The sequence below is a fragment of the Wenzhouxiangella sp. XN24 genome (assembly GCF_011064545.1).
Lineage (GTDB): Bacteria > Pseudomonadota > Gammaproteobacteria > Steroidobacterales > XN24 > XN24.
The window spans coordinates 172,339-230,009 of the sequence record NZ_JAAMFG010000035.1; the positions used below are offsets into that span (position 1 = coordinate 172,339).

Consider the following 57,671-nt stretch of genomic DNA (forward strand, 5'->3'; position numbering starts at 1 on the left):
TTGCCATTGCTCGCGGAACCGATGGTCGGGCAGACAGCATTCCTGGTTGCCGGCGGACTGCTGGTACTGGTCGGTGCTCTTGACGATCGATTCGACCTCCCGCCGAGCGTGCGCCTCGTCGCCCAGGCGACGGCGGCCCTGATCGTCTGTCTCGGCGCGGGGCTCGTCGCGGAGAACCTCGGCAATATCCTGTTTTTCGGGGATATTGCTCTTGGTCCCTTGGCGTTGCCGTTCACCGTGCTGGTGATCATCGCGGTCGTGAACGCGTTCAACATGATGGACGGCCTGGACGGCTTGGCAGGCGGTATCGGCCTTGCATCCCTGACGGCGGCGACACTCGCGGCACTGGTCTTCGGTGACGGGGCCGGGGCATCGCTTGGGTTCGTCGGAATCGCGGTGGTGCTGAGTTTCCTGCTCTTCAATTTCCCGATGGTGCGCAATCGCAAGGTGCGCACTTTCATGGGCGACGCCGGCAGTACCTTGCTGGGCTTTGCCGTGGTCTGGATGGGGTTGAAGCTGGCGCACGGCCCGACGCCCGTGATCTCACCGGTCACCGCCCTCTGGCTTGCAGCCCTGCCGATTTTCGACCTGTTCATCAGCTTCGTCCGACGCATTGCCAAGGGCCAGAATCCGTTGCATCCGGACAGCGAGCATCTGCATCACATCCTGTTCCGCGCCGGCTTCTCGGTCCGCCAGGTGGCGCTGATCATGACGACCATCGCGTTCCTGGTCGGGATTACCGGCGTGTTGTCGCATCGGGCCGGCGTCCCCGACGGCGTGTTGTTCTTCGGGCTCATCCTGATCGGGATTACCCAGGCTTTCACGGTGCGTCATGCCTGGAAGTTCGCAAGCTGGCTGCGGCGGCGGCGGCACGTTGAGGGCAAGGTGGAGGCCTGACCCGGTCAGCGCGCGCTACCCCTAATCCAACCCCCGCGCCACGTCCGAGGCGTGCACCATCCGCTTGTTGATCGCCCACACGACGATCGCCACGCTGAGCCCGACCGCGTCGGAGAACCAGCCGCCGGCGATCATGCTCAGCGCGCCGATGCCCAGGAGGCCGCGCAGCCACATCGACAGCGGACCGAAGAAGTACGCCTGCACCGCCGCGGCGAGCAGGAAGATGCCGAAGCCGGCGGAGATCGCGACGTGCAGGATGTCGTACCACGCGCCCTGCATCAGCAGCTGCGGCGACGAGAAGAACATGAAGGGCACGACGAACGCCGCCAGGCCGATCTTGAAGCTTTCCACGCTGGTCTTCATCGGGTCGGATTGCGCGATGGCGGACCCCGCGTAGGCGGCCAGCGCCACCGGCGGCGTGATGGCGGACATCACCGCGAAATAGAAGATGAAGAAATGCGCGGTGAGCGGCTCGATGCCCATCTCGATCAGCCCGGGCGCGATCACCGACGCGGCCACGGCGTAGGCCGCGGTGGTCGGCATGCCCATGCCGAGGATGATCGACACCACCATGGCGAAGAACAGCGCGATCAGCTGGTTCTGGTCGGCCAGGGTGAGCAGCAGCGAGGAGAAGCGCGTGCCGATCCCGGTCAGCGCGATGACCCCCACGATGATCCCCGCGGCGGCGCACACGGCCACCAGCTGCAACGACATGCGCGCGGCAATCTCGAAGGCGTGCACCACGGCGCCGGGGCCCATCTTGTAGGGCGTCAGCCAGCTGATCATCGCCGCCGCCGCCATCGCCACGGTGCCGGCGCGGATCACGGAGTAGCCGGAGAACAGCAGGCCGATCAGCATGATGATCGGGATGAACATGTAGACCTGGCGCGCGAGGCGGGCGAACTTCGGCAGCTCGGAGCGGGGCAGGCCGCGCATGTTGCTCTTGATGGCGGCGAGATCGACCATGAAGTAGATCGACGCGAAATACAGCACCGCGGGGATGATCGCCGCGACGACGATCTCGGTGTACGGGATGCCGGTGATCTCGGCCATGATGAACGCGCCCGCGCCCATGATCGGCGGCAGGATCTGGCCGCCGGAGGAGGCGGCGGCCTCGACCGCGGCGGAGGTCTGCGGCGGGTAGCCGACGCGCTTCATCAGCGGGATGGTCAATGAGCCGGTCGAGACGACGTTGCCCGCCGAGGTGCCGTTGATCATGCCCATCAGGCCGGAGCCGAACACCGCCACCTTGGCGGGCCCGCCGCGCGAGCCGCCGGCCGCGGCGAAGGCGAAGTTGACGAAGTACTCGCCGACGCGCGAGACCTGCAGGAATGCGGCGAAGGTGACGAACAGGATGATGTAGGTGGAAGAGATCGCGGTGGTCGGGCCGAGGATGCCCTGGTCGGTGTAGATGTAGGTCAGAAAGCGCATCGCGGTGTATCCGCGGTGCTCGAGGATGCCCGGGAGCCAGGGGCCGACCAGGCTGTAGAGCATGAACACGCCCGCGATGGCCACGAGGGCGAGTCCGGCGAGGCGGCGGGTGATCTCGAGGATCAGGATCACACCGGCCAGCGCGGCGTACATGTCGGCGCTCTTGGCCAGCGCGGTGCCGGCGCGCAGGCGCAGGAACTCGGCGTGGAAGATGAGATACAGGGCGACGGTGATCGCGGCCAGCGCCAGCAGCAGGTCGGTGGGGTCGATGACGCCGCGTTTGCGCAGTGGGGCGATCCAGCTCAGCAGCAGCGCCCAGCCGGTGCCGGCGGCGAGCGGGATGCCGAAGGTCCACAGCATGGCGTCGCGGCCCGCAGCGTGGTCGAGCCCGGTGCCGGTCGCCCAGAAGCCGACGCCCTGGACGAAGGCGGTGATGAGGGCCGCCGCGGCGGGCAGCAGCGCGAGCCAGTAGGCGAGGCCGGGCAGGCGGCGCGCGGGCCGGGTGTCGTCGGCGCGGAAGTTGCCGGAGGAGAACAGCAGGAAACCGAGCGTGAGGCCGCCGGCGACGTGGATGAGGCGGTAGGTCCAGGTTTCCAGCGGGTAGAAGTTCATCACCCCGATGTGGAACACCGTGTAGGCGATGCACAGGGCCGCGAGGAGCCGGCCCGTGAGGCCGGGGGCCTGCCGCTGGTTGGGCGCGATGGCTTCGCCGTCGACGCCGGCGCCGAGGTTGGATGGCGCGGCCGAGCCCTGCGCGGTCGGTGACGTTTCAGCGGCCGGGGTCGCGGAGCCGGCCGGCGCGATCGCGCCGGCCGCATTCGCCGCGGTCCCGAGTTCGTCTGGTGCGCCCGGGTCCGCCGAGCCGCCCTTTGTCTCAGTCACGCAGCTGGGCGGGCAGGGCGACGCCCTGCTCTTCCAGGTAGCGCGCCGCCCCCGGGTGGAACGGCATGAAGGTGTTGTTGCTCCAGTTCTCCAGGCGCGTCTCGCGGGCGGCGGAGTGGATCTGCGCGAGGCGCTCCGGGTTCTCGAGGACGAGGCGGGTGATCTCGTAGGCGAGGCTGTCGGGCAGGTCCTTGTGGGCGATGGCGAAGTTCCACATGGAGACCGTGGCCTGGTCCGCGTCGTGCCCTGCGTAGGTGCCGCCGGGGATAACCAGTGCCGAGACCGAGGGGAAGGCGGCGAGGGTTTTGGCCTGTTCCTCGGGCTGGAAGGCGAAGATCACGACGTCGTTCTCGGCGGCGAGTTGGCTGAAGGCGGAGATCGGCAGGCCGGCGGCGAACGCGAAGGCATCGACCAGGCCGTCTTTCAGCTGGCTGATGGCGTCGGCGGCGCCGGCGTTGGAGATGCGTGCCTTGACGCCGAGGGCCTCGAAAAAGCGCGGCCAGTAGATCCCCGCGGTGCCGCCGGCGGGGCCGACGGAGACGCGCTTGCCGTCGAGGTCGGCGATGGAGTCGATGCCGGAGGAGCGCAGCGCCACCACCTGGAAGGGTGTCTGGTACATGGGGAACAGCGCGCGGACGTCGGTGTGCGGCAGGCCGGGGGCGAGGGGGCTTTCGCCTTTCCAGGCCTCGTAGGCGGGGCCCATGGTGACGAGGCCGACCTGGTGGTCCTGCATCTGCACGAGGGTGACGTTCTGCACCGGGCCGCCGGTGACTTCGCCGGAGCTCCTGATGTCGAGGTTCTCGGAGATGAAGCCGGCGAGGCCGTTGCCGTAGATGAAATACGTGCCGCCCTGGCTCGCGGTGCCGATGGTGAGGTTGCGCGGCCAGCCCTTGCGGTCCTGCGCCTCGGCGCTGCCGATCAACATGACGGCGCTGGCGACGGCGACCGCGGCTTTCGTGAACATCGGGTGCATTGACGGGCTCCTGGCGTCGAATTCCGGTTGGCGGAGGATATCCGGCGGGTCGGACCGCAACAACTGGTTGAATTACCTACAAAACGACCCGGATTTCGGGCAATTTCGGCTCTTAGAGGGCGTTTTTCACGCCAAAAAACGGGTTCTAAGCGGGCGGAACGCGCGGTCAGGCGTCGCTGGCTGCCATTCGGGCGTCGTCGTCGAATCGCCCGTGCGAAAGCTCGTTCGCCCAGCTCATCGCGGCAATTTGCAGCGCCGGCAGGTCCCCGATCGCGCAGGGCGGATCATCGCCGAGCAGTTTCGGCAGCTCCCGGGCGTTCTTGCGCTCCAGTGCCTCGACCAGCTGGAGGAGCTGTCCCAGGCGGCCGCGCCGATGCAGCAGGGCGTCATGGATGGCTTGTCCGAGGTTGACCTGCTCGAGCAGCGTCTCCATCGGCGCATCCATCAGCGTATCGACCAGCGACATGATCCCCGTCATGAAAGCCTGTTCATGAAGATCCGTATTCGGCGAACTGCGCTGGGCGAGCAGTTCCATCAACCGCCCGCGGGTGGAGGCGAGGGTCATCAGCGGCGTGGCACCGTCCTGGCCGCCGGCGTGGGCGAACACCAGCACCTGCAGCCAGCGATGCAGCTGCCGGTCACCGAGCACGACGAGCGCATGAGAGAGACTCTGGATGCGGTTCGGGATGCCCATGCCGACCGAGTTCACGAGGCGCATGAGCTTGTAGGTCAGCTCGGGCGCGCGCTTGAAGGTCGCGGCGATGTCCTGTTTCGAGCTGCCGTCGGCGACCTGCTGGAGGAGTTGCAAAAGCACGTGCCGGTCGGGCTGCGTGTGCCGCCCTTCGAGCAGCACGGGACGCGCGAAGTAGTAGCCCTGGAACAGGTCGAAGCCGAGTTCGCGGCAGCGATCGGCCTGGAACAGGCTGTCCACTTTTTCGGCGAGCAGCATCACGCCCGCAGCCTTGCCGGCCCTCGCGATGGCCGGCACACGGTTGGCCGATGTCATCGCGAGATCGACCTTGACGATGTCGATCAGCTCGAGCACGTCTTCGGGCAATTCGTCCGGGCGGGTCACGTCGTCGAGCGCGAAGCGGAAGCCCTGGCGCTTGAGGGCATGGCAGCGTTCGAGGATTTGCGGCGTGATCTCGACGGTCTCGAGGATCTCGATGACGATGCTCTCCGCCGGCAGCAGTTCAGGCACGTCCGACAACAGCAGCTCGGCGTCGAAGTTGATAAAGCCCTGGCATCCGCCGAGGGCCGCGTCGATCCCCAGGTCGCTGAAGGCATGTGCGATGACGGCGGCAGTGGCGGCGCGGTCGTCGGTGACCACTACGCCGTTGTCGTTGCTCGGGCGGAACAGCAGCTCGTAGGCCACGGTCGTGCCGCGCCGATCGAGAATGGGTTGCCGGCCGAGGAAGAACGGCGGGATGTCCTCTAAGTCCATTTGGAGGCGTGCTGCAGTCATGGGTGCATCGTAAGGGTTTGGCGCCGGCGGGTTGTGGATGCAGTTCGCAGATTCAGGCGAGGCGGGTGTCCGACCTGTTGTTGCCTTAGAATGCATTTTTTCGGCCTGAATCACGCTTCTAAGGTCGAAATCCGGGTAAATTTTTGCGGATAATGTCGGTGGATCAGCAACTTGCTCGGGTCCGACCCGCGAAAACACAAAGGGAACCATTGTGAAGATCACGATTTTTGGCTCGGGCTATGTGGGCCTGGTGACAGGCGCATGCCTGGCGGACGTGGGCAACCAGGTGGTGTGTGTCGACATCGACCAGGACAAGATCGATCGGCTCAACGCCGGCGAGATTCCGATCTTCGAGCCGGGACTCACCGCGGTCGTGGCGCGCAATCGCGAGTCGGGACGACTGAAGTTCACGACGGACGTGAAAGTCGGGGTGGCGCACGGACTGTTCCAGTTCATCGCCGTCGGCACGCCGCCCGACGAGGACGGCTCGGCCGACATGCAATACGTGCTCGCGGTGGCGCGGTCCATCGGCGAGTCGATGGAGGATTATCGCGTCGTGGTCGACAAGTCGACGGTACCGGTCGGCACGGCGGACAAGGTCAAGGCGGAGATCGCCAGGACGCTGGAGGAACGCGGCGCGAGTATCGATTTCGACGTCGTGTCCAACCCGGAGTTTCTCAAGGAAGGCGCCGCGGTAGACGACTTCATGCGGCCGGACCGCATCATCGTCGGCACGGACAATCCGCGCACCACCGAGTTGCTGCGCCTGCTTTACGAGCCGTTCAACCGCCAGCAGGATCGGCTCATCGCGATGGACATCCGCTCGGCTGAGCTGACCAAGTACGCGGCGAATGCGATGCTTGCCACCAAGATCAGCTTCATGAACGAGCTCGCCAACCTCGCCGAGCGTTTCGGCGCCGACATAGAGCATGTGCGACTCGGCATCGGCTCCGACCCGCGCATCGGCTATCACTTCATTTATCCCGGCGCGGGCTATGGCGGTTCGTGCTTCCCCAAGGACGTCACTGCGCTGGCGCATTCGGCGCGGCAGGCGGGTCATCCGGCGCAGTTGCTGGAGGCGGTCGAGGCCGTGAATGCGCGCCAGAAGCAGGTGCTGTTTGACAAGATCAGCGCGCACTATGGCGAGTCTTTGGCCGGTCGGACGATTGCGTTGTGGGGACTGGCGTTCAAGCCGAACACCGACGACATGCGTGAAGCGCCGAGCCGCGTGCTCATGGAAGCGCTTTGGGATGCTGGCGCCAAGGTGCGGGCCTATGATCCGCAGGCGCGCGAGGAGACGCACCGCATTTACGGCGACCGTGGTGACCTCGTGCTGTGCAAGTCGGCGGAGGCGGCGCTCGAGGGCGCCGATTGCCTGGTCGTGATCACCGAATGGATGGAATTCCGCAGCCCGGATTTCGATGCCATCAAGGATGCGCTGACCGAGCCGGTCATCTTCGACGGCCGCAACGTCTTCGACCCCGATTTCGTCCGCCGCTTCGGCTTCACCTACTACGGCATCGGCCGCGGCGACCGCGGCGGGTCGGACCGTGATAAGTTATTGAGTTAGAATTATTTTTCATCCAAAAACAGGCTCATACGAGCCTTAGAGGCGAAAAATCGGGTGCAAAATCGCGTTCTAACGGGAGTTCCAGCCGGCTCCAAGCCAGGCCGAATAGCCGACAAGGCAAGCGTTAGAATGAATTTTTCGGGCCTGAATCACACTTCTAAGCGCAAAATCCGGCCATATTTTCAGACATATTCCATTTAGATCAGCAGCTTGCTGCGGTCCGACCCGAAACAGTAAAGGACATCCGCATGATCGTGCCCGTCATCCTCTCGGGCGGCTCCGGCACTCGGCTTTGGCCGCTGTCGCGCCAGCTCTACCCCAAGCAGCTGTTGCCGCTGGTCGGCAAGGACACCATGCTCCAGGCGACACTGCGCCGGCTCGAAGGCCTCGACGGCGTCGCGGACCCGATCATCGTCTGCAACGAGGAACACCGCTTCCTCGTCGCCGAACAGCTGCGCCAGATCGACGTCGACCCCGCGGCCATCCTGCTCGAGCCCGCCGGGCGCAACACGGCCCCGGCCGTCGCGCTTGCCGCCGCGGCCGCCCTGCAGGACCGCGAGCAGGGCGACGACCCGATTCTCCTCGTCCTCCCGGCCGACCACGTGATCCGCAACGCCGAAGCATTCCGCGCCGCACTGCAAGTCGGCGCCCGGCTCGCCGCCGAGGACAAGCTCGTCACCTTCGGCGTCGTCCCCGACCGCCCGGAAACCGGCTACGGCTACATCCGCGCCGCCGCGCGCAACGGCGCCGCCGCCGTCGAACAGTTCGTCGAAAAACCCGACCCCGCGCTCGCCGAGAAATACGTCGCCTCGGGCGATTACTTCTGGAACTCCGGCATGTTCATGTTCCGCGCCGGCCGCTACATCGAAGAGCTGCGCAATCACCGCCCCGAAATCGTCACCCAGTGCGTCGCCGCCATCGCCGCCGCCAAGAACGATCTCGATTTCACCCGCGTCGATCGCGACGCCTTCGAAGCCTGCCCCTCCGACTCCATCGACTACGCCGTCATGGAAAAAACCGAGTACGCCTGGGTCGTGCCGCTCGACGCCGGATGGAGCGACGTCGGCAGCTGGGCCAGCCTGCATGACGCCTGCGACGCCGATCCCGCCGGCAACGTCACGGTCGGCGACGTGCTGATGGAAGACACGCAGCGCTGCTATCTCTACGCCGAGAGCCGCCTCGTCGCCGCCGTCGGCCTCGCCGACTGCGTGGTGGTCGAGACCAAGGACGCCGTGCTCGTCGCACCGCGCGACCGCGTCCAGGAAGTGAAGCAACTCGTCGAGCGCCTGAAAAAAGACGGCCGCTACGAGACCAGCCTGCACCGCGAAGTGTTCCGTCCCTGGGGCAGCTACGACAGCGTAGACAACGGCGACCGCTTCCAGGTCAAGCGCATCACCGTGAACCCGGGCGCACAGCTCTCACTGCAGATGCACCACCATCGCGCCGAGCACTGGATCGTCGTCTCCGGCACGGCCAAGGTGACCTGCGGCGAACAGACCTTCCTGCTCGGCGAGAACCAGTCCACCTACATCCCCATGGGCACGACGCATCGCCTCGAGAACCCCGGCAAGATGCCGCTGCATCTCATCGAGGTGCAGTCCGGCTCCTACCTCGGCGAGGACGACATCGTGCGCTTCGAGGACACCTACGGGCGCGGTTGAGCCGTGGAGCTCGGAAATTCGTCGCGCTCGTCTTGAGATAGCGCTCCAGCAACGCGCGTCCTCGCACAGATCAGTAACGTGCATCCCCGCGCAGTTTGCCGATGAACCTCCCCGTTGATTCAGCTTGGCGCGGCATCGGATCGATGACTCCGGTGAGCGTCTCCAGGTCGACAGGCTTGCGCGCTGGACTTGCGCTCGTAAGCCGCGCCACCGGCCGGCCACGCCGAGTGATGACGACGATTTCGCCTGACCGCGCCCGTTCGACGAGCTCACTTAACCGTGCCTTGGCATCTGCCAGGCTCACAGTGTTTGTCGTCATCGCTCACCTCCGGCAACGGACTCCCCACGCGGTGAGACAGTAGCACCGCCAGCGCCGACACCAAAAGCCACCTCCGTTCATCGAGATTGCTAGAATGCCCTGCGCTGGAATAGTCCCTGAACTCGCCGAGGATTGGACCCGTTCCGAATCATCCCCGTTCCGACTCGGCGGCCGTCCTCAATACCGGATGAAACACATGAACTGCTTCAAAGCCTACGACGTCCGCGGCCGCCTCCCCGACGACCTCAACCCGGACATCGCGCGGCGCATCGGCCGCGCTTATGCTGCGGTGATCGGCCCGCGCCGCGTGGTGATCGGGCACGATGTGCGCCTGTCCTCGCCCGCGCTGTCCCGGGCCCTGGCCGAGGGGCTCATGGACGCAGGGGTGGACGTGCAGGACATCGGTCTGTGCGGCACGGAGATGGCGTATTTCGCGGCCAGCCACCTCGACGTGCACGGCGGGATCATGGTGACGGCCAGCCACAACCCGCCGGACTGGAACGGCATGAAGTTCGTGCGCGAGCAGTCGAAGCCGATCAGCGGCGACTCCGGCTTGAAGGAGATCGAGGAACGCACCGAGCGCGGGCGCTTCGAGGCGACGCCGAAGCGGGGGCGCCACACCGAGGTCGATGTGCACGACGCCTACATCGAACACCTGCTCGGCTACGTCGAGGTCGCCGCGCTAAAGCCGCTGAAACTGGTCGTCAACGCGGGCAACGGCGGGGCAGGGCTGGTCATCGACCGGCTCGAGAAGCGCCTCCCTTTCGACTTCGTCCGCCTGCAGCACGAACCCGACGGCACCTTCCCGCACGGCGTGCCCAATCCTTTGTTGCCCGAGCATCGCGCCGTCACGGCCGAGGCCGTCGTCGCCAGCGGTGCGGACTTCGGCATCGCTTGGGACGGCGACTACGACCGCTGTTTCCTGTTCGACGAGACCGGCCGCTTCATCGAGGGCTACTACATCGTCGGCCTGCTGGCCGAGGCGTTCCTGTTGAAGCACCCCGGCGCGAAGATCGTGCACGACCCGCGCCTGACGTGGAACACCATCGACATGGTGGAGCAGGGCGGCGGCGTGCCCATCATGTCCAAGACCGGGCATGCCTTCATCAAGGAGCGCATGCGCCTCGAGGACGCGGTGTACGGCGGCGAGATGAGCGCGCATCACTATTTCCGCGACTTCGCCTACTGCGACTCGGGCATGATCCCGTGGCTGCTGGTGGCCGAGCTCGTCTCCCGCGCCGGCCGCCCGCTCTCGGCGCTGGTCGAGGAGCGCATGGCGGCGTTCCCGGCCTCCGGCGAGATCAACCGCTCCATCGCCGACCCGCCCGCGGTGCTGGCGGCGGTCGAGGCGGCCTATGCCGACGAGGCCGTGACCTTAGACCGCACCGACGGGCTGTCGATGGAATTCGCCGACTGGCGCTTCAACCTGCGCGCCTCGAACACCGAGCCGCTGGTGCGGCTCAATGTCGAGAGTCGCGGGGACGCGGCGCTGATGGAGGCGAAGACGGCGGAGTTGCTGGCGTTGCTCGATCGCTAGACAAGACAGGCAGCCTTAAGCGTCCTCGCGATCACCGGGCGAGCCGCCAGGAAACGCTCGATGTCTTTCGCGAAGGCCCGGGGTGACTCGTAGCGCCGCTCGGGATCCGGGTCGATGGCCTTGAGGATGATCCGGTCCAGGTCGCCGCCGGTCGAGGGGCCGCCCGGTCGGTGGTGCTGCGGCAGGCAGCCGGTCACCAGTTCGCACAATGTCACGCCGAGCGAATACACATCGGTTCGCGTATCGACAGCGCCGGCGCCGCCGAGTTGCTCTGGACTCATGTATTCAGGCGTCCCCACCGGGAGGCCGGCCTCGGTGAGCTTCGAGCTCGTCCCGGCGTCCGCCGAGATCGCCATGGCGACGCCGAAATCGATGATCTTGGGCTGGGCGCCGTGCTCCTGCGTCATGACGAGAATATTGGCCGGCTTCAGGTCACGGTGGATCAGCGCCTTATTGTGCGCATGCTGGACTCCCTCGCAGACCCGCAGGAAAAGTCGCAGCCGGGCGCGGAGGCCGAGCCGGTGTGCGTCGCAATACCGGTCCAGCGGCATTCCTTCGACATACTCCATCACGAAGTAAGGTCGTCCGAGCGTGGTTTCCCCGGCATCCAGAACCGCCGCAATCGCGGGGTGGGACAACGTGGCCAGCGCCTGCCGCTCTGCCTCGAAGCGCGCAACGGCCTGGCGCGTGTCCATGCCGGCCTTGATCATCTTGATCGCCACCTTGCGGCGGATCGGCGCGGACTGTTCCGCAAGCCACACTTCGCCCATTCCGCCCTCGCCCAGCATCGACTCGAGCCGGTAGGGACCCGCCATCCGATCCTTCCCCGCCGACAGCGCAGCGTTCAACACCGACTCGACCGCCGCCAGCCGGTCGCCCTCGCAGCCCAGTAACCGGCGAACGTCTGCCACGACTTCGGGTCGGCCCAGTGATTCCCGCTCCAGTGTGCGCTCCCTGTCCGCCGGCTCGAGTTCGTCCACCCGGTCAAACAGCGCGCGCACCTCGGCGAAGACCTCGGGACTCATGCGGAGTCCTCCGCCAGGGCCTCGGCCAGCCAGGCCCTTGCGAAGCGGACATCGCGCTCGATGGTGCGTGTAGAAAGCCCCAGCAGGGTCGCCACTTCCTCGAGACCGCAACCCCATACGAAATGCAGGCGGGCGACCTCGGCCGACCGCTCATCAAGCGCCTCGAGCCGGTCCAACGCCGCAGCGAACTCGTCGATGGTGGTGGTATCGACGGTCACCAGTTCCTCAGCGACGCCCGTGAAAGTCACGCGCAACTGGTCTCCGCCGCGCTTTTGGCGTTTCTTGCCGCGCTCATGATCGGCGAGCACCCGGAGCATCACGCGGCTCGCAATGGCGATGAAATGGCGGCGATTCCGGTATCCCGACCGCTGGCGCAACAGGCCGAGGTACGTCTCGTTCACCAGCGCCGCGGGCTCGAGCGTTGCCCCGGGGAGGCCCCTGCCGTAGCGATCCCTGAGCACCCGGACGGCCACGCCGTGCAGGTCGCGGTACAGGAGCGCCATCGCCTGGTCGAGAGCGCCGGGCTCACCGTCGTGCGGCTGTTCCGGCAAACGGGTGATGGGTTCGCCCCTCATCCCGGCAACCGTCCCTTTGCAGACCGTGTCGGGATTCCCGTCGCGATGTCGCGTTCAGGTTTAAGGGCCGAGTCTGCCCGTGACCAAAAAACACTTAATACAAGAGGGATGTTGTGATGCTGAAGAATCATTGCCTGGCGGCGATCTTGTGCGGGGCCTTGCTGGCGGGCTACATGCCCGGTGCAGAGGCCGGGAACCAGGGTAACGATCCGGTCGGCACCTGGTTGGTGCAAGTCAGCTTTCCGGAAGCGTCGTCCGGCGCGCCGCCCGCGCCGCCGCCGTTCATGGAGTTCCTCACGTTCCATGCCAAGGGCACCCTGACCGAGACCAACAGCTCGCTGCATGCCAACCCGGTGCCGTTTGCCCCGCTGAACATCACCGGGAGCACCGGATTTGGCGCATGGGAACGCGCGGAGAAAGGCCGGGTCCGCTTCAGCTTCCTGAAGATGGTGTTCTGCGGGCCTGATTTCGACGCGACCACGGACCGCGCCACGGCTGAGTTGGGCTGCGGGATACCGGGACAGCAGCTCGGCTACCTGCGAGTACGGGCCGAGGCCACGCTGCGCGGCGACGTCTACACCGGCGGCGAGTCGTTCGTCGATTTGCTGGTCGGGCCCGACCCGGACGCGCCCTTCTTCACGGTGAAATTCGGCCCGGCGGCTTCGGCCGGCAAGCGGATCGTCGTGCAGGCGCCCTGATGCCCGCTGGTTGATGCCGTGCAGCGCCGTCCCTCGAGCGTCATCGTCCACCGTGACGAGGATCGCTCGAGGGACGGCGTTTTTTATCCCGTCGCGGTCCTCTGTTAACCTGACATAAGTCACGGACGGGACGCGCTAGAAAAGGTGCAATGGTCGCAGCGGTTCAATGCCGCTGCGACCTGGCAACCTGGCTTGCGACGGGAGAGGACGTGCTTGAGCTCACGGTGCGATTGCGGGCAACGGCCTTGATGGCGGCAGCGCTGCTGTCGGCTTGCGCATCGACCCAGTCCGCCGGGCCGGCCCGCCCGGGTCCGGCCGCGCTCGCGAGCGGCGTCGAGATCGGTATCGACGGGGCATTGCCGCTGGTCGACACGCGCGGCGATCCACTGTTGGCCGGCCGCGTCGGGATCGGCGACGACTCTGCGCCGCTGCGCTACCACGCGACGTACATGCTCGAGCCAGGCGACGTGTTCGCGAACCCGACAGCACGACCCAAGCGCTTCGGCGGCCAGCGCTTCGGCCAGGAGCTGCGCATGCGGCTGCCGGTGGTGGCCGGTTCCCCGCTGGCGCTTAAGTTCCGGGCGGAGGCGCGCGACGTATGGCAGACCGATCGCGCTATCGTCGAGCAGCAGCGCCAGCTGGCGAAGCTGGAATGGTCTCCCGGTCTCGCCAGCCTCGCCCTGCAATGGGGTGCCGGCGACGCCACGGCGGATTCGCGACTGGCGCTCGACTGCGCCTTGCGCGGCACCTTGCAGGTGTCGCTGCCGGACGGCAGCGCCGCGGCCGCGCCGGCGATGCACGTCACGGGGCGCGATTGCCACGTGCGGACCTCCGATCCCCGCTACAGTGAACTGGCGGCGGCCACCTGGGGCGTGGCGCTCGCCTGGCACAGTTCGGAATACCAGACCGAGTTGCTCTTCTCCGTCATCGATCCCGGCGGCGGCGAGGCGACGCTGCACCAGGAGATCGACGCCAGCTATGAATTCGGCCTGAGCCATCGCAGGGCGCACGGCGACTGGAGCACGGAAGCCCTGGTGGCGATGCGTTATGCGCCGTCCTGGGACCTCTCCGCGCGCTCGGGTGCGGTCGGCGCTTACGCCGGCGATAGCGACGCTTACTGGATGGCGAAGATGTCCCTGACACGTCACCTTCCGGCCGTCTCGCTGAGCGCCAACTGGTCGCACAGCGCCGACCCGATGTGGTTCATGCCCGAGATCGGCCAGCAGAAGCACCGCCTGGACGTGCGTCTCGACCTGTCGCGCATGGTCGCGGCCGTCGCGCCGGACGTGAACCCGCAGCTGTCCATGCAATGGAACTGGCACGAGGCGCGTTCCCGCGCCGACGCCGTCACGGGCGACAACGCGATCAAGCTGAGCATGGCTGTGGCTTGGTGAACACCAGTTGTTCCGGGGGGATCTGCCTGCAGGGCTCGCCACCGAGCCGCGGGTGCGGCTCAGTGTCGATACCCGCGGTGATGCGGGGCTGATGGAGGGGAAGAGGGCGGAGACTCCAGGGCTGCCCAACAGGGGCATGCGTTCCACCATCACTTGAAGCTCGACCAGGATCCTGTTTCCAGCGCCTCCAGCAGCAAGTTCTTGCCTGGTTTCTTGAGGTCCTCCTCCGTATAGCCGGGATACCCTATGGGAGCTGTTTCCGGCGCGGGCTCGGCCTCGAGATTCTTGCTGCCGTAGAACTCGTCGCCAAGGTCATCGACTTGCTCGAGAGTCATGGCGACCGGATCTTCCTTGAACGGGCTCGAACCCAAGAACGGAATGGGAGGAAGATAATCGAGAACGCACTGGAAAATCTTGAGAGCCTTCCGTCCTTTAATCAGCGTGGGATCGTCCAGCGTTTCTCTAATGCTGATGCTGTCTTCAGCAACTTCGTTAGCCTTCTCGATATATTTCTTACCTTTTTCGGTCGGCGCAGAAATCTTATCGTAGAATTTCTTAGTTGCTGCGGCGAAATCGAAGAGCTTGTCAAATACCTTATTGAAAGACCACAGACCGGCTGGGTCGACTCGATTCACCGGATCATTCATCGCGTACACGTAAAGATTAGTCTGGCCGCCGAGGAACAGAATCGGATCCTTGGAGGTCCATCTTCCCACTGAAGAGTCGTAGTCGCGCGCGCCGAATCGCACGAGAGTTGTATCCGGATCGTAAAGCCCGCCTGCGAATCCAAAAGGTTGAAATCCCGGCGCAGTATCACGCAAAACGTTACCGAACTCGTCATAATCGAGGCGTTGTACGATCGTGCCAGTGCCAATATCAACGACCAGTCGCACACTACCGATCTGGTCGGTAATCAGGCGATATGTCGCGCCGGCCCTGATCATGTATGCAGGTACGTTGACCGCGCCCGCGTAAACAAAATGGCTCATGATTGACCCGGTTCCGTCGAGTTCCGCAATTGGCTTCAAGCCGTCGAGATACAGAAAGCCCTTTACCAAGGTTCCGTCTATCGTCTTGCCAATCCGCCGATTTAAAGCATCGGTCTTGTACTCGATTAGACGCCCGTCCGGCAGCTCCACGGATCTCAGATTCCCAAGCGCGTCATAAGCGTAGCTCGTCGCTGTCCCATCAAGACTCTTTCGAATCAGGTCACCACGCGCATCGTACTGGTAAGTCACCACTCCCGATGGAGTCGACGCCGACAGCAAGCGGTCTTGGTCATCATAAGTGTATGTCGTGCCATCGTGCCCGCTGAGCCTGTTTCCGTTACTATCGTACGCGTATGTGCGTGTTGCCCCGTCGACCGACACCGAAGTCAGACGGCCAGCCAGGTCGTACGTGTAGGCGTGGCTGGACGTAACGCCATCTATCGACTCGGTTTTCTGGGTCGTCCTGCCGAGACGATCCAGAGTGAGGTCAATTGAGAGCAGCGACGTACCGTTATGCGCGGCGTTGTAGCTCCTCACTTCTCCAAAGTCGTTTCTAGTAAACGCCTCTGAAACACCGCCAAGCAGCGCGCTCGAGATCTGGCCATGAGTGTCGCGCGTCAATACCAGTTCGCCAGCCTGGACCAGCAGTTCGTCTTCGTCATACGAGTAGTTCACGCTTGTGTCGCCTACGGCGACGGAGGTGATTCGGAAATTTTCATCGTGCGTGAGGCTGACGTTGCCGGCGACGGCGTCGTTCCATGCAGCGCCGGTCCATAGAGCACCATCGAACAGTGTTGTCAGTGTGCCGCCGCTTGGTGTCGTAATCGATGTCACGCGCTCAGCAGAGTCGTGACTGAACGAAAAGCTGCCTTCGGACACGGTTACTGATGCAAGTAGTCCGCTGTGAGGGTCGTAGCTGATCGACACGTCCTCCAAGTTTGGATACCTCCGGCTCACTATTCTCTGATCAGCGTCGTGAGCAAAAGTCGTATCGTGTCCACTGAGGCCGATACCCGGTGGCCGATATGCTGCTAGAAGGTTTGTCGGGCCATACTCGAACGAGTGACCCGGACGGCCGGGAGGCGTGATCGTTGCGATATTGCCGTTCGCATCGTATTCGAACGCAATTTCTCGATCGTCCGAGAGAATTTTCGTTGTAATGCGACCGACCGTGTCACGTACATACTCGGCTCGCCGTCCTTCGGGATCGACGACCGAAGCAAGCAACCCTTGCGGCCCGTATAGGAAGCTTGCCGAGCGGACTTCCGCGCCCGACCCCGTACTCGCTCCCGTGAGCCGTCCGAGCGTGTCATAGGTGTATTCCACCTCAGCCAGCATGCCATGCCGTTGCGCTACGACACGTCCGAACTGGTCGAGGGTGCTCGTCGCCTGCCTGCCGCTTGGCGCTGTCGTCGTAAAGGTCCTTGTCGCGCCATCATATCGGCTGGAGTACTCGCGCCCGTCGACCATGATGGTTTCTTCGAGCGTAGCGATACTGAACGGATCGCCGGGGATGTTGAGGTTCACGTCCCGATCGACACGCAGTTCATGCGTGCGGCCGGCTGGCGTCGTGATCGTCAAACCCGGGAGCGGAGCCTGCATTCGGAAGCGCGGGTCGGATTGCGGCACGTTGCGGATCACCGTGCCATCCGGGAGTACGCTAACCTGGCTGCCGTCTGGCCGAAGCTCGACTGACGCACTTGCGCCGCTCGGCGCTGTCGTAGTAAACATCCGCGCGTCGGTATCCAGGCGCTCAACCCGATAAGTTGTCTCCAGCCCCGTCGCCGAGGTACGGACAACTTCGAATCCGTTCGGCAGTTCCCTCCGGGCGAAGGTCTGCACATCACCGGCGCCGTTTTGGGCGCTGACCAGCCGGCCGAGTGTGTCGTATCCATAGACCGATGTGTTCGACGCGGGATCAGTAAAGCCGGTCATCAGGCCGCCCGAGGCATACTGGGCCCGGACCTCGCGACCATCCGGCGCGACGACGCGTTCGAGATTGCCGGAAGCACCGACAAACAACTCGGTACGCTGACCGTAGGGCGCAATGATCGCAACCGGCATGCCCGTGCCGTCGCGTTCCACCACGGTCTCATTGCCGAAAGCATCAGTGATCGTCACGAGGCGGCCAGCGTCATCGTAGGAGAACTCATAGCGGATGGCGCCCGTCATCGCGTCGAGGGTCCGAAGGTGCACTCCCGTGGGCGCGAATTCATAGACCAGCCCGCCGTCCTGCGCAGCCAGCAGGATGTTGTCTCCCGAGAAACGCGACAGCGGCTGCACGACCTTCAGGATATTCCTTCCGCTGCTGTGTGCGATGTAGACATCGCCGTCGGGGTCGAGTGCGGCACCAAATACGAAGCCGAGCGACATGTCGCCACGGCCAGCGACGGTCGTGATGGTGCCGTCGGGCCACAGGCGTCGGACCGCGCCCTGGTTGTCGGCCCCGCTCATCTGCGCTATGTAGAGGCTCCCGTCCGAAGCGAACATCAGTTCGACGGGGTCTTCAACCTCTGCTTCCGTGGCGAGACCCCCATCACCTTGAAGGCGGCCGCCGATGTTGCCGATGCCGGCCACGGTCGTGATGGTGCCGTCGCTCGAGACACGACGGACTCGGCTGTTGTTGGTGTCGGCAATATAGACACTGCCGTCGGGCGCCACCGCGACGCCCCGGGGAAAGTTGAGTTGTGCCGCGGTCGCCGGGCCGTCATCCCCTGAATCGCCGCGCCCGTTTCCGCCCGCAATGGTCTGGATGATGCCGTCCGGTGTCACCTGGCGGATACTGTGGTTGTTGCGGTCAGCGATGTACAGCCCGCCATCCGGAGCCAGGACGACAGCGTCGGGAGCAAGCAGCTGCGCCTCGATCGCGGGTCCGCCATCTCCTGAAAAACCCTGGACACCGGTTCCCGCCACTGTACGGATGATGCCCGCCGGATCGACATACCTGACACGGTGATTGCCGAGGTCTGCAATGTAAAAGCCGCCCTGCTCGTCAAGTGCGATACCGGAGGGCGACCAGAGTGTCGCACTCGTCGCCGGGCCACCATCGCCCGAGAACCCCTGACTACCGGTGCCGGCCACGGTTTCGACTTCGCCGTCAGGCAGGACTCGCCGTACTCGATTTCGGTCGCTGAAATAGATCGTGCCATCCGGGGCCACGGCCACTGCGCTGACATCCACCGAGCTCCTGACCGCCTGGAAGCGCGGCGTGCCGCCGACCCGCGTGCGACCATCGCCGCGATGCAGCATCCGGCGGACCGGGTCATAGGCATGTTGGGCACTGATGGACCAGCCGGCCAGGCTGTTCTTGCTTTCATCCCAGGTGCCGAGGAGCTTGTGGCTCTTGCGGGTCAGGCGGATCTCGAGCGCTCCCCGCCGGCCGCCTATGGCGACCCCGGTGGACGTGACTCGGGCAAAGCTGCGGGCGAACTCGGAAGGCTCCAAGTATACGGCACCGTAGACATAGGCCACCTCGACAGTCGCACGCTGCTGGCCCTGCACCTTCCGTCCGTAGGCATCGAGTCCGTCCCATGTGAACGTATGCTCCAGATTCGGCTCAGCGAGGTATGCGGTTCGGATCTGCCGTCCGGCGATACCAACCGTCACTTCGATTCGCCGCAGGCTATCGGGCACGCTGCCGCCGCTGAGCGGGATGTCGAAGGTCCGTTCCGCCACCCGGCCTTCCGTACGGGAGCTACGGTAGTTCAGCGTAAAAGGCGTGCCCGGGACGCCGATGCGCTGGCCAAGGACCTGCCGTTGGCATTCGATAATCGACCCGTCGACTTCGTTACCGCACTCGGGATCCGGCTCATCCTGGAAGCGCAAGGGCGGCGGAGGCACCGCATCGTCGGGCGGGCCATAGGGCCAGTTGCAGTCCCATGGCGTGAAGTGATCGATTTCGACGCGCCACAGCGTGGTGCCCGGCCCGTAGAGAGTCGCGACTCGCTGCCTTTCGGCGTTATCGAGACCGATCGCCGTGAGTTCCTCGGCAGTGTTCGCGAGGCCATTGCCGTCGATATCGATATCAGCGAGACCGTCCGTGGCGCCGACGACTTCGATCACGACGCCGTCATCAGACGGCACCCAGGCGGCCTTTTCCCGATCGTAATAGCCCATCGGAACTGCGCTGCCGACCGGGAACTCGAGGAAATTGTCGACGTAGAAGGCGACCGGCCTGTCGAACTGGACCCGGGTCGCGCCGCTGGCCAGAGCTTCATCGGCGGAGAGTTCGACCGCATAGGTGTACGCGACGTTGCCGGGCAGGTCACCGGGCATGGCGGCCGGCCCGGTGGCGCCGACCGTATACTCGGTCGCACGGAAGCTGAGGCTCTCGAGCGGCACGCGGCTGCCGTCCGGCAGGATCATCTCGGCGCTCGTGCCAGGCTCGAACAGCACGCGAGCCTGTCGACGGCCGTCCTCGTCTTCGACGACGCTGCCGGATCCGACCGCGATATCGGACAGGGATGCGAGATCGATGACCGTCACGTTTTCGTCGAGCGGGATCAACACGACATCAGGGGCATGCACGAAGTCCTGCCATGGAACCGGGATTTTTCTCTGGGAGGGGAGATAACCATCCAGCGTATAGTCGATGGTCAAAAACCCGCCGCCGTTGACGGCGAGGTCGAACGCACCATCCGCGCGCGACAGCGTTTGACCGAACTGCGGATGGTCCTTGATCGTGATGCGGGCGCCGGGCAGGGGCTCGCCTTCGCGGGTCAGCACCCGACCGCGTATGACCGCGGCACGCCTCGGCTCGATCGTGCCTGCGCTTACACCGGTCTGGATCGGGTCAGTGCCGGTGTAGAGAAACTCGATAGACGTCGCCACCGGGCTCGTCGTGGTGGCGGGCAGCGGCGGCGCGACATCGGCCGGACTGGGGGGGATCCCGCCAGGACCGCCGCCGCCACCACCACCACCGCTGCCTTCGCCGACGGTGATGGTGAATGTCTGGCTGTCGCTGCCGCCGCGGCCGTCCTCGACCACCGCGGTGACGATGAAGTCGCCGGCGGCGTTGGGCGTCCAGGTGATCACGCCGCTGGTGGCCCCGATGGTCATGCCCTCGGGCCGGATGCTGAGACTGAACGACAGGGCATCGCCGTCCGGGTCGCTGGCCGTGACGGTGTAACCGTAGGGCTGGTCGACCGTGCCGGTCGTGACGGCCGTGGACGTGATGGCCGGCGGTTCGTTCGGCGGCGGCGGAACGGCGACTTCCACGGTGGTCGTGTCGGGCGCGGAGTCGAGCTGGCCGTCGTTGACGATCAGCTGGGCCACGAACAGGCCCTCGGCATCGGCGGTGAAGCTCGGCGTCGGGGTCTCGGGGCCGGCGAGGGCGGCGGTGCTGCCGGCGGGCCGGCTGAGCAGGGACCAGGCATAGCTGAGCGCGTCGCCGTCGGCGTCGAACGAGCCGCTGCCGTCGAGGGTGACGGTCTCGCCCAGCAACGCAGACTGGTCCGGGCCGGCCTCGGCGACCGGCGCGGAGTTGGCGGTGGAGACGATCACGTGATCGGCGGTGCTCTCGAGCTGCCCGTCGCTGACGATGAGCTGCACGCGGTAGGCGCCGGGCTGGTCGGCGGTGAACACCGGGTTGACGATGGCGGTGTTGTCGAGACTGGCGGCGGAGCCGGGGGGACGCTCCAGCACGGTCCAGGCGTAGCTCAGCGGGTCGCTGTCCGGGTCGCTCGAGGCCGAGCCGTCGAGCTGCACGAGCGCGCCGAGGGTCACGGTCTGGTCCGGCCCGGCGTCGGCCACCGGCGCGGAGTTGAGGGTATCGATGCGCACGGTGTCGGGCGCCGAGTCCAGTACCCCGTCGTCGACCACCAGCTCGGCGGTGTAGCTGCCGGCCAGGTCGACGACGAAGCTCGGCTGGACGGCCGTGGCCTCGGAGAGGGCGGCCTGGCTGCCGGCGGGCCGCTCGAGCAGGCGCCATCTGTATCCGAGGGCGTCTCCGTCCGGATCGGTGGACCCCGAGCCGTCCAGCTGGACGGTGGCGTTCAGTGGCGCGGTCTGGTCCGGGCCGGCGTTGGCCGTCGGGGGGCGGTTCTCGGTGCCGTCATCCTGGCGGGAATCTCCGCCGCAGGCCTTGAGCGCCAACGCCAGCAGCAGCAGCGTCGGCAGTCCGAACAGGATCCGGGTCCAGGGGGTCTTGTCGTTCAACGGGGTGCCCTCTTGGTTGGCAACGGGGAGCCGATGTGTCGCGCACACCCGATCCTCCTCACCCGGGGGCCGGAAAGTCCTGAGAAAGTCCTGAGAAAACGATGATCCGCCTTACGGCGTGAGGGCGGCCCGCTGACCTGACAAGTTTTGTTGTACGGCGGTCAGCATCGTGTCGAGGCGTGCGTCCCCGTGGAGCATCGTGAACAGGGGGCCGTGCCGCACCTGCGCGTGACGTCGCCAGCCGGCCCGGTAGGCATGGTCGAGGTGCTCGAAGGCCAGCTCGCGATCCCCACGGAGGCTCGCGATGGCCGCCCGGTAATAAGAGACCATCGCCGGCATGCCGGTCTGCCGCGCGTAGATCGCGAGGCGCCGTTCCGCCTCCGCAAGGGTCAGTTCGGCGGCCTCATGCTCGCCGGCGAGTTGCCTGGCCCGCGCCAGGTGCAGCGCGTGCCAGTGGCCGAACATCTTGTCCCAGGGGTTGTGCAGCCGTTCCGAATCCAGCCCGGCCAGCGATTCGTACTCGCGGATGGCGGTCGCCGCATCGCCCTGCAACAGCGCCGCGAACGCGCGGTACGCCGGCATTTTCACGTGCCCGGGGTAGCGTTCGTCGTAGCTGCGAACGCACGTCACCGCGCCTTCGACGTCGCCCTGGAAATAGTGCCAGGCGAGCAGGCTGTCGAGTTGTCCCAGCGGGTCCGCGGCCTTGGCCAGCCCTTCTTCGATCCAGGGCAGGCTCCGGTCGAACTCGCCGAGCTCGAGGAGCGCCCAGCCGAGTTGCGTGCGCACCAGGCTGTGCTGGTTGCCGTGCTCGATGCCCAGTTCGTACCAGTGCACCGCTTCCCGGTGGGCGCCGGCCACGTATTTGAGGCCGGCCATCGTCCACACGGTGTTCAGGTCATGGCTGCCGAGCTCCATTTCCATCGCGCGCCGCAGCCATCGCTCGGCCTCGCTGAACTCACCCAGCTGCGTGAGGATCGCCGCGTGGTTGTGGATCAGGCCAGCGTTGAGGGGGTCTTTCTGCAAGGCCCGGCGGGTCAGTTCGGCGGCCTCGCGGTTGTTACCCTGCGCATAGAGGGTGCGGCCGTGCATGCCGAGCGCGCCCGCGTTGTTGGGGTCGAGCTGGTGCGCGCGGCCGAACGCCTGGATCGCGTCGTCCATTCGTTGCTCGCCGAAGGCCAGCAGGCCGCGCGCATGCCAGGCGGGAGAAGACGCGGGGTCCAATTCCAGCGCCCGGGCGATGGATGCCTCGATTTCGTCGCGGGCCTCGGCCATGGGCCGGTCGGCGTAAATGGTCGCCAGCGCCACGGTGGTGGCGAGGTCCGCGTGGCCGCGCGCGAACTGTGGATCGAGCTCCACGGCCTTGCGAAGCTGCAGCACCGCGCGCTGCAGGCTCTCCACCGTCAGCTTGCGCTGCAGGTGCTTGCCGAGAAGATAGGCGTCCATCGCCTCGGGCGAGGTCTCCTGGCCGACGGGCGTGATGCCGCCGAGGATCCCGGCGAGGCGCGGCTCCAGCGCGGCCCCCACGTCCAGCGCCACCTGTTCCTGGATGGCGAAGACATCCGCGAAGGGGCGCTCATAGACGCGGCTGAAAAGATGAAAACCGTTGCGCACATCGATCAGCTGCGCCGTGATGCGCACCTGCTCGTCCTGGCGGCGCACGCTGCCCTCGAGCACGTAGCTCACGCCGAGCGTCCGGCCGATATCGCGCACATCGCGGTTGACGCCCTTGAAGGCGAACGACGAGGTGCGCGCCACGACCGCCAGTGCGTCGATCGCGACCAGGCGATTGAGCAGCTCCTCTGTGAGCCCGTCGCTGAAATATTCCAGCTCGGAATCGTCGCTGAAGTTGGCGAAGGGCAGTACCGCGAGGCCGTTTTCCGCCAGGGGCACCGCTGCGGTTGGCGGGTCGGCCTCGGGCAGCCGGGCTGCGATCACCCAGGCTGCGATGGCCGCGACCAGGGCGAGCGCGACGGCTGCGGCCTGCCAGGGCCGCAGGCGGCCGGGTCGAGTCGCAGCAGGCGCAGGCACGGCGAGGCCGGATCCGGCGTTCGCGCCCGGGCCGTCGACCTCGGTTGGCAGTGTCTGGGTCTCGAGCGGTGGTAGTGTCTCGAGCGGGTGCGGTCCCTCGGGGGCAGGCTGAGCCTCGAGCGGTTCCGGGCCCTCGACCGCAGGCTGAGCCTCGAGCGGTTGCGGGGCTTCGAGCAGGCGGTAACCACGCCGGGACAGGGTCTCGATGTACCGTGGTTCTCTCGGGTTATCGCCCAGGGCCTGGCGCAGATCGGAGATGCAGCGGGACAGCGTTTCGTCCGATACGATGAGGCCCGACCAGACTTCCTTCATCAGCTCTTCGCGGCTGAACACCTTGCCCGGCCGCGCGGCCAGGACCGAGAGCAGCGCCATGGCGCGCGGCCCGATGCGCTGCGTGCCGTGCGGCGCGAGCACGGTCCCGTCTGCGGGCGCCACCTCGCAATCCCCCAGCCGAAACCGATCGCCTCCCACCATGCCGGCATTTTATGCCGAGCACAGCCTCACGCAAAACGCGGTTCCTCGCCTGGACCGGGACCGCCCCGCCCCGGCGTGTCGGACTGGTCCAGCCCGTCGCCGAACAATCCTGGACACTCGATCGCGGGCTTGACCGGCACCAGTTCGATGCGCCCCGAATAGGCCGCGACCCTCAGTCTCTGGCCGGGCTTCAGCCCGAGCGCCTCGCGCGCCTGTTGCGGAATCCTGATGTCGAAACCGGAAGTGATGACGACGGTGTGCATGATGACCCTCCTGGTTCGTGTCGCGTCGGCTGACAGGTGCAGTATCCGTTGTCAGCATTCCCCGGCCCATCCGCCCAATTCCGGTAATTCATCGAGAAACCGAGGACCGGAGTGCCTTTCGGCCGCACAGGTCTGACCCTGGCACGAAACGGCAATTTCCCCGTCACCAACCCGTCACGCGCGCGCCTTAGGGTGCGCGGCAGGCTCATGTTGCGGGTTTGCCATGTTCGCCACGGCCGCTACTCATTACCCCGTCTCACCGGAAAGACTGCCGCCGCTCGACCGGACCGCCGGTTCGTATCGACTGCGCTTCGGTCGCACGCCGGCCGATCTCGAGCGCGTGCAGCGATTGCGTTTCGAGGTGTTCAATCGCGAGCTCGGGGAAGGGCTCGAGGCTAACTGGGCCACCGGCCTGGATGCCGATCCGTGGGACGAGCTCTTCCATCACATCGTCATCGAGCACGTGTCCAGCGGCGCTGTGGTCGGCAGTTACCGCTTACAGACGGGCACGATGGCGGAGGGCTACGCCGGCTTTTACGCCGAGGCGGAGTTCGACTTGTGTCGGCTGCCGCGGACCATGCTGCGCGATGCCGTTGAGATCGGCCGCGCCTGCGTCGCTGCAGAGCATCGCAACGGCCGGGTCATCAACCTGCTGTGGCGCGGCATTGCGGCGTACCTGCTGTGGAACGGCCATCGCTACCTGTTCGGCTGTTGCTCGCTGCCGACGCGCGACGCCGTGACCGGCATGAGCGTGTGGCAGCAGCTGAAACGCGAGGGCTTCGTCAGCCGCGATTACTCGGTCGCGCCGCAAAGCGGCATGAGTTGCGACATCCCCGGCTGGCCGCGGCGCCCGCCGGGACGCAACGAACTGCCGCCGCTGTTCCAGAGCTACCTCAAGCTCGGCGCGGAAGTGTGCGGTCCGCCGGCCATCGATGCCGCGTTCGGCACGATCGATTTCCTGGTGCTGCTCGATCTCGAGCGCCTCGCGCCGCGCACGCGCACGATGTTCTTTCGTGACCTGCCGGTGCCCGCCCTGCCGCAAAGCGCATGAAAAAGGGCCCGTGCCTCGCAGCACGGACCCTGGTCCCGTGAAATCGGGAAGTCGCGTCGGTTGGAGGCCGACCGCTTCCTGGCGGTCCGTCCCGGTCCCGACCGGTGCCTCCCGATCTCGCCCGCCGGCTAGCTGACTAGCTGCGTTCCTCGAGCTGGGTACGGACGCGTTCGGCGAGTTCCGGGTCGGATCCCATCACCGTGGCGATCTGGTTGTATTCCTCGACCGTCAACCCCGCGGTCTCGACTGCGTCGATCATCTCGGCTTGCGCTTCCTGCTGGAGTTTCTGCGCCTGCTCCATGTCTTCCGCAGCCTCGAGTTCGACCGCGGCGGCTTCGCGAATCACGCTGATTTCCGCCAGGGCGTCCACGAACTTGTCGAGTTTCTCGCTGCTCACGTCCGGCGCCGACGCCTGCGGGGAGGTGTCCTGCTGGTAGTCCTGCGCGAAGGCGGGCGCTGCGCTGAGGGCGGCGCCGAGTCCGATGGCTGCGGCGAGGGCGACAGCCTGGGTGCTGCGATGTTTCATAAATGCTCCTTTCATGGTTGGTCACTGGAGAGGAGCAAGGGTCGTGCCAGTTCCCGGGAGGCGCTCTGCGCAGGGGCTCACGCGGATCGGCAAAGCCACGCAGCACGCCCGGCGTGTCAACCTGGCACGGATCGCGGCCCATGCGCCGAAACGCTACACGCCCTCGTCGAGCCGTCGATACAGCGTGCGCCGGCCGATCCCCAGCAGTTCCGCGGCGCGCCGCTTGTTGCCGCCGACACGATCCAGCACCCAGCGGATATAGCGGCGCTCCAGGGCCGCCAGCGGAACCGGCTCGTTGCCTTCGAGCAGCGGGAAAGCGCCATCGTGCAGCGCATCACTCGCCGACAGGGCGCCGCTCGCGGGGTCGTGCGCGGGTCCGTCGGCCAGGCCGTTCACGGGGTCGCGCCTGGGCTCGTCGGCGAGGGCGCTCGACGGGCGTCGCCGGCGTATGCGTTCCGGCAGATGCGCGGGCCGCAACTCCCGTCCGTCGCAGAATGCCGTGGCCCGCTCCAGTGCATTGGCAAGCTCGCGCACGTTACCCGGGAACGGGTAGGCGTTGAGCAGCGCCAGCGACGCCTCGGTGAGTGTCGGCGCCGGGCGGCCGGCGAGCGCCGCGAACCGCGCCACGAACCGCGCGGCAAGAAGGTCGACGTCATCGCCGCGGTCGCGCAGCGGGGGCACCACGAGCGGAAAGGTCTCGAGACGAAAGAACAGGTCCTTGCGGAAGCGCCCCGCGGCGACCTCCGCCTCCAGGTTGCGGTTGGTCGCGGCAACCAGGCGCACGTCGACACGGATCTCGCGGTCGGCCCCGAGGGGACGGATGCTCCCGTTTTCGAGCACCCGCAACAGCTTGGCTTGCGTATCCAGCGGCATCTCGCCGATCTCGTCGAGCAGCAGCGTGCCGCCATCGGCCTCGACGAACAGCCCGGCACGTTGCTGTACGGCGCCGGTGAACGCGCCCTTCGCGTGGCCGAATAGTTCGCTCTCCATCAGCTCCGCCGGCATCGCCGCACAGTTCACCGGCACGAACGGCTCGTCGGCGCGGCGACTCTCGGCATGCAGCGCACGGGCGACGAGCTCCTTGCCGACGCCGCTTTCTCCGGTGATCACCACGGGGCCGTTGAGCGGGGCGATCTGCCGGATGGCGGCGAACAGGTGGCGCATGGGGGCGCTGCGCCCGATCATGCCGTGGAAATCGCCGTCGGCCAGCAGGCTGCGGAATCGTGACAGCTGTAGCCGCAAGGCACGCGCCTCCAGGACGCGCGCTACGGCCAGGCGCAGGTGGTCGAGGCGCAGCGGCTTGGTGAGGAAATCGTCGGCGCCGGCCTTGAGGGCGGCCACGGCCTGCTCGACGGTGCCGAACGCGGTGATCATGATGAATCCGGGCGGCGCCTCCATGCTCCGACAATGCTCGAGCAACTCGCGTCCGCTGTCGCCGGGCAGGCGCAGGTCGCTGACCACCAGGTCCGGCCGGCCGCTCGCGATGAGCTTGCGGGCGGCCGCACAGTCGGCCGCCGTGTCGAGTCGGTATCCGGCATCCTCGAGTTCGTTGCGCAGCAGTTCGCGCAGCCCTGCATCATCCTCGACGACGAGAATGCGCGCCGGCATTTCCTCATGCGTTTTCATCGGCTGTCTCCCGCGGCAGGGTCAGGGTGAAACGGGCGCCCCCCAGCACATCGTCGTCGAGGCCGAGGTGGCCGTCGTGATCTTCGGCGGCCGCGCTGGCGACGCTGAGTCCCAGCCCGGTGCCCTGGCCGACCGGCTTGGTCGTGTAGAAGGGATCGAAGACCAGGTCCCTGGATTCCGCGGGGACGCCCGGGCCGTCGTCCGCCACGTGGATGCGTACGTGCTGCGCGTCCGCGTCAGCGGAAATCCGCAGCCGCGTGCGGGCCGCCTGGGCGGCGTTGTCCACCAGGTTGCGCAACGCCTGCTCGATGCGCAGCGGGTCGGCCGCTATGCGGATCCGCGGGTCACAGTCCACCTCGATCTCGACGCCCTCCGGGGACAGCGCCCGTGCATCGGCGGCGAGCCGGTGCAGCAGGTCGGAGAGATCCAGGGTAACGCGGTTCAGCGGGTTGCTGCGGCCGAAGTCCATCAGCTGGCGGATCGTCTTTTCGATGCGCAGGGCGTTGTCGCCGATATCCTCCAGCGCGGCTCGCTGGGTGTCGTCCATCGCGGGCCGGCGCAGCAATTGTTGCGTACGGCCGTACAGGGTGGACAGCGGGGAGCCCAGCTCGTGCGCGATGCCGCCGGCGAGCCGGCCGATGGCCGCCATCTTCTCTGCGCGGTGCAGGCGCTCGCGGAGCAGTTGCTCGGTTTCGCGGCGGCGCTCGATCTCGCGCTGCGAAGCGGTGATGCCGTCGAGCATGCGGTTGATGCCGCGCGCCAGGTCGCGGAATTCCGCAGCGCCCGCAATCGCCAGGCGGTGCTCCAGGTCGCCCTCCCGGATGCGGCGCATGCCGCCTTCCAGCCGGATCAGGTGGCGCCCGATGCCGAAATGGTGGCCGAGGACGATCACCCCGGTGAGCAGCAGCCCGGCCAGTCCGATCGCCAGCAGCGCGATGGCGCGCGCGCGGTCGAGGTAGGCCTGCACCGCGCTGCTGTGGCGGGTGACCTGCAGCAGGCCGGCAATGCGCCCGCCTTCGTCGGTGAGCGGCTGAAACACCGACTCGAGCGTCTCCTCGCCGAGGTCGGCGGAGCCCTCCTGGCGCTCGCGTTGCCCGGCGAGCTCGACGGCTTCCGCGGTGGGCACGGCGGCGCGGCGCCGGCCGATGCCCGCGACCTGCTGCCCCTGCCGGCCATAGACATGGACGGCGTAGACCTGGTCCATGCCGATGGTCGACTCGATGGTTTCCTGGATCAGTCCCGGGCGATCTGCGGCGAGGGCCCGGCTGAGCGGCAGGCGCAGGGTCCGCGCGATCAGCTCGAGGTCTTCCTGCATGCGCGTGCTGTAGCGTTCCTCGAGGCCGCGCAGGGTGGCCCAGCCGATCAAGGCGGTCGCCAGCAGGCAGGGCAGGACGACCAGTGCGACGGTTGCGGTGCGAAGATTAGGGAAGCCCACGAGACTCCGAATGTGGCTGAACGGATGGGTAATTATTGCACATGTGCGAAATTGGCCCCCTGGAGCGGGTTGCGCTTGCGGCGGCCGGGCCTCGCTGTCACGATGCCGCCGTGAGTGTTGCGCCGCCCGTGAACAAGCCTCGTTATGCACGCGTGCCCGTCGGCCCGTTCGGCCTGTTGAGGGCGATCGTGCGCATGCTCGGCCTGGTGCTGGTGACCCTCTTCTACGTGCTCGGCTGGGGGCTGGTGGCGCTCTGGCCGTGGGATCGCGCCGGGCGGGCGCGGCTGCGCCGCGGCGTGTCGCGCCGCTGGGCGGGATCCATGTGCCGGGTTTTGGGAGGCCGCGTGGATCTGCAGGGCGAGCTGCCGGCCGGGCCGGGGTTCCTGATCACCAATCACACCGGCTATCTCGACATCCCCGTGCTGATGTCGTTGACGGGCTGTCGTTTCGTCTCCAAGAGCGAGATCGCGCACTGGCCGGTGATCGGTTTCCTGGCGCGCAAGGGCGGAACCCTGTTCGTGAACCGGGGCAACAAGGGCCGTGACGCGAACGTCACCCTCGACGGCATGGCGCGTGCCCTGGAGGACGGCGATCTCGTGGTGTTCTTTCCCGAGGGAACGACCGGTACGGGGGAGCGCATCCTGCCGTTTCGCTCGGGACTGCTCAGCCTGCCGGCGCGCGACGGCCACCCCGTGTGGCCCGCGGCACTGGTCTACGAAACCGACGTACCGGACGTAGATACCGGCCTGGCGCTCGCATGGTCGGGAGGCCAGTCACTGTTGCCGCATGTCTGGAGGCTGGTGTGCCTGCCGGGGTTCTCGGTGCGCGTCGCCAGCGGGCATGCCGTCGAGGCGACGCACCGCAAGACGCTGGCCCGGGCGCTCGAGTACCGCGTCACCCTCATGCACGCCGGCCTGGCGCGGCTCGAGGCCGCGCCCGAACCGGCGCCGGAAACCGCGAGCTAGTTCTCTTCTCGGCCCTCCAGGGCGTCGATGAACGCCGGGCGCGCACTCTGTGAGCCGAGGCGTTCCGCTTCCTCGAGCAGCCGCAATGCGCGATCGATCTCGCCCGAGGCGACGGCCCGGCGGATGGCGTCGTTGAACATCGTTTCGGAGACGGGTGCGGGCGGTGCGGCGCTCGGCGGCGGCGGCGCGGGCAAAGCAGGCGGTGCCGCGGGAATGCCAGGCTGCCCGGCCGACGACGCAGCCGGGTTCGGTGCGGCGGCATCAGCGCCTGGCGCCTCGGCCGCCGGGCTCGCAGGCGCATTGTCGGCCCGGTTGGCGCGCGGCGGCGCGTTCGGGCCGTGCAGTTCGGGCTGGTAGTGCCAGTAGGCCGGGTCGCCGGGCGTGCCGGGCTCCGGGCCGAAGTCGATGACGGTGCCGCAGCCGGCCAGGGCGGCCGCAGCAAACACGAGCAGGAGTGGCTTGATCATGACGTGGCTCTCCGTTGCGAGAGCCATAGCTTACAACGAGATGACGATCTTGCAGCCGGCTGGCTACTAATTCGTCAGCGTCCGGCATTCCGCACGCGGATCGCTTCCTCCTGGTCCATGGCCTCGAGCTGCTCGTCCATGAAGCGCAGCGAGCCCTCGATCTCCGGCAGCACGACGTTCTCCAGCGCGCGCGCCCGTCTTTCCGTGCGGATGTACTCGGCCACCAGGCGTTCCAGGCTGGCGCGCATCACCGCCAGCTCGACCGCCAGCGGCACGAGGGCGCTGAAGGCCTCGCGGCACCGTTCGGCTTCCGGGCTGGGATTCACGGCGGGCGGCGGTGACGGTGGGTCATCGGCCCAGCCGTCGTCGAAGCGGCCATCGAGCAGCATCACGCCGAGGAAGCGCGTCTCGTGCAACGTCACGGCCGCATCGTTCATGCGTTCGGCAGGGTAGATGCCCAGCCCGTCGAGGCCGTGGCGGCCCACGGCGCGCGCGAGCGCCGCGGCGGCCTGCTCCTGAAGTGCGTCGTAGCGATCGCGCGCCTGGCGCCACGCCCGCAGGCGCTTGAGCATTTCCTGCGCGAGGATGACGCGCTTCTCGTCGAGGAACTCGAACCCTTCGCGCACCACCTGGCGCTCTTCCTTGAGCTCGAGGAAAGCGCTGCGGCTGGGGCTGAGTCCGGCGTCGGGCATGGCTCAGTACCCGGAGCCTTCTTCGCGTTCGGTGGCGACCGCATCCTGCGCGCCGTTACCGTCGCCGTCATCGTCGCCATCGCCGCCTTTGTCGGCGCCACCCGCCGACGGCTTCTCGTCCTCGTGACCCTCGATGTACTCGGCCAGCTGCGCGCTGGAAAGACGTGTCAGTTCGCCCGGCGGCAGGCCGCGCAGCAATGACCAGCCGAGCGCCATGCTGTCCTCGAGCGTGCGCGGCCCGTCCTGCGCGACCAAGCGCATCTCGAACGCGTCGCCGAACTCGAGGAACTTGCGATCGTTCTCGGGCAAGCCTTCGACGCCCATCACCGAGGCCAGCACGCGCACGCGGTTGGCCCGCGCGTAGGAGGCGAACAGCTGGTGCGCGAGGGCGGGGTGGTCCTTGTGCGTGTAACCCTTGCCGGTGCCGGCGTCCATCAGGCGCGACAGGCTCGGCAGCACCTCGACCGGCGGGAACACGCCCTTGCGGTCGAGTTCGCGGCCCAGCACGATCTGGCCCTCGGTGATGTAGCCCGTCAGGTCCGGGATAGGATGGCCGATATCGTCGCCGGGCATGGTGAGAATCGGCAGCTGCGTGAGCGTCCCCGCGAGCCCGCGGATGCAGCCGGCGCGCTCGAAGATCGTCGCGAGGTCGGAGTACATGTAGCCCGGGTAGCCCTTGCGGCTCGGGATCTCGCCGTGGCTCGCCGAGACCTCGCGCAGCGCCTCGCAGTAGTTCGTCATGTCGGTCATCACCACCAGCACGTGGCGGTCCTCGACGAAGGCCAGGTACTCGGCGGCCGTGAGCGCGAAACGCGGCGTCAACAACCGCTGCGTCGAGGGCTCGTCGGCGTGGTTGAGGAACATGACGGTGTGCGCGAGGGCGCCGGATTCCTCCATGGCGCGCGTGAAGCTCGCCGCGACGTCGTAGGGCACGCCGATGCCCACGAACACCACCGAGAAATCACCGGCGCCGGCGTCGCGCAGGCGCGCGCGCTGCGCGATCTGGGTCGCGAGCCGGTCGTGGGGAAGGCCGCCGCAGGAGAACAACGGCAGTTTCTGGCCGCGCACCAGGCTGTTCATGAGATCGATCGTCGAGATCGAGGTCTCGATGAAATCACGCGGCAGATCGCGCGCCGCCGGGTTGATGGCGAGCCCATCGATGCGCATCATGCGCGCGGTCGCCACCGGCGGCCCGCCGTCGATGGGCTGGCCGACACTGTTGAACACGCGCCCGAGCAGGTTAGGCCCGACGGCCATTTCCAGCGGACGATGCAGGATGCGGATCCGGGTCTCGTCGAGGCTCAGCCCGGTGGTGGACTCGAGCACCTCGATGACCATGTTCTCTTCGTCCACCGCGGAGACGCGACCCACGCGGGCGCCGCCGTCCTCGCCGATGACTTCGACCGCGTCGTTGAGCGCGACGTCGGCGTCGCGCCGCGCGAACAGCAGCGGACCCTCGAGCCGGTGGGCCGCGCCGTGCAGGATCACGTCAGCTCGCATGGGCCGCCTCCTGTTTCTCGAGTTCGTTGAAGGCTTCGCCGATCTCCGTCGCTACCTTGGGTTTGTCTTCCAGCTGGTCTTCGCCGAATTCCTCGCCGAGCCGCTGCAGTTTCCTGAGGATCGGCATCGCAGCGATCTTCGCCGGCGCGATGCCGCGCTCCACGGCCGCCTCGGCCAGGTCGATGAACTGCATCATGAGGCGCAGCATGGCGGTCTGGCGCTTCGGCGAGCAGTAGCGGTCGGTCTCGGAGAACGAGCTCTGCCGCAGGAAGCCCTCGTTCATCAGGTCGGCGGCCAGCAGCGTCATCTGCTGCTCGTCGGGCAGGGCGTCCTTGCCCACGATGCGCGCCATGCGCTCGAGCTTCGCCTGCTGTTCGAGCAGGGTCAGCAGGCGGCGGCGGTGTTCCTTCCAGTCGCCGTTGCCCTGCAGCTGCCACCAGCGGGCGAGGGTGTCCACGTCCTCGGCGTAGCTGGTCAGCGGATGGATGGCGGGATAAAAGCGCGCCTGCGCGCGGCTGCGGTCCAGCGCCCAGAAGCTGCGCACGTAGCGCTTCGTGTGGCTGGTCACCGGTTCGGAGAAGTCGCCCGCCGGCGGACTGACTGCGCCGATCACCGTCACCGAGCCCTCCTTGCCGCACAACGTCTTCACGCGCGCGGCGCGCTCGTAAAAATCGGCGAGCCGCGACGCGAGATAAGCCGGGTAGCCCGACTCGCCGGGCAGCTCGCCGAGCCGGCCGCTGACCTCGCGCAGGGCCTCGGCCCAGCGACTGGTGGAGTCGGCCATGAGGGCGACGTTGAGTCCTTGGTCGCGGAAGTACTCGGCCACCGTGATGGCGGTGTAGATGGACGCCTCGCGCGCCGCCACCGGCATGTTCGAGGTGTTGGCGATGATCACCGTGCGCTCCATCAGCGGGCGCCCCGTGCGCGGGTCCTCCAGCGCGGGGAACTCGTCGAGCACCTCGGCCATCTCGTTGCCGCGCTCGCCGCAGCCGACGTAGATGATGATGTCGGCGTCGCACCACTTGGCGAGGCTCTCCTGCAGCACGGTCTTGCCGGTGCCGAAGCCGCCGGGCAGTGCGGCGCGCCCGCCGCGTGCGACCGGGAACAGCGTGTCGAGAATGCGTTGCCCGGTGACCATCGGCGCGTCGGCCGGCAGGCGCCCGGCGGAGGGCCGCGGGCGACGCACGGGCCAGTCATGCTGCATCGACAGCCGGTGCGCCGTGCCGTCCTCGTCCTCCAGCACGAGCAGCACCGCGTCCTCGGCGTATTCGCCCTCGGGCTCGATCGAGACGACGGTGCCGGCCGCATCCGGCGGCACCAGGCAGGCGCGGCCCGGCCCTTCGCCCGCGATCTCGCCGAATACGCAGCCGCCCGCCAGCGTCTCGCCGCTTTCGACGCAGGGCGTGAAGGCGAAGTGACCGGTGCGTTTTGCTGCGAGGCCCGGCTTGAACCAGTGTTCCGTGACGTCGCCGAGCGGGCGCAGCAGACCGTCGAAGATGTGGCCGAGGATGCCGGGCCCGAGTGCCACGGAGAGCGGCAGGCCGGTGCCCTCGACCGGGTCGCCAGGGCGCAGCCCCGTGGTGTCCTCGTAGACCTGCGCCGTGAGAGTGTCGCCCGACAGCTGGATGACCTCGCCGAGGAGGCGTTGCTCGCCGACCGCGAGCGCCTCGTGAACGTGGAAGGAATCCTCGACGCGCGCCTTCAGCACGGGCCCGCCGATCCACTGGATCACGGCCTTGCTCATCGTGTCTCTCCCTCGGCTTCATCCGCCAGTTCCGCCAGCAGCTGCCCGTCGATGCGCGCCCGGTTCGCCAGCAGTCCCGCGATGCTCATGTCCACCAGCGCCCCGTCGCTGCGGATGCGCAGGCCGGCCGCGACGGCATCGCTCGCTTGCGCCGTGCAGCGCGCGCCGGCTTCATCGGCCGCGAAGGCCAGCGCATCGTCGCGTTCCGCGGCCGGCCAGTCGGCGGGGTGTTCCAGGACCCAGTCGCGACCCAGCAGCACCTCGGCCGCCTCGCGCACCACCGTCTGTGCCCAGTCCCGGCGCGCGCCCTCGTCAGTCCACCGGCGTTGGAGCGCTTCGCGCAACGCCTCGCCGCCGGCCTCGATCAGGGCGAGGTCACGACGCCGGGCGCGGCGGCGGTGCTCCGTCTCGATCTCCGCCTCCACGGCGCGCACTTCGCGTTCCATGCGCGCGCGCTCTTCCGCGACCGCCCGCGCCACGCGCTCCCGCGCCTTGCGCCGGGCCCGCGTGCGCATCTCCGCCGCCTGCAGGGCGGCGCGCTCCCCGAGCTCGGCGCATCGGTCGTCGCGCGATTGCTCGAGCAGTGCCTTGAGTGCGTCCGCCTGCATGCGGACGACGCCGTCGACCTGGTTCATGTCTCCACTCCCAATGCGCGCCGGACCTGCGCGCCCATGTCCGGGGGCTGGTGCTCGCCCGTGATATCCGGGATCACGGCGACCGGCGGGCGTGCCTCACGGACGGCTTTCTCGAGCTGCTCACGCGGCAGCGCCCCGGCCAGCGCCGCCGTGATGAGGATCGGGCCGTCCAGGGCGAGCGCGTCGCGAAACACCGCCGCCACCTCGTCGGGGGCCGTGACGATGGGGCGCAACCCGGCGAGGCGGAAGCCCGCCGCGGTCAGCCGGTCGCCGATGAGGATCGGCAGCGCCATCAGCCGAGCTGGTTGAGGATCAGGATGGCGACGATCAGTCCGTAGATCGCCACACCCTCCGCGAGCCCGACCATCACCAGCACGCGGCCCATCAGCTCCGGTTTCTCGGCGAGCGCGCCGACCGCGGCGCTGCCCACCTGCGCCACGGCGTAACCCGCGGCGGCGGCGGACAGGCCGGCCGCGGCCGCGGCCGAGACGAAGCCCCAGATCAGCACCGAGGGATCGAGCTGCAGCGCCGCCTCCCCGAGTTCCTGGGCCCCGACCTGCCCCGCGCTGAAGAACAGGTAGGTGGCCGTCAGCACGAGGGCGACGACGGCGGCCGTCATGGCGGCGACGATGAACATTCCGAGTCTCATGGGGAACTCCTTCCGGTCGGTCGAATGGCGGTGCCCGGGCCGGTCAGCGGACGAAGCTGGCGGCCCTCGGCGGTGAGGAAGCGTATGAAGAATTCGAACAGCAGCAGGCGAGTCGTCTGGATGCCGACGATGAGGCCCTCGAGCGCGATGATCAGCGCGTTGCCGAGGATCATCACCAGCAGCCAGCCGAGGCCGTCGCCTGCGGCCGCGGCCATGCCGATGACGGCGGCCGAGAGGCCCGAGTGCGCCAGGGCGAAGGCGCCGACGCGCACGAACGACACGGTGTTGACGCCGATCTGCAGCATGCTCTCGACGAGTTCGCCGAGCGCCTTGGGGATCTCGAGCAGCTTGTTGTGCCGCGAGGTCAGCACGGTCCCGATCACGAACCAGGCGAACCCTAGCCACATCAGGTCGAGCATGCGGATATCGAGGAACGCGCCGACCCCGCCGATGTAAGCGACCAGCAGTCCGCCGCGCGTGGCGAGCCAGAACATGAACAGGCGGCGCCAGAACGCGCCGAGCGCGTCGAGCAACAGCCCGAGCGTGAGGATGCACACGCCGAAGCCGAGCGCGATCGCCATCACCTCGGTCGGATGCTCGATGGGATGCATCCAAAGCGCGGGAATCAGTTGCTCGTTGGCGAACACACTGCCGAACAGGAAACCGAACACCATCGCCATGGCGCCGTAGGGCACGAGCAGGCCGAACACCGGCACCCGCTTGCGCAGCCACAGGCCGATCCCGAGCAGCACCGCGCCCTGGCCGACGTCGCCGAACATGAAGCCGAACATCAGCGGCGCGACCAGCGCGATGATGCGGCTCGGGTCGGCTTCCCCCGCGCCCGGCGTGCCGAGCAGGGAGGGGAACAGTTCGAAGGGCCGGACCCAGCGCGGGTTGTGCATCACCACCGGGCACGCGAGGCCCTCGGGCGGCTCCTTGTAGCGCAAGAGGTGGCGGATCCGCCCCCGCTCGAGCGCGCCGTTGATCGAGTGGCCGTCCAGGTCGCTGGTCCAGCCCGTGACCCACGCGAAATGCTCGGTCACCGGCAGGGACGGCGCATGCCCGGCGAACCACTGCATCAGTGCCATCATGCCGAGTGCGCGGGGCAGGCCGTGGCGGTCTTCCAGCGCGGCGAGCGCTGCGCGGACTTCCTCTCGCTTCTTGTCGAGCGTGAGCCGGCGGGCCACCAGTTCCTCGCGGGCCGCGGCCGGCGAATCGGGCAGCCATTCCGGCAGCATGATGCGACGCGCCTTGAGCGCCGCCATCTGCCGGTCGAGGCTTTCCAGCTGCGCCATCGGACCCACCGCGAGCAGGTAGGGCGTCTCGTCGGCGCCGAGCATCGACTGGGTGAGGACCGACGCGGGGAGGCTGCGCGGCACGGTCTTCGGCGGCAGGCGGTAGAAACGTGCGCCGAGCACCGGTCCCGCGGCGGCGAGGGCGTGCAGGCCGGGCAGCCGGCCTTCCGGCACGTCGAGCGCCCGGGCGAGCTCCGCGAGCTGCAGGCCTTCGACCTCCAGCGCCTCGCCGCGCTCGATCAAGGGCTCGGCGTCGCTCGCCCAGGCGCGGATTCGTTCGAGCGCGTCCTGCATCGCGCCGACCGGTTCGAGCGCTTCCTCGATCGGCGGGATCTCGCCTTCCGGCCACCAGGTCTGGAAGCGCCGCGCGTACTCGCCGTAGGACTCCAGCACCTGCTGCAAGCCGGGCAACTCGAGGGCATGCTCCGGCTGGCTGTGGGTCTGCAGCTCCACCGCGCCGGTTTCGGCCAGGCATTCGAGTGCCCGGGTCAGCTCCTCGCGGGGGACCAGCAGCTCGAACCATCGGGCGGCCTGGGGTCTTATGCCCATGAACGGCCCTCCGCGCGCTCGGGCAGCAGCCGGCGCGCGATGATCCCGGCGCGGACACGCTCCAGCGCCAGGCCCTGGAGCAGCAGATGGCTGAACAGTGCCACCACGGTCCCCGCGCCATGGCGGAAGCGGCGCGCGAGATTCGCGGCCAGGGAGTTGCGCAGCGCCTGGCCGTCCGCCGCGGGACCGGCGCGCATCGCGTGCACGTGATCGCGCAGGGTCTCGACGAGTGCGGTGAGCTCCGCAGGCGGCTCGTGCCTTCTCCCCGGGAGGCGAGCACGCCACGCTGCCAGCCAGGCGGCGGCGACGTCGTCCTCGCCGAGCGGCGCCAGCGGCAGGCCGGCGAGCGCTTCGGCGCGCCGCTGGGGTTCCTCGAAGGCGAACTCCCGCAGCACGGGATCGGCACGCATCCACGGCGGCACCTGTTCGCCGCGCACCAGGTGGTCGATCGCCGGCAGGTCCGGCAGCCAGCGCAGCCATTCCACGCCCGGCCGCCAGTCCTCGGGCGACCAGTCGGCCACCTCGTCGACTTCCTGGCGCCAGGCGGCGCGCAGCAGGCGCTCGATCTCCTCCGGCGCCATCTCCGGATGCAGGTCGCGCACCCAGCGCTTCAGTGCGGTGCGCCCCAGGGCGTCGAGGTAATGCGACAGGTCGGCGCTGGCCTCGGCCATGCGCCATTCGTCGGGCGAGGGGCGATCCCCGTGGCGGGCCTGGAGCCGGGCCTGGAGATAAGCGAGTTGCGCGGCGCTAGTCATCGGCGGGCCGGGTCAGGCGGGCAGCGAGTCGGTCGACCGCCTGCGCCAGCATGTCCCGATCCGCGGCATTCAGTTCGGTGCGGACTGCCTCCTCGCTGGCCGCTGCGCGGATCTTGCCGATCCTGGCTTCGACGATCGCATCACAATGGGCGTGCAGCCGGGACACGCGCTGGTTGGCGCGGCGGTTGATGCGGCGTGCATCCTCCCGGGCGGCCTCGAGGCACTGCTCGGCCGCCTCGCGGCAGGCTTCCATGGCTTGCCGTGCTGCCGTCTCCGCGACAAGGACCTCGTCGATGGCGGTGGCGGCTTCCGATTTCGGTGAATCGTTTTGACGTGACATGACCCGTTTCACCCCTTCCTTTGGGTTGGCGGACCTCACGACTCAGTATGGGCCTCGGGGGGCGGGTTTGTATAAGGGACTACCGCAGTGCAGCGTCGAATCCCAACCGGGCTGGCTCGTCGGCGGCCACTCAAGGCGTCTGTTCGGTTCCCGTGGGCGCATTGGGCCCTGCGTCCGGTCCATCCGCGTTCGCCTGTGAACCCTCGGCCTCCGACCCGGCGATTTCCGCACGATGACGCGGCAGCGAATCGGGGTAGTTCTGCTGCAGGAAGCCCACCAGCCCCTCGCGCACGTGGCAGCGCAGCCGCCAGCCCGCCCCGGACTCGCGGGAGCTGACCAAAGCGCGGATCTCCAGCGTCGTGGGGCGCGCCTCGAAGGCGACGATCTCGGCGACCCGGCCGTCCCAGTCCGGGTGGCCGTCCACCAGCTCCTTGAGCCGCTCACGCAGTGCGTCCAGAGGGACGCGGTAGTCCACGTGCAGGAACACCGTGCCGAGGATCTCGGACGTCGTGCGCGTCCAGTTGGTGAAGGGTTTCTCGAGGAAATAGATGATCGGCAGCACGAGGCGTCGCTCGTCCCAGATCTTCACCACGACATACGTGAGCGTGATCTCCTCGATGCGTCCCCATTCGTTCTCCACCACCACCACGTCGTCGAGCCGGATCGGCTGGGTGATGGCGATCTGGAAACCTGCGATCAGGTTGCCGAGCGTGCGTTGCGCCGCGAAACCGATGACCAGGCTGGCGATCCCTGCGGAGGCGAGCAGCCCGCGGCCGAACTGCCGGAAGCCGTCGAACTGCAACAGGATGGCGGCGCCCGCGAGCAGCCAGATGCTCAGCGCGAGGACGCGCCGGAGAATCCGGAATTGCGTGTGGATCTTGCGCGCCCGCAGGTTGTCCGCGACGTCCAGTTGCACGCGATGCAGCAGGGCGTCCTCGAGGACGTAGACGAGCCGCACCAGCAACAGGCCCATCCCGGCGATCAGCAGCGTGACCAGCAGCGGGCGCGGCCAACCGGCCTCGTTGGCGTGCGTCGCGGCGGGCAAGGCGAGATAGACGCCGAGCAGGGGCAGGAACCAACTCAGCACGCCCAGCAGGCGGCGTCGCAGCGCGGCGACGAGGAACACGTCGCGGAAGGCGTGTTTGGACACGATGGCGATGACGATGCGGGCGATGAAACCGGCGATCGCCCCTGCGCCGAGGATCAGCAGGCTCTCGGCCCAGGGCCGCGCACCGCTCCACAGGGAATTCAGGAACTCGTTCAGATCAGGCATGGATTTACCGGGTGGGTGGATTCTTCATCGCAGGCATCGATGGGCGAAAAGCTTAGCAGGGCAGGTGCGGCTGCGTGGCCGGCGGCTGACAACCGGGTTGTAACGTCGGTTGGATATGTTGGTAAAACGCCTTAATATCGAGCGGTTAGCGCGTTTATGCGTAGAACAAGAGTTAACAAGGACACAGGGGACTGAACATGAGCAAGTTGTCGGAAATCGAAGGGATCGGCCCGGTCTGTGCGGCCAAGCTGGAAGCGGCGGGCGTGAAGAACCAGGCCCAGCTGCTCGCCGCGGGCGCGACGCCTAAGGGCCGCAAGGATCTCGCGACGAAGTGCGATCTCAGCGGCAAGCTGATCCTGAAGTGGATCAACCGCGCGGATCTCGCCCGGGTGAAGGGCATCGGCGAGGAGTACGCGGACCTGCTGGAGCATGCGGGCGTGGACACCGTGCCCGAACTGGCGCAGCGCCGCCCCGACAATCTGCACAAGAAGATGGTCGAGGTGAACGAGGCGAAGAAGCTGGTGCGCTCACTGCCGACCGAAGCGGCGGTGACGAAGTGGGTCGCCCAGGCCAAGACCCTGCCGCGGGCCATCAATTACTGAGTCCATCCAGGAGCGTGGCGCCCCGGTACGTGGCGGGCTGCCGCGCAGCCTGCTGGCCGCCAAATGAAAACGGCAGCCTCGCGGCTGCCGTTTTTTATTGATCCTGGTGGGCGATACTGGGATTGAACCAGTGACCTCTCCCGTGTGAAGGGAGCGCTCTCCCGCTGAGCTAATCGCCCGGACAAGGCGCGGAAGTTTAGTGCGAGGGGTGTGGGGGCGTCAATCGAAACAGGGCTGCCATGGTCGAGCTCAAGGTTCGCAAGTTCGGTGATTCATTGGGAGTGCTGCTGCCCAAGGACGTCGTAGACCGGCTGCGCACGGGCGACGGCTGAGGACATCATCGGGCGGTACCGAAATACCCTGCACGCGCTGGCGAGGTGAAGGAGCCTTCTTGTGAAACGAGCCGCGGCGCCAAGATCTGTCTTCGCAATTCGCCAGGTTCGCCCACATTCCCGACAAAAACAAAATATGCGACACAAAACAGGTCGTATGCGTCAATTAACGCGTTTATATGTCGCTTAAATGCTTTTCACGACGTATCCACTAGGGCATACGAGCGCTCCAGCACGCGGGCAGTGGGGATGGTGGCTGCAGTCGCAGACATGGGCGCAGGCCCTCTGGCTGGCGAGAATGATGGCGTCCCGCAGGCAATGCCGTCTTTGGGCGGTGAAATCGATTAGTCGAGTCGATTTCTGGCATTGCTCTGGTATCGGTCGTCGCGGGCTATGCCTGGAGCCAGTTCTCCACCTTCAGCCCCGGCACCCGGGAGAACTCCGCGACATTGGCAGTGATGACTGTAAGGTCATTTGCACGTGCATGTGCAGCAATCAGCAGGTCATTCGGCCCGATGGGTGTTTCCTCACGTGTGAGGTGATCGCGTAATGCGGCGTACTGGTGGTCGACGGGTGTTTCCAGTGGCAGGATTTCGAGGGCCGAGAGGATCAGGTCAACGCGCTCTGCAAGCGTTGCAGACTTGGACTTGATTGCGCCATAGCGAAGTTCTGCGGCGGCAATGATGCTGGTGCACACAGCATCCTCGCCGGCCCTGGTGATCTGTGCGGCCACCATGCCCTGCGGATTGCGGACGAGATCGGACAGGATGTTGGTATCCAGCAAGTACGCCAGGGATCCGCTCATAGCCGCACGTCATCCAGCGGAGGCAGGTCATCATCGATATCGGGGAAGGGTTCAGCCAGGGGCTCCAGAGAGGCCAGCAGTGCCAGCAGCCTGCCTTTACGGACGGGTTCCACGATCAGCCGGTCCCCCTCCTTGTGGATGATTGCTTCCTCTCCCTCCAGCTCGAACTCGCGAGGGATGCGCAGGGCCTGGTTGCGGCCGTTGCGAAAGAGGCGGACATGGCGTGCAGAGGTGGACATTCGGATAAGCTCCGGCCTGGATGGCATATGCCAAAGCCTATGCCTATGAGGCGGTTGGGTCAACCGGTCCGGGCCAGCTGTCGAAAGCGAGATTAACTGAGGGCATGCTCGGAACCGATCACAAACACCTTGGGCTGGGTGGCGATGCGCGCGACAAAACCGTCCTTCTCAGCGAGCTTGAGTCGCCAGTCTGCTGCGCTCATCACGCTCGGATTAATCGGCCGCGACAGCGCGGCTTCGGCATCGGTCAGCGCCGCGTACAAGGCAGCGTAATCCAGCTCATCGGCAATCACCATCAGATCGATGTCGCTTGCGGCGTGGTCGACGCCCTTGGCGATCGATCCATAAACAAATGCTGCAGTAATTCGATTGGCCAGTGGCGCCAAGGCTGTCTGCAAAGGGCCAGCGAGGCCTACCGTCTTCTGAATCATTCCGCACAGCTCGTTGAATACCGGCGATTCGGGATTGGCTTGGTAGAACTTCTGGTTACCAACGGATTCGACCGAAACCAGCCCGGTCGCGGCGAGCCTGGTCATCAGGCGGTGCACCGCGCCAGTGCCCGCCCCGGCCAGCCGGATCAACTCGGCGCTTTGGTATCGGCGTTCGGGCTGGCCGAATAGCAAGCCAAGCACACGCTGCTGCACGGGGGTGAAGAGGGCGCCCGCTAGTGCTTCGCGGGCAGAGTACAGGGCTGGCTTTTCGGCTGTCGTTCCCATAATGGGAATAACCATACCCAAAAAGGGAACGCATGGCAACGGTGAGCGACGTGCCTGAGTTCTTCAGGCCGTCGACCGTGCGCCAGCTCCTGATGGATTTGGAATCTCCAAAGGCCGCGGTCCGCGGCATGGTCCACAGCATCATCCTTGATCCGGATCTGAAGGCCTTCCGGATCCGGTACTGTAGCCTGAGAATGGCGTCCCCTAGGGGATTCGAACCCCTGTCGCCGCCGTGAAAGGGCGGTGTCCTGGGCCTCTAGACGAAGGGGACGCAGGAGAAATCGATTGCGCGGAGAAATCCTGGTGGAGCCAGGCGGGATCGAACCGCCGACCTCTTGCATGCCATGCAAGCGCTCTCCCAGCTGAGCTATGGCCCCACGCGAAGTCGGGCAGGATAAACGGCCGCCATCGGCCGGTCAAGCAGCAGAAGTCGCATGGTCGATCGCCCGATCCACGCGCGCCAGCGTGGTGTCTTTGCCGAGCAGGGCAACCGTCACGTCGATCGGCGGCGAGACCGGCCCGCCGCTGACCGCGACGCGCAGCGGCTGCGCCACCTTGCCCATCCCGAGACCGAGGTTTTCCGCGACCCGCTGGACCAGTTCGTGGATCGGTCCGGCTTGCCATTCATCGAGCGCAGCAAGGCCGTCACGCAGCCGGCGCAGCGGCTCCACGGCGTCCGCCCCGAGGTGCTTTTTCGCCGCCTTGTCGTGGTAGCTCTCGAAGTCCTGGTAGAAGAAGATCGCGGCCTGGGCCATCTCGTGCAGCGTCCGCGCGCGTTCGCGGTAGGCCTCGGCCACGGCTTCCAGCGGCGGGCCGCCGGAGGTGGGGATGCCGAGGCGTTCCAGCTGCCAGTTCAGGTCGATGGCGAGGCGCGCGCCGGCGGCTTCCTTGATGTAGTGCTGGTTCAGCCACAGCAGTTTTTCGGGGTTGAAGCTGGAGGCCGACTTGTTGACGTCGCCGATGTCGAACAGCTGGATCATCTCCTCCATGGAGAAGATTTCCTGGTCGCCATGTGACCAGCCGAGCCGGACCAGGTAGTTCAACAGCGCCTCGGGAAGGTAGCCTTCCTGGCGGTACTGCAGCACGCTCACCGCGCCGTGGCGCTTGGACAGCTTGGCGCCGTCCGGGCCGAGGATCATCGGCACGTGGGCGAACACGGGCGGCTCCGCGCCGAGCGCGCGATAGACGTTGATCTGGCGAGGCGTGTTGTTGAGGTGGTCATCGCCGCGCACGACGTGGGTGATGCCCATGTCCCAGTCGTCGACCACCACCGAGAAGTTGTAGGTCGGAACGCCGTCGGAGCGCAGCAGCACGAGGTCGTCGAGTTCCTTGTTGTCGAACACGACGCGGCCGCGGACCTTGTCGTCCACCACGACCTGGCCTTCGTCGGGGTTGCGGAACCGAACCACCGGCGGGACGCCCTCGCGGGGCGCCTTGCGGTCACGGCAGCGGCCGTCGTAGCGCGGCTTCTGGCCGCTCGCCATCTGCGCGGCGCGCATCTCGTCGAGCTCTTCCTTGCTGCAGTAGCAGTGGTAGGCGTCGCCGGCCTCCAGGAGCTGCTCGGCCACCTCGGTGTAGCGGTCGAAGCGATCGGTCTGGTAGAGCGGGCCTTCGTCGGCCTGCAGCCCCAGCCATTTCATGCCGTCGAGGATGACCTGGATCGCTTCCTCGGTGGAGCGGGCGCGATCGGTATCCTCGATGCGCAGGATGAACTGGCCGCCGTGACGGCGGGCCTGCAGCCAGGAGAACAACGCGGTGCGCACCCCGCCGATGTGCAGGAAGCCGGTCGGGCTTGGGGCGAAGCGAGTGCGGACGGGACGGGACGGGGATTCAGACACGATGCAGAGCCTCGCTGGATTCAAGGCGCGGATTCTACCAGCGCGGCGGGGGGTAGATGATCAGGGGCATCCGCAGTGGGTGCGGCAACCTCGCAGTCAGGCGGCGTCTGGCGCGCGTCCTGCCCTCAACCTCGCCAGCTTCTTCCCCACATGTCCCGGCGATTTCGTGTTCCGCGCGATCACCGAATACGCCGCCGGCACCACAAACAGTGTCAAGAATGTCGTCAGGGTCATCCCGTACACCACCACGATGCCCACGGCCTGGCGGCTCTCGGAGCCGGCGCCGGTGGCGAGCAGCAGGGGTAGGGCCCCGATCGCCGTACACGCGCTGGTCATCAGCACCGGCCTTAACCGGATGGCGGCCGCCTCGATGATGGACTCCTCGAAGGCCATGCCGCGGTCGCGCAGCTGGTTGGCGAACTCGACGATCAGCACGCCGTTCTTCGCCGCGAGCCCCACGAGCATGATCAGGCCGATCTGGCTGTAGACGTTGATCGAGCCGCCGTAGGCCCACAGGCCGAGCAGCGCGCCGGTGATCGCCAGCGGCACGGTGAACATGATCACCAGCGGGTGGCGGAAGCTCTCGAACTGCGCCGCGAGCACCAGGAACACGACGATCAGCGCCATCACGAAGGTGATGTAAAGCGAGCCGCCGGATTCCTTGAACTCGCGCGACTCGCCGTCCCAGCTGATGCGCACATCGGGCGGCAGGATCGAGCGCGCCAGTTCCTCGAAAGTGTCGAGCGATTCGCCGAGCGAGGCGCCGGGCTCCAGCCCGGCGGACACGGTGATGGAGCGCAGCCGGTCGAAGCGCCTGAGCTGCGAGGGCCCGGCGCGCTCCGTGATGCTCACGAGGTTGCCCAGCGGCACCAGCATCCCGCTGGTGGCGGAGCGCACGTAGATGTTGGACAGGTCGCTGGGCGTCGCGCGGCCCTCGGCGAGGCCCTGCAGGATCACGTTGTATTCGCGCCCGCGGTCGATGAAGGTCGTCACTTCGCGCGAGCCGAGCACGGTCTCGAGGGTGCGGCCGATGTTCTCCAGCGAGACGCCGAGCTCTGCGGCCCGATTGCGGTCCACCACCACGCGCATTTGCGGCTGGCGTTCCTCGTAATTCGAGTCGAGTCCGCGCAGCCCGCCGACGCCTTCCGCCGCGGCCATGAGCTCGTCGCGCAATGCGGCCAGCTGCGAGTATTCGGCCCCCCCGAGCACCATCTGCACGGGCCGGTCGGCCCCCCGCACCCCGAGACCCGCGGGCGTGATGACGCGCGCCTGCACGCCGGGCAACTGGCTCAGTTCCGCGCGCACCTCCGCAGCAATCTCCTCGACCGAGCGCTTGCGCACCGACCAGTCTTCCAGCAGCACGATGGCGCGTGCGCTGTCCACGCCGCCGCCGCCGCCCCAGCCGCCGGGGACACGCAGCAAAACGCGATGCGCCTCGCCGTTGTCCACGTAGCGCATGAGGATTTCCTCCATCCGCTCGGCGTAGGCCTCGGTGTACTCGATGCTGGCCCCGGACGGCGCCGTGATCAGCGTGAAGAAGATCCCCCGGTCCTCGCGCGGCGCATACTCGCTCGGCAGGATGCGGAACAGCCCGGCCGCCGCGACCGTGACCAGCAGCGCGAGCGCGATGACGGCCCAGGGACGCGGCACGATCACGCCCAGCGCGCGCCGGTAGCCCCGGCCCATGCGCTGGAAGCCCGCCTCGACATGCCGCGTCAGCCAGCCGCGCTTCTGCCCGCTCTTGAACAGCTTCGAGCTGAGCATGGGGATGAGCGTGAGCGCCACCAGGCTCGAGATCGTCACCGCCGCGGCCACCGCCACGCCGAATTCGCGGAACAGCCGCCCGACGTTGCCCTGGATGAACGAGATCGGCAGGAACACCGAGACCAGTACCAGCGTCGTGGCGACCACCGCGAAGCCGATTTCCTTGCTGCCCTCGACCGCCGCCAGCAGCGGCGGCTCGCCGTTCTCGACGCGTCGCCAGATGTTCTCCAGCACCACGATGGCGTCGTCCACCACGAGGCCGATGGCCAGCACGAGGCCCAGCAGGATCAGCACGTTGATCGAGTAACCGAACAGCGCCATGACGGAAAACGTCGCGATGACGCAGATCGGGATGGTGACCGCCGGGACGAGGGTGGCGCGCACGTTGCCCAGGAACAGGTAGATCACCAGCAGCACGAGGGTGAGCGCGAAGCCCAGCGCCTTGACCACCTCGTTCATCGACGCCTCGATGAAGGTGGCGCGGTCGAAGTTGATGGCGATCTGGACGCCGTCGGGCAGGGACGGCGCGACTTCTTCCATGGCGGCGCGGATTCCCCGCGACACGTCCACGGTGTTCGCCTTGGACTGCTGCTCGATGCCGAGGCTGATGGCCGGCTCCAGGTTCGCGCGGGCAATGCTGCGCTCGTCCTCGGCGCCGATGCGCACCTCGGCCACGTCGCCGAGCCGCACGAAATTGCCGTCCCCGCCGCGGTCGATCACCAGTGCAGCAAAATCGTCCGGCCGCACCAGTCCCGTGCGGGTGCGCAGCGTGAATTCGCGTTGCGACGACTCCAGCCGGCCCGCCGGGAGCTCGACGTTCTCGCGCCGCAGCGCCGCCGTGATGTCCTCGGCCGTGACGCCGCGGGCGGCCATGGCCTCGCGGTCCAGCCAGATGCGCATCGCGTAGCGTCGCGCGCCGCTGAGGCTGACGCGCGCCACGCCCTCGACCACGGAGAACCGGTCGATGAGCATGCGCTCGGCGATGTCCGTCAGTTCCAGCGTCGAATGGCGGTCGCTGGTGAAGGTCAGCCACATGACCGGCTGCGTGTCGCTGTCGGATTTCGCGATGCGGGGCGGGTCCGCCTCCGCGGGCAGCTGGGAGAGCACCCGCCCGACCCGGTCGCGCACGTCGTTGGCGGCTTCATCGACATTGCGCGTCAGGGCGAACTCGATGTCCACGCTGGAGCGCCCGTCGCGGCTGTTCGAGGTCAGCTTGACGATGCCCTCGAGACCCGCGACCTGGTCCTCGATGAGTTGGGTGACGCGCGTCTCGATCACCTCGGCCGAGGCGCCGCGGTAGTTCGTGTCGATCGAGACGATCGGCGGGTCGATGTCCGGGTATTCGCGCACCGCGAGATTGACCGCCGACGCCAGCCCGATGAGCACCAGCAGCAGCGACAGCACGGTGGCAAACACCGGCCGGCGGACGGAGAGCTCGGAGATTTTCACCGCCGACTGAGGACCGCGACGGGATCCACGCGTGTCACCTTGCCGCCGTTGGCGACTTTCTGCGTGCCTTCGACGACCACGCTGTCGCCGGGGCGCACGCCCTCGAGGATCTCGACTTCGCCGCGCAACCGCCGGCCGACCACCACCTCGGTCTGCCAGGCGCGGCCGTCGCGCACCAGGTAGACGCGCTGCCGGTCGCCTTCAGGCACGAGCGCGGCCTCGGGGATCATGACCCGGAGCCGGCTCTGGCCCGCCAGGCGCACCGTGAGGAACATGCCCGGCTTCAGCAGGCCATGGTCGTTGGGCAGCTCGGCGCGGATGGTGATTGCGCGCGTCACGGGATCGACACGCGTGTTCACGGTGCGTACCTCGCCGTCGAAGCTGCGGCCCTCGAAGGCGACGCTCTGGGCGCTGATCGAGAGGCCGGCTTCCAGCACGCCGAGAAACGATTCGGGCACCGTGAAATCGAGCCGCACGGTGGACAGATCGTCGAGCGTCGTAATCACCGTGCCGGGATTGACGAGGCTGCCCGGGCTGACCTGGCGCAGGCCGATCTGTCCGGCGAACGGCGCGCGCACCAGGCTCTGCTCGAAGCGCGCCCGGGCGGCCTCGAGGCGCGCCTCGTCGGCATTCATGGTGGCCTCGAGTTGCTGCACCTGGGATTCCGAGACGGTCTTCGAGGCCAGCAGTTCGCTGGCGCGGCGAAACTGTGCCCGGCTGTCGATCACCCTGGCTTCCGCCTCGGCAAGTGCCGCGCGCTCCTCCGCGTTGTCGAGCTCCACGAGCACGTCGCCGGCCTGCACTCGCTGCCCTTCGCGGAACCGGATCGCGGTGATGACGCTGGTGATACGCGGCGTGATCTCGACCGCCTCACGGGCGCGCGTCGTGCCGAGCGCCTCGACCTCGTCCACGAGTTCGCGCTGCGTCGCCTCGACCATCACCACGGCCACGGCGGGACGATCCTCCGCTGCCACGCGCTCCGGCATGTCGTCCTGCTGGCCCGTGCCGAACCACAGCCACGCGGCCAGGGCCCCGGCAGCCAGCACGACGATCGTGGTGATGAGCTTTTGCAATTCAGGAATCCAGTTGGCGGCAATTCGGCGTGGCGGCGCTTTTGCATGGCGGCGCTTCAGCTTGGGGGCGTGGCGTCGTTCCAGCGTGGCGTCGTTCCAGCGGGTCGCGAATATACAGCAAAGTTCGACGGCAACAGAGACCGCGATGCCGCTCTCCGCGATGCCGCTCTGAAGTTCATCATTCGGCCGGAAGGGCTGGCTGGATTCCCGCGCCGGGAGCACGGGTTCCCGCGCCTGGCGCCCCGGGTGCGACCGGCGCACCCGATGCGCAGGGGGCGCGGAAATCCACGCAGTGCCTCAGGCGCCGCGCTTCAATGGCGGCGCGGTGGTCCGGGACGACACTTATCCCAGAAGCGCCGGCCTCAGGACGACTGGGACTGGATGTAGTTCTGCAGGCCCATCTTGTCGAGCAGGCCGAGCTGCGTTTCCAGCCAGTCCACGTGCTCCTCCTCGGAGGAGAGGATCTCGCGGAACAGGTGGCGGCTGACGTAGTCGCCGGTCGATTCGCAGTAGGCGATGGCGTCCTTCAGATCGGGCAGCGCGATGTGCTCCATCTTCAGGTCGCTCTCGAGGATCTCCTTCACGTTCTCGCCGATCAACAGCTTGCCGAGATCCTGCAGGTTCGGCAGGCCCTCGAGGAACAGGATGCGCTGGATGAGCCAGTCGGCATGCTTCATCTCGTCGATCGATTCCTCGTATTCCTTCTCGCCGAGTTTCTCGAGCCCCCAGTCCTTCAGGATCCGCGAATGCAGGAAATACTGGTTGATGGCGGTCAGTTCGTTCTTGAGGATCTTGTTCAGGTGCTCGATGACCTTGGGATCGCCTTTCATGCGCTCTACTCCTGGGCGGAAAGCTTCGGGGATGTCGCGCTATTAGACCATGGCCCGGCGAAGCAGGCCACGTTGGCGGAGAGCGGCGGCTGGGCTGAATAAAAAGAAACGCCCCCGGGCCAAGGAATGCCGGCGGGGGCGAAGAAAGCGGGGCTGGGCGTCAGGCGGCGTCGGGGTGGACGGACTTGCGCACGCCGGTCATGGCGCCGGAGGCGGCAGGGGCCTCTCCGAGCATGTCGGTGGCGAAACAGGCGCACTGGCCGCAGCCGGTGGCGACGCCGAGTTCGCGGCTCAGGTCCTCGAGCTTGCGCGCGCCGCGCCCGATGGCGTCGTGGATCTGGCTGTCCGTGATGCGTTTGCAGATGCAGACATACATAGGTTCACCTCCGACTCTGGGGTGAACTATGGACGCGAATACGAATGATTGTCAATACGTGGAGTACTTATTTTTCGAGCGGCGCCGGTTCGGGCCTTGGCGGATGCGTTCGGGTGAGTAGGGCGGGAAGGCCAACGCAGCCAGACGAGCCGGCACGCAAAAAATTCGGCCCCGATGCCGTCCTGGCGTCGGGGCCGAATCACGTGGGGGAACACGCTATTGGTCTGGAACACTCTGGAGGGAAATTGTTCCTTACGCCCTGATAGAGTCGCCCCCGGCGGAAAAGTTCCAGCGGCCCGAAAAAATTTTTCCAACTCTCGGGTCGGACCCGACCGAAGGTCTGTTTTTAAAAGAAAAAACTTATTTCAGGCCCGAAAAAAGCCCTTAGGATGGGATTTCGGGGGCGAAAATCGGGGTCTAAGCGCACTCGGGATTGCGTTGCCGGGAACAGCGCCGGACACTAGTCCGTTACGTGCCCACAGGTCCCCGAATGCCCATCCAGCTCCTGATGCCCCAGGATCGCCTGAAGCGCATCCTCTGGCTGTCGCTGCCCATCATCGGCGGCATGATGTCGCAGAACATCATGAACCTCGTCGACACGGCGATGGTCGGCACGCTCGGCGATGCGGCCCTCGGCGCGGTCGGGCTCGGCGGCTTCGCCAATTTCATGTTCATGGCCCTGCTGCTCGGCCTCTCCGTCGGCGTGCAGACCGTGGCCTCACGCCGCAAGGGCGCCGGGCGGCTCGCGGAAATGGCCGTGCCGCTCAACGGCGGGCTGCTGATCGTGCTCTGCATCGCCCCGCCGCTGTCGATCCTGCTCTACTGGCTCGTGCCGGCGATCTATCCGTACCTCAACAGCGACCCCGAAGTCATCGCGCAAGGCGTGCCCTACCTGCAGGCGCGCGTCCTCGCGATGGTGTTCATGGGCGCCAATTTCGCGTTTCGCGGCTACTGGAACGCCGTCGACCTGCCGCGGCTCTACATGGGCACGCTGATCGTCATGCACGCTGCAAACATCTTCCTCAACTGGGTGCTGATTTTCGGCAACCTCGGCGCGCCGGCGCTCGGCACGCAGGGCGCGGGGATCGCCTCCGCGGCCTCCACCATGGTGGGCCTGGGGCTGTACCTCTGGCTGGGTTTCCGGCACGCGCGCACCGCCGGCTTCCTGCAGCGCATCCCGTCACGCGAGCAGCTCGTCTCGCTGGCCCGCCTGTCGCTGCCCACCGGCATCCAGCAGCTGTTTTTCGCTACCGGCTTCGTCGTGACATTCTGGATCATCGGCCAGGTCGGCACGCGCGAAATGGCCGCCGCCACGGTGATTCTCAACCTCACGCTCGTGGCCCTGCTGCCCGGACTCGGCCTCGGGCTCGCAGCCGCGACGCTCGTGGGCCAGGCGCTGGGGCGCGGTGATCCCGACGACGCGTCGCGCTGGGGCTGGGAAGTGGCACGTGTCGGCATGCTCGGCCTCGCGTTGCTCGGCCTGCCGGGTGCCATCTGGCCGGAGTTGCTGCTCGGCGTGTTCATCCACGACCCGGAGACGATGGAAGTGGCGCGCTTCCCGATGCGCCTCGTCGGCCTGGGGATGGCCGTCGAGGGCCTCGGCATGGTCATGATGCATTGCCTGCTCGGCGCCGGCGACAACCAGCGCGTCATGAAAATCGCGGTGCTGGCGCAGTGGGGGGCGTTCATCCCGCTGGCGTATCTCGCCGGGCCGGTACTGGGCTTCGGGCTGACGTTCATCTGGTCGATGCAGGTGGGCTACCGGGCCGCGATGGCCGGCGCGTTCACCTGGTTCTGGATCCGGCGGGACTGGGCGCGGATCGTGGTGTAGGGAACCCTAGCGGCGCAAGCGCTCGATCTCTTCCAGCAGGTCCAGCGCCAGCGCCACGCCGGGGAGGTTCACGTCGAGGTCGTGATGCAGGCGCACGGCGACCTGGGTGCGACGCACGCTGCGGCCGGTGAAGCGCCAGTGCGTGCGTTCAACCCCGCGCGGTTCGATCACGCCCTCGGCCACCAGCGCGGCGACGAAATCCTCGTTGGCCTGGCAGACCCGGCAGAACTCCGCCAGCTCGAACTCGAGCGATTCGTCGAGCAGCTGGCCCATGATGATGTCCAATTCGTCGCGAGTCATGATTCAGCCCCCGATGTCGCGGCGCGGGTTGAACGGCATCTTGCTGCGCATCTCCTCGTAAAGCGTGCGGGCGAAGGAGGTGTCCGCGGGCGGGGTGTCGATGCGCAGGGTGACGATCTGGTCGCCGGCGGGCGATCCTGGCAGGCCGCGTCCTTTCAATCTCAGGCGGCGGCCGGATTGTGAGCCGGCGGGGATTTTCAGTTCGACCTTGCCGCCGAGGGTCGGCACGCCGACGGTTTCGCCGAGGGCGGCTTCCCAGGGAGCCACCGGCAGGGTCAGCAGGATGTTGCGGCCTTCGGCCTCGAAGATCGGGTGGGGTTCGAACATGACTTCGAGGAACAGGTCGCCGGCGGCGCCGCCGTGCTGGCCGGGGCTGCCCTGGCCGGAGAGGCGGATGCGTTGCCCGCTGGTGACGCCGCGCGGGATGGCGACGCGGATGTTGCGCTTGCCGGTGCTGGGTGAGCGGACCTCGAGCGTGCGGTTGGCGCCGTTGAAGGCGTCCTCGAGCGAGATCTGGATGCGGGCATGCTGGTCCTCGCCGCGCATGGGGCCGGGCTGGTAGCGGAAGTCCTGGGCGCCTCGTGACCTTGCGCCTGCCGCGCCGCCGCGGCCGAACAGGGTTTCGAAGAAATCGGAGAAGCCGCCGAATTGCTCGCTGCCGACGTCGGGTCCGCCGGAGGAGTAATAGTACTGGCCGGGGCCGCTACCGGGGGGCGGGCGGAACTCCTGGCCGGCCTGCCAGTCGGCGCCGAGCTGGTCGTAGGCGCGGCGTTTCTCCGGGTCCTTGAGCACCTCGTAGGCCTCGCCGACTTCCTTGAAGCGTGCTTCCGCGTCCGGCTCCTTGCTCACGTCCGGGTGATATTTGCGCGCCAGCTTGCGGTAGGCGCGCTTGATCTCGTCGAGCTTGGCGCCGCGCTCGACGCCGAGCGTCGCGTAATAGTCCTTGAAATCCATTTTTTATCCGGGTCGGACCGTCGTAGGGTTCTGTTTCTAGGGAATATTGGGGGCGAAAAAGCCCGTTTAAAGGCTCTTCGGTGACACAGTTTAGGCTGTTTTGTGTCACGTAAGCCGGCGAGTCAAGGAAATACTGCGCAGAAGGTTCTCGAAGGCAGGACAGGCCGTCGGCCTGGAGAACCTGACGTTGGCGGCAGCCTCCGCCGAGATCGCGATGGACGCGGCGGAGAAAATCAGCGGGTCCGACGGCCAGGCTCTCCGTCCAGACCGGCTCGCGTTGAGGCGGCTTGGTCGACAGCGCGTGTTCCGTCCAGCGACGCAGCCGGTCGCGCAGCAACGCAGGTGAATCGGAGCAGGTAAGCCGACAAAGCGCCGCGACGTCGATGATGCGGAACCGGCTCTTTGCGCGCTGTATCTCGCGGTATCCGCCTTCAATCCAGTCGGCGGGATGCGCCACCGCTCCGGCTCGGACCATATTCAGGTCTATGTAGCTCATGCAGCGGATCAGATGGCCGTCCGACTCTACGGCGGTGGCGTGATAGCGATCCTGCCAGAACGCGCCACCGCGGTTTTTACGCTCGTTGTAGGCCTGTGCCGTGCGGCCCGCGACGAGCTGCATGGAAGACGCGATTTCGCCTTCGCCTCGGTCGCGCACGAGAAGGTGAATGTGATTTCGTGTGACGATGTAGTTCAACACGCAGACACCGTATCGGCGACGCGCCTGGTACAACCAGTAAATCCAGCGGCGGCGGTCCTCGCGGTTGCTGAGGAGAAACTGGCGCTGGTGGCAGCGGTGGGTGATGTGCCAGATGTGGCCTGGAACATACACACGATTGGCGCGGGTCATCGACCGTGATCTCCGTGCGCGACCGGGAATCGGGTTTTTCGTGTAGCCTAACGGTCGTCTGGCGAAGTATTAACCCAATAAATCTATTTATTTCATATATTTATGACGGTCCGACCCGAGAGGGTGTTAAGAAACCCGACGGGGGCGTCGGAAATCTTTGCGATAATGCGACGCGAGTCACAGTCCCGTAGCCAAGCTCAGGGACAATGACGCGTTAACCATGAGGACTCCGCACGCATGACGCTGATCGGAACCCTGGGCTACGGACTAGCCGCCATCGCATTCGCCTTGCTGGCGCTGCTCATGCTCACGAGCTGGCGCGGGCGGCTCCAGGGTGGCCTCCTCGTCGCAGCGTCCGGTATCAGCGCCGCCTGGGCCACCGCCGCGGCGCTCCCCGCGGACACGCCACAGCACTGGCAGCTCATCGGCATCCTCGAAGTCCTCCGCAACACCGCCTGGCTCGTTTTCCTCGCCCGCATCACGCCCGCCGGCCAGGGCGTCGCCGGCCTCCCGCGTCATTTCCTCAGCCTCGCCCCCGCGGGTTTCGTCCTCGTCTACGGCACACTAAAGATGTTCCTGCCGTTCAACACGAACCCCGCACCGCAGGTCATCCACGCTCTAGTCACGACCGGCCTCGTCACTGCCATCGCCGGGCTCGTGCTGCTCGAGCAGTTCTACCGCGCGCTGCGCCTCGAACCACGCAAGACCGTGCTGCCGCTCATTCTCGGCGTCGGCGGCCTCCTGACCTACGACCTGTTCCTCTACTCGCACGGCCTGCTGTTCCGCGGCATCCACACCGAGCTCTGGGCCGCTCGCGGCTACGCCAATTTCCTCGCCGTACCGCTCCTGCTGCTCGCCGCGCGCCGCAACCCGGCCTGGTCGGTCGACGTCTTCATCTCGCGCCATGTCGCCTTCTACACGACCAGCATGGTCGGCATCGGCATCTACCTCGTCGTGATGGCGGTGGCCGGCTATGGCCTCCGCGTTGCAGGCGGAGAGTGGGGCACCGTACTGCAGGCGACCTTCTTCTTCGGCGCCGCGGTGCTGCTCGGCTGGATCGTGTTCTCCCCCGGCGCGCGCGCACGGCTGCGTGTCTTCATCGCGAAACACTTCTACTCGAACAAGTACGATTACCGGGAGGAGTGGCTCAAGCTCACCCGGCGACTCGCAGCCGGTGCGGACACGGGCGAGCCCATGGCCCAGCGCGGCCTCGGCGCCCTGGCCGAACTTGCCGGCGCCGAACGCGCGGCGCTGTGGGTCATCGACAACGACCGTCCGTCCGAGGGGCTGCGCCTCGCGGCGACCAGCGCCATCAGTGCACCAGGCACGGATTTCCCGCAGTCACTCGCAGCGGACGATCCGCTCGTTACATTCCTCGCCGAGCGCCGCTGGACCATCAACCTCGCGGAGGCAATTCGCGACCCGGACTCGCACCCCGGCCTCTACGTTCCCGGCTGGGCCGAGGCGCTGGGCCCGCAGGCGCTGGTCGTGCCGCTGCTCAACCAGGATACGCTCTGGGGTATCGCGTTTCTCGCCGCACCGCGGGCCGTCGGCCACCTGAGCTACGAGGACATCGACCTGTTCCGCATCGCCGGCATGCAGGTCGCCGCCGTACTGGCCCAGGCCGAGGCGGATCGCCTGCTCGCCGAGAGCCGGCAGTTCGACGCCTACAACCGCTTCGCCGCATTCATCATGCATGACCTGAAGAACGTCATCGCACAGCAGTCCCTGGTGGTGCGCAATGCAGCCAAGTACCGAGACGACCCGGAATTCATCGACGACGCGCTGGATACCGTGGCAAATTCCGTGGAGCGCATGCAGCGACTACTTGAACAACTCAAGCGCGGCCGCGGGACCACGCAGGTGGAAAGAGTGGACGTGCGCCGCCTGATACTCGAGACCGTGAACCGGCACACAGACCGCACGCCGGTGCCCACGGTAAGCTGCCAGGACACACACTTGCGGCTGCGCGTCGATCGGGAGCGCTTCGCGGCCGTGCTCGGACACCTCGTGACCAATGCCCAGGATGCCACGCCTGCGGATGGCATCGTGACCATCCAGGCAGGGATGCAGGACGGCCAGCTCGTCGTGGCGGTCGAGGACGATGGCAGCGGCATGGAGGAGGCGTTCCTGCGTGAGCGCTTTTTCCGGCCTTTCGATTCCACGAAGGGCAGCAAGGGCATGGGCATCGGCGCCTACCAGGCGCGCCAGTTCGTCGAGGCCGTGGGCGGCGAGGTGCGCGTGCAGAGCGCGCCGGGCGAAGGGACACGTTTCGAGATGCGCTTCCCCGAACGCCTGGTCGAGGCGGGCACCGGGCAGACAGGGGAGTTCCTGGCGCCTACCTTTGGGGGTCAGGGGACGCAAACAGACGACGCAAGGATGCGAAAGGGTGACAGCACTGAAAGAACGGAAGGCGAAGGAAAAGGGGATCGGAATCTTGGCTGACGAAGCCCGCAAGCTGCTCATCGTCGAGGACGACCGCGGGCTGCAAAAGCAGCTCAAGTGGTGTTTCGACGGCTACGACGTGGTCTTTGCAGAAGACCGCGAGAGTGCGCTGGGCGAGCTGCGTCGCCATGAGCCGGCCGTGGTGCTCCAGGACCTCGGCCTGCCGCCGGACCCCGAGGGTGTGAGCGAGGGCTTCAAGACCCTGCAGGAAATACTCAAGAGCCGTCCCGCCACCAAGGTCATCGTCGTCACCGGTAACGAGACGCGTGACAATGCCCTGAAGGCGGTCGGCTTCGGCGCCTACGACTTCTACCAGAAGCCCGTCGACGTGGACGTCCTGCAATTGCTGGTCAATCGCGCCTTCACGCTCTTCGAACTGGAAGCGGAGAACCGCCGCCTGGCGCATGAAGAAGCGCGCTCGCCGCTGGCCGGCGTGATCGCCGTCAGTTCGCAGATGCAGGAGCTGTGCCGCAAGGTCGAGAAAGTCGCGGCTGTGGATGTGACGACGCTGCTGCTGGGCGAGTCCGGCACCGGCAAGGAACTGTTCGCCAAGGCGCTGCATGGTCTCAGCCCGCGTGCCGAGCACCGCTTCATCGCCATCAACTGCGCCGCCATTCCGGAGAACCTGCTCGAGAGCGAGCTGTTCGGCTACGAGAAGGGCGCCTACACCGGCGCGCACAAGCAGACGATCGGCAAGATCGAGCTGGCCGACAAGGGCACGCTGCTGCTGGACGAGATCGGCGACATGCCGCCGGCGTTGCAGGCGAAGCTGCTGCGCTTCCTGCAGGAACGCACGGTGGAACGCATCGGCGGGCGCAAGGAAATTCCCGTGGACGTGCGCGTGGTATGCGCCACGAACCAGGACCTGCAACAGCTGATCTCCGAGGGAGGCTTTCGCGAGGACCTCTATTACCGCATCAGCGAAGTGACGCTGAAGATCCCGCCGCTGCGCGAGCGTGCCGGGTGTCGGGTCGTCCTCGCGCGCCATTTCCTCCACGTGCATGCGAAAGCCATGAACAAGAGCCTGCGCGGGCTGTCCGATGATGCTGTCGATGCCGTGCAGCGGCATGCGTGGCCGGGCAACGTGCGCGAACTCGAGAACCGCATCAAGGGCGCCGTGGCCATCAGCGACGGTCCCATGGTTTCCGCCGAAGACCTTGGCCTCGACGGTGAAGGGATGCAGCGCAATCTCCCCACGTTGCGGGAGGTGCGCGAAGACGCCGAGCGCCGCGCGATGGTCGACGCACTGGCCGCTGCCGATGGCAACGTCAGCCGTGCCGCAAAATTGCTCGGCGTATCGCGCCCGACGGTGTACGACATGCTGCAGCGCCTGGAGATCACGGTACCTGCAACCAGTGGCGAGGCGGAGATCGGATGAGCGCTGCAGGGACACCGGGCATGTTCGACGCGGATCAGGCTGGCGCGAATCGC

At 66.9% G+C, this 57,671-nt stretch carries 46 protein-coding genes, 3 tRNA genes and 1 pseudogene (2 of these 50 only partly in view); 13 read left to right on the top strand and 37 right to left on the bottom strand.

The window, feature by feature from the left end:
• Window positions 1–897, top strand: the 3' portion of a protein-coding gene (locus G6032_RS11775) for a hypothetical protein (protein WP_165282337.1). It extends 177 nt beyond the left edge of the window; only the last 897 of its 1,074 coding nucleotides appear in the window; its start codon lies beyond the left edge, outside the window; the stop codon is at window positions 895–897.
• A gap of 21 nt (window positions 898–918) precedes the next feature.
• Here G6032_RS11775 and G6032_RS11780 read toward each other — a convergent pair whose 3' ends face one another.
• From G6032_RS11780 to G6032_RS11790, 3 genes are all read right to left on the bottom strand, one after another.
• Window positions 919–3,210 (bottom strand): TRAP transporter permease, encoded by a 2,292-nt coding sequence (locus G6032_RS11780; protein WP_346763815.1) that lies wholly within the window; start codon window positions 3,208–3,210, stop codon window positions 919–921.
• Window positions 3,203–4,183 (bottom strand): TAXI family TRAP transporter solute-binding subunit, encoded by a 981-nt coding sequence (locus G6032_RS11785; RefSeq protein WP_240902248.1) that lies wholly within the window; start codon window positions 4,181–4,183, stop codon window positions 3,203–3,205. Before G6032_RS11785 ends, G6032_RS11780 begins: the two co-directional genes overlap by 8 nt.
• A 166-nt stretch (window positions 4,184–4,349) precedes the next feature.
• Window positions 4,350–5,627, bottom strand: coding sequence for an EAL domain-containing protein (locus G6032_RS11790; protein WP_165282338.1), 1,278 nt, complete (start codon window positions 5,625–5,627; stop codon window positions 4,350–4,352).
• Window positions 5,628–5,859: 232 nt separating this feature from the next.
• Between G6032_RS11790 and G6032_RS11795 the strand changes: the two genes are divergently transcribed.
• A complete protein-coding gene (locus G6032_RS11795; protein WP_165282339.1) occupies window positions 5,860–7,218 on the top strand; it encodes a UDP-glucose/GDP-mannose dehydrogenase family protein in 1,359 nt (452 codons plus the stop codon).
• A gap of 248 nt (window positions 7,219–7,466) precedes the next feature.
• A complete protein-coding gene (locus G6032_RS11800; RefSeq protein ID WP_206211953.1) occupies window positions 7,467–8,879 on the top strand; it encodes a mannose-1-phosphate guanylyltransferase/mannose-6-phosphate isomerase in 1,413 nt (470 codons plus the stop codon).
• Window positions 8,880–8,949: 70 nt separating this feature from the next.
• Here G6032_RS11800 and G6032_RS11805 read toward each other — a convergent pair whose 3' ends face one another.
• Window positions 8,950–9,198: a type II toxin-antitoxin system Phd/YefM family antitoxin gene (locus tag G6032_RS11805; RefSeq protein WP_165282340.1), complete on the bottom strand. Its 249-nt coding sequence runs from the start codon at window positions 9,196–9,198 to the stop codon at window positions 8,950–8,952.
• Between the two features lie 187 nt (window positions 9,199–9,385).
• Between G6032_RS11805 and G6032_RS11810 the strand changes: the two genes are divergently transcribed.
• Window positions 9,386–10,735 carry a phosphomannomutase gene (locus G6032_RS11810; protein ID WP_165282341.1) on the top strand — a complete coding sequence of 450 codons (1,350 nt, stop codon included), beginning with the start codon at window positions 9,386–9,388 and terminating at the stop codon, window positions 10,733–10,735.
• Here the strand turns inward: G6032_RS11810 and G6032_RS11815 are convergent.
• Window positions 10,732–11,760 (bottom strand): serine/threonine-protein kinase, encoded by a 1,029-nt coding sequence (locus G6032_RS11815; protein WP_165282342.1) that lies wholly within the window; start codon window positions 11,758–11,760, stop codon window positions 10,732–10,734. The two genes, G6032_RS11810 and G6032_RS11815, sit on opposite strands and share 4 nt — an antisense overlap.
• Window positions 11,757–12,335 (bottom strand): ECF-type sigma factor, encoded by a 579-nt coding sequence (locus tag G6032_RS11820; RefSeq protein WP_165282343.1) that lies wholly within the window; start codon window positions 12,333–12,335, stop codon window positions 11,757–11,759. The genes G6032_RS11815 and G6032_RS11820 overlap by 4 nt, the downstream gene beginning before the upstream one ends.
• Window positions 12,336–12,451: 116 nt before the next feature.
• Here G6032_RS11820 and G6032_RS11825 point away from each other — a divergent pair, with 116 nt between their 5' ends.
• Together G6032_RS11825 and G6032_RS11830 are read left to right on the top strand one after the other, a co-directional pair.
• Complete coding sequence (locus G6032_RS11825; RefSeq protein ID WP_165282344.1) at window positions 12,452–13,033, top strand: hypothetical protein; 582 nt, start codon at window positions 12,452–12,454, stop codon at window positions 13,031–13,033.
• A 209-nt stretch (window positions 13,034–13,242) separates the two neighbouring features.
• A complete protein-coding gene (locus G6032_RS11830; RefSeq protein WP_165282345.1) occupies window positions 13,243–14,427 on the top strand; it encodes a hypothetical protein in 1,185 nt (394 codons plus the stop codon).
• A gap of 149 nt (window positions 14,428–14,576) precedes the next feature.
• On the opposite strand, the gene G6032_RS11835 is transcribed toward G6032_RS11830, so the two are convergent.
• The 3 genes from G6032_RS11835 to G6032_RS11845 all read right to left on the bottom strand — a co-directional run bounded on the left by G6032_RS11835 (window position 14,577) and on the right by G6032_RS11845 (window position 24,337).
• Window positions 14,577–21,572, bottom strand: a complete 6,996-nt coding sequence (locus tag G6032_RS11835; protein ID WP_165282346.1) for a PKD domain-containing protein — start codon at window positions 21,570–21,572, stop codon at window positions 14,577–14,579.
• Window positions 21,573–21,683: 111 nt separating this feature from the next.
• On the bottom strand, window positions 21,684–24,035 hold the full coding sequence (locus G6032_RS11840; protein WP_165282347.1) for a winged helix-turn-helix domain-containing protein: 2,352 nt from the start codon (window positions 24,033–24,035) through the stop codon (window positions 21,684–21,686).
• 65 nt (window positions 24,036–24,100) lie between these two features.
• On the bottom strand, window positions 24,101–24,337 hold the full coding sequence (locus tag G6032_RS11845) for an AbrB/MazE/SpoVT family DNA-binding domain-containing protein (protein ID WP_165282348.1): 237 nt from the start codon (window positions 24,335–24,337) through the stop codon (window positions 24,101–24,103).
• Window positions 24,338–24,560: 223 nt separating this feature from the next.
• On the opposite strand from G6032_RS11845, the gene G6032_RS11850 reads away from it, so the two are divergent.
• The gene (locus G6032_RS11850; protein ID WP_165282349.1) at window positions 24,561–25,388 is read left to right on the top strand and encodes a GNAT family N-acyltransferase; all 828 of its coding nucleotides are present in this window, start codon (window positions 24,561–24,563) and stop codon (window positions 25,386–25,388) included.
• 136 nt (window positions 25,389–25,524) lie between these two features.
• Here the strand turns inward: G6032_RS11850 and G6032_RS11855 are convergent, their stop codons facing one another.
• The 3 genes from G6032_RS11855 to G6032_RS15725 all read right to left on the bottom strand — a co-directional run bounded on the left by G6032_RS11855 (window position 25,525) and on the right by G6032_RS15725 (window position 28,975).
• Window positions 25,525–25,914 (bottom strand): DUF4168 domain-containing protein, encoded by a 390-nt coding sequence (locus G6032_RS11855; protein ID WP_165282350.1) that lies wholly within the window; start codon window positions 25,912–25,914, stop codon window positions 25,525–25,527.
• 153 nt (window positions 25,915–26,067) lie between these two features.
• Window positions 26,068–27,540: a sigma-54 dependent transcriptional regulator gene (locus G6032_RS11860; RefSeq protein WP_206211954.1), complete on the bottom strand. Its 1,473-nt coding sequence runs from the start codon at window positions 27,538–27,540 to the stop codon at window positions 26,068–26,070.
• The gene (locus G6032_RS15725) at window positions 27,527–28,975 is read right to left on the bottom strand and encodes a HAMP domain-containing sensor histidine kinase (protein ID WP_165282351.1); all 1,449 of its coding nucleotides are present in this window, start codon (window positions 28,973–28,975) and stop codon (window positions 27,527–27,529) included. Before G6032_RS15725 ends, G6032_RS11860 begins: the two co-directional genes overlap by 14 nt.
• Before the next feature lie 128 nt (window positions 28,976–29,103).
• Between G6032_RS15725 and G6032_RS11870 the strand changes: the two genes are divergently transcribed.
• Window positions 29,104–29,940, top strand: a complete 837-nt coding sequence (locus G6032_RS11870) for a lysophospholipid acyltransferase family protein (RefSeq protein WP_165282352.1) — start codon at window positions 29,104–29,106, stop codon at window positions 29,938–29,940.
• On the opposite strand, the gene G6032_RS11875 is transcribed toward G6032_RS11870, so the two are convergent.
• The 11 genes from G6032_RS11875 to G6032_RS11925 all read right to left on the bottom strand — a co-directional run bounded on the left by G6032_RS11875 (window position 29,937) and on the right by G6032_RS11925 (window position 39,839).
• Entirely contained in the window at window positions 29,937–30,407 is a 471-nt protein-coding gene (locus G6032_RS11875; RefSeq protein ID WP_165282353.1) for a hypothetical protein, read from the bottom strand. The genes G6032_RS11870 and G6032_RS11875 overlap by 4 nt on opposite strands.
• 74 nt (window positions 30,408–30,481) lie before the next feature.
• Window positions 30,482–31,099 carry a V-type ATP synthase subunit D gene (locus G6032_RS11880; protein WP_165282354.1) on the bottom strand — a complete coding sequence of 206 codons (618 nt, stop codon included), beginning with the start codon at window positions 31,097–31,099 and terminating at the stop codon, window positions 30,482–30,484.
• Window positions 31,100–31,102: 3 nt separating this feature from the next.
• Window positions 31,103–32,599 (bottom strand): V-type ATP synthase subunit B, encoded by a 1,497-nt coding sequence (locus tag G6032_RS11885; RefSeq protein ID WP_165282355.1) that lies wholly within the window; start codon window positions 32,597–32,599, stop codon window positions 31,103–31,105.
• Window positions 32,589–34,343, bottom strand: a complete 1,755-nt coding sequence (locus G6032_RS11890; protein ID WP_165282356.1) for a V-type ATP synthase subunit A — start codon at window positions 34,341–34,343, stop codon at window positions 32,589–32,591. The genes G6032_RS11885 and G6032_RS11890 overlap by 11 nt, the downstream gene beginning before the upstream one ends.
• Entirely contained in the window at window positions 34,340–34,978 is a 639-nt protein-coding gene (locus G6032_RS11895; RefSeq protein ID WP_165282357.1) for a hypothetical protein, read from the bottom strand. The genes G6032_RS11890 and G6032_RS11895 overlap by 4 nt, the downstream gene beginning before the upstream one ends.
• Window positions 34,975–35,271, bottom strand: coding sequence for a V-type ATP synthase subunit F (locus tag G6032_RS11900; RefSeq protein ID WP_165282358.1), 297 nt, complete (start codon window positions 35,269–35,271; stop codon window positions 34,975–34,977). The genes G6032_RS11895 and G6032_RS11900 overlap by 4 nt, the downstream gene beginning before the upstream one ends.
• Entirely contained in the window at window positions 35,271–35,627 is a 357-nt protein-coding gene (locus G6032_RS11905; RefSeq protein WP_240902249.1) for an ATP synthase subunit C, read from the bottom strand. Before G6032_RS11905 ends, G6032_RS11900 begins: the two co-directional genes overlap by 1 nt.
• Window positions 35,624–37,471 carry an ATPase gene (locus G6032_RS11910; protein WP_165282359.1) on the bottom strand — a complete coding sequence of 616 codons (1,848 nt, stop codon included), beginning with the start codon at window positions 37,469–37,471 and terminating at the stop codon, window positions 35,624–35,626. Before G6032_RS11910 ends, G6032_RS11905 begins: the two co-directional genes overlap by 4 nt.
• The gene (locus tag G6032_RS11915) at window positions 37,462–38,226 is read right to left on the bottom strand and encodes a hypothetical protein (protein WP_165282360.1); all 765 of its coding nucleotides are present in this window, start codon (window positions 38,224–38,226) and stop codon (window positions 37,462–37,464) included. The genes G6032_RS11910 and G6032_RS11915 overlap by 10 nt, the downstream gene beginning before the upstream one ends.
• A complete protein-coding gene (locus G6032_RS11920) occupies window positions 38,219–38,566 on the bottom strand; it encodes a hypothetical protein (protein ID WP_165282361.1) in 348 nt (115 codons plus the stop codon). The genes G6032_RS11915 and G6032_RS11920 overlap by 8 nt, the downstream gene beginning before the upstream one ends.
• Before the next feature lie 130 nt (window positions 38,567–38,696).
• Entirely contained in the window at window positions 38,697–39,839 is a 1,143-nt protein-coding gene (locus G6032_RS11925; RefSeq protein ID WP_165282362.1) for a mechanosensitive ion channel domain-containing protein, read from the bottom strand.
• A gap of 197 nt (window positions 39,840–40,036) precedes the next feature.
• Between G6032_RS11925 and G6032_RS11930 the strand changes: the two genes are divergently transcribed.
• Window positions 40,037–40,441 (top strand): DUF4332 domain-containing protein, encoded by a 405-nt coding sequence (locus G6032_RS11930; protein WP_165282363.1) that lies wholly within the window; start codon window positions 40,037–40,039, stop codon window positions 40,439–40,441.
• A 104-nt stretch (window positions 40,442–40,545) separates the two neighbouring features.
• Here the strand turns inward: G6032_RS11930 and G6032_RS11935 are convergent.
• The 11 genes from G6032_RS11935 to G6032_RS11985 form a co-directional block, all read right to left on the bottom strand.
• A tRNA-Val gene (locus tag G6032_RS11935) sits at window positions 40,546–40,620 on the bottom strand.
• A 544-nt stretch (window positions 40,621–41,164) separates the two neighbouring features.
• The gene (locus G6032_RS11940; RefSeq protein ID WP_165282364.1) at window positions 41,165–41,578 is read right to left on the bottom strand and encodes a type II toxin-antitoxin system VapC family toxin; all 414 of its coding nucleotides are present in this window, start codon (window positions 41,576–41,578) and stop codon (window positions 41,165–41,167) included.
• Window positions 41,575–41,817 (bottom strand): AbrB/MazE/SpoVT family DNA-binding domain-containing protein, encoded by a 243-nt coding sequence (locus tag G6032_RS11945; protein WP_165282365.1) that lies wholly within the window; start codon window positions 41,815–41,817, stop codon window positions 41,575–41,577. The genes G6032_RS11940 and G6032_RS11945 overlap by 4 nt, the downstream gene beginning before the upstream one ends.
• Window positions 41,818–41,909: 92 nt before the next feature.
• Complete coding sequence (locus tag G6032_RS11950) at window positions 41,910–42,533, bottom strand: nucleotidyltransferase domain-containing protein (RefSeq protein ID WP_206211955.1); 624 nt, start codon at window positions 42,531–42,533, stop codon at window positions 41,910–41,912.
• A 195-nt stretch (window positions 42,534–42,728) separates the two neighbouring features.
• Window positions 42,729–42,804: transfer RNA gene (locus G6032_RS11955), tRNA-Glu, on the bottom strand.
• A gap of 30 nt (window positions 42,805–42,834) precedes the next feature.
• Window positions 42,835–42,910: transfer RNA gene (locus G6032_RS11960), tRNA-Ala, on the bottom strand.
• Between the two features lie 39 nt (window positions 42,911–42,949).
• Window positions 42,950–44,371, bottom strand: a complete 1,422-nt coding sequence (gltX, locus tag G6032_RS11965; protein WP_165282367.1) for a glutamate--tRNA ligase — start codon at window positions 44,369–44,371, stop codon at window positions 42,950–42,952.
• Between the two features lie 96 nt (window positions 44,372–44,467).
• Window positions 44,468–47,584, bottom strand: coding sequence for an efflux RND transporter permease subunit (locus G6032_RS11970; protein WP_165282368.1), 3,117 nt, complete (start codon window positions 47,582–47,584; stop codon window positions 44,468–44,470).
• Complete coding sequence (locus G6032_RS11975; protein ID WP_165282369.1) at window positions 47,581–48,657, bottom strand: efflux RND transporter periplasmic adaptor subunit; 1,077 nt, start codon at window positions 48,655–48,657, stop codon at window positions 47,581–47,583. The genes G6032_RS11970 and G6032_RS11975 overlap by 4 nt, the downstream gene beginning before the upstream one ends.
• A gap of 362 nt (window positions 48,658–49,019) precedes the next feature.
• Window positions 49,020–49,487, bottom strand: a complete 468-nt coding sequence (gene bfr, locus G6032_RS11980) for a bacterioferritin (RefSeq protein ID WP_165282370.1) — start codon at window positions 49,485–49,487, stop codon at window positions 49,020–49,022.
• Between the two features lie 160 nt (window positions 49,488–49,647).
• Window positions 49,648–49,863: a (2Fe-2S)-binding protein gene (locus G6032_RS11985; RefSeq protein WP_165282371.1), complete on the bottom strand. Its 216-nt coding sequence runs from the start codon at window positions 49,861–49,863 to the stop codon at window positions 49,648–49,650.
• A gap of 490 nt (window positions 49,864–50,353) precedes the next feature.
• Here G6032_RS11985 and G6032_RS11990 point away from each other — a divergent pair, with 490 nt between their 5' ends.
• Window positions 50,354–51,694, top strand: coding sequence for an MATE family efflux transporter (locus tag G6032_RS11990; protein ID WP_165282372.1), 1,341 nt, complete (start codon window positions 50,354–50,356; stop codon window positions 51,692–51,694).
• Window positions 51,695–51,700: 6 nt separating this feature from the next.
• Here the strand turns inward: G6032_RS11990 and G6032_RS11995 are convergent, their stop codons facing one another.
• The 3 genes and pseudogenes from G6032_RS11995 to G6032_RS15730 form a co-directional block, all read right to left on the bottom strand.
• Entirely contained in the window at window positions 51,701–51,994 is a 294-nt protein-coding gene (locus G6032_RS11995) for a chaperone modulator CbpM (RefSeq protein ID WP_165282373.1), read from the bottom strand.
• A 3-nt stretch (window positions 51,995–51,997) separates the two neighbouring features.
• Window positions 51,998–52,948, bottom strand: coding sequence for a DnaJ C-terminal domain-containing protein (locus G6032_RS12000; protein ID WP_165282374.1), 951 nt, complete (start codon window positions 52,946–52,948; stop codon window positions 51,998–52,000).
• A gap of 541 nt (window positions 52,949–53,489) precedes the next feature.
• Window positions 53,490–53,795, bottom strand: a pseudogene (locus tag G6032_RS15730) (transposase); the annotation flags it as partial.
• A 237-nt stretch (window positions 53,796–54,032) separates the two neighbouring features.
• Here G6032_RS15730 and prsK point away from each other — a divergent pair.
• The 3 genes in view from prsK to xrtA are tightly spaced (at most 20 nt apart) and all read left to right on the top strand, a layout consistent with a single transcriptional unit that may run on beyond the window.
• Window positions 54,033–56,240, top strand: coding sequence for an XrtA/PEP-CTERM system histidine kinase PrsK (prsK, locus tag G6032_RS12010; RefSeq protein WP_165282375.1), 2,208 nt, complete (start codon window positions 54,033–54,035; stop codon window positions 56,238–56,240).
• The gene (gene prsR, locus G6032_RS12015; RefSeq protein ID WP_165282376.1) at window positions 56,233–57,618 is read left to right on the top strand and encodes a PEP-CTERM-box response regulator transcription factor; all 1,386 of its coding nucleotides are present in this window, start codon (window positions 56,233–56,235) and stop codon (window positions 57,616–57,618) included. The genes prsK and prsR overlap by 8 nt, the downstream gene beginning before the upstream one ends.
• A gap of 20 nt (window positions 57,619–57,638) precedes the next feature.
• Window positions 57,639–57,671 carry the 5' end (the start) of an exosortase A gene (gene xrtA / locus G6032_RS12020; protein ID WP_165282377.1) on the top strand. Its footprint extends 1,491 nt past the window's final position, so the window shows 33 of its 1,524 coding nt (coding positions 1–33); it begins with the start codon at window positions 57,639–57,641; its stop codon lies beyond the right edge, outside the window.

Coding starts and splice junctions, on each gene's coding strand:
- G6032_RS11815 (WP_165282342.1), bottom strand. CDS start 11,760: ATGAGTCCCGAGGTCTTCGCCGAGGTGCGCGCGCTGTTTGACCGGGTG.
- G6032_RS11930 (WP_165282363.1), top strand. CDS start 40,037: ATGAGCAAGTTGTCGGAAATCGAAGGGATCGGCCCGGTCTGTGCGGCC.
- G6032_RS11905 (WP_240902249.1), bottom strand. CDS start 35,627: ATGAGACTCGGAATGTTCATCGTCGCCGCCATGACGGCCGCCGTCGTC.
- G6032_RS11805 (WP_165282340.1), bottom strand. CDS start 9,198: ATGACGACAAACACTGTGAGCCTGGCAGATGCCAAGGCACGGTTAAGT.
- G6032_RS11920 (WP_165282361.1), bottom strand. CDS start 38,566: ATGTCACGTCAAAACGATTCACCGAAATCGGAAGCCGCCACCGCCATC.
- G6032_RS11790 (WP_165282338.1), bottom strand. CDS start 5,627: ATGGACTTAGAGGACATCCCGCCGTTCTTCCTCGGCCGGCAACCCATT.
- G6032_RS11945 (WP_165282365.1), bottom strand. CDS start 41,817: ATGTCCACCTCTGCACGCCATGTCCGCCTCTTTCGCAACGGCCGCAAC.
- G6032_RS11950 (WP_206211955.1), bottom strand. CDS start 42,533: ATGGGAACGACAGCCGAAAAGCCAGCCCTGTACTCTGCCCGCGAAGCA.
- G6032_RS11845 (WP_165282348.1), bottom strand. CDS start 24,337: ATGCACACCGTCGTCATCACTTCCGGTTTCGACATCAGGATTCCGCAA.
- G6032_RS11890 (WP_165282356.1), bottom strand. CDS start 34,343: ATGAGCAAGGCCGTGATCCAGTGGATCGGCGGGCCCGTGCTGAAGGCG.
- G6032_RS11910 (WP_165282359.1), bottom strand. CDS start 37,471: ATGGGCATAAGACCCCAGGCCGCCCGATGGTTCGAGCTGCTGGTCCCC.
- G6032_RS11785 (WP_240902248.1), bottom strand. CDS start 4,183: ATGCACCCGATGTTCACGAAAGCCGCGGTCGCCGTCGCCAGCGCCGTC.
- G6032_RS11880 (WP_165282354.1), bottom strand. CDS start 31,099: ATGCCCGACGCCGGACTCAGCCCCAGCCGCAGCGCTTTCCTCGAGCTC.
- G6032_RS11895 (WP_165282357.1), bottom strand. CDS start 34,978: ATGAACCAGGTCGACGGCGTCGTCCGCATGCAGGCGGACGCACTCAAG.
- G6032_RS11940 (WP_165282364.1), bottom strand. CDS start 41,578: ATGAGCGGATCCCTGGCGTACTTGCTGGATACCAACATCCTGTCCGAT.
- G6032_RS11995 (WP_165282373.1), bottom strand. CDS start 51,994: ATGACTCGCGACGAATTGGACATCATCATGGGCCAGCTGCTCGACGAA.
- G6032_RS11800 (WP_206211953.1), top strand. CDS start 7,467: ATGATCGTGCCCGTCATCCTCTCGGGCGGCTCCGGCACTCGGCTTTGG.
- G6032_RS11875 (WP_165282353.1), bottom strand. CDS start 30,407: ATGATCAAGCCACTCCTGCTCGTGTTTGCTGCGGCCGCCCTGGCCGGC.
- G6032_RS11925 (WP_165282362.1), bottom strand. CDS start 39,839: ATGCCTGATCTGAACGAGTTCCTGAATTCCCTGTGGAGCGGTGCGCGG.
- G6032_RS11990 (WP_165282372.1), top strand. CDS start 50,354: ATGCCCATCCAGCTCCTGATGCCCCAGGATCGCCTGAAGCGCATCCTC.
- G6032_RS11985 (WP_165282371.1), bottom strand. CDS start 49,863: ATGTATGTCTGCATCTGCAAACGCATCACGGACAGCCAGATCCACGAC.
- bfr (WP_165282370.1), bottom strand. CDS start 49,487: ATGAAAGGCGATCCCAAGGTCATCGAGCACCTGAACAAGATCCTCAAG.
- G6032_RS11915 (WP_165282360.1), bottom strand. CDS start 38,226: ATGACTAGCGCCGCGCAACTCGCTTATCTCCAGGCCCGGCTCCAGGCC.
- prsK (WP_165282375.1), top strand. CDS start 54,033: ATGACGCTGATCGGAACCCTGGGCTACGGACTAGCCGCCATCGCATTC.
- G6032_RS11825 (WP_165282344.1), top strand. CDS start 12,452: ATGCTGAAGAATCATTGCCTGGCGGCGATCTTGTGCGGGGCCTTGCTG.
- G6032_RS11900 (WP_165282358.1), bottom strand. CDS start 35,271: ATGGCGCTGCCGATCCTCATCGGCGACCGGCTGACCGCGGCGGGCTTC.
- G6032_RS12000 (WP_165282374.1), bottom strand. CDS start 52,948: ATGGATTTCAAGGACTATTACGCGACGCTCGGCGTCGAGCGCGGCGCC.
- G6032_RS11860 (WP_206211954.1), bottom strand. CDS start 27,540: ATGAAAACGCATGAGGAAATGCCGGCGCGCATTCTCGTCGTCGAGGAT.
- G6032_RS11855 (WP_165282350.1), bottom strand. CDS start 25,914: ATGAAACATCGCAGCACCCAGGCTGTCGCCCTCGCCGCAGCCATCGGA.
- G6032_RS11820 (WP_165282343.1), bottom strand. CDS start 12,335: ATGAGGGGCGAACCCATCACCCGTTTGCCGGAACAGCCGCACGACGGT.
- G6032_RS11885 (WP_165282355.1), bottom strand. CDS start 32,599: ATGCGAGCTGACGTGATCCTGCACGGCGCGGCCCACCGGCTCGAGGGT.
- G6032_RS11850 (WP_165282349.1), top strand. CDS start 24,561: ATGTTCGCCACGGCCGCTACTCATTACCCCGTCTCACCGGAAAGACTG.
- G6032_RS11810 (WP_165282341.1), top strand. CDS start 9,386: ATGAAACACATGAACTGCTTCAAAGCCTACGACGTCCGCGGCCGCCTC.